The sequence below is a fragment of the Rhodoferax sp. genome, assembly GCF_044236835.1.
Classification (GTDB): Bacteria; Pseudomonadota; Gammaproteobacteria; order Burkholderiales; family Burkholderiaceae_C; genus Allorhodoferax.
In genome coordinates this window covers 111,989-167,324 of the sequence record NZ_JBIIGC010000002.1, presented here as the reverse complement: position 1 = coordinate 167,324, position 55,336 = coordinate 111,989, and the positions used below count along the sequence as shown (strand labels likewise).

Below are 55,336 nucleotides of genomic sequence, written 5' to 3'. Positions count from 1 at the left end.
CTGGTGGAGCACTGGCGTCGGTGCACAGCCGAGGACGTAGGCACGTCGCACGGCCTATACAACGCAGCGCAAGCTGGCACTGCGGTCAGCGCGGACGCCGCAGAAGCCAACCCCCATGCCACCGCACACGACCAGGGCATGCAGATGCTCGACTTGCGGCTGGCCCAGGTGCTGGGCGAGGCGTTTTTGGCCAACAGCATCCGGGTGGGCTGGCAGACCGCAGGGCGGCCTGGCGCGGTATTGCAAGCTGCACCGCAAGCCGATTCGCCTGCTGCGTGGCCCGAGGACGCACCCAAAGCGCCCACGCTGCGCGTGTGGGGCCGCGTGGGTGTGCCCGACGCAGCGCGTGCCCGCGCCGACCAGCAGTTTGCGTATGTGAACGGCCGCTTTGTGCGCGACAAGGTGCTCAGCCACGCAGCACGCAGCGCCTTCGAAGATGTGCTGCACGGTCAACGCCAGCCGGTGTATGCGCTCTACGTCGCCATCGAGCCGACGCGGGTGGACGTCAATGTGCATCCCACCAAAATCGAAGTCCGCTTTCGCGACAGCCGCGAAGTCCACCAGGGCGTGCGCCACGCGGTCGAGAACGCCCTGGCGGCGCCCCGCGCGGGCTCTGCGGGCGCAAGCAACGTGGTCAGCCAAGCCAGCGCCGAGGCTTCCATGCACGTGGCTAAGGAAAGCGCTGCGCAGTACGCACCGTCCTTGCCCGCCGCATCCGCCGCGCCGCGCTACGCCACGCAAACCGGCATGGGCTTTGGGGCGCCACCGGCCGTTGGTAACCCGGTGGCGGACTTGGGCGCGCTGTGGCAACGCAGTGCTGACACCGAACCACCGCCCAGCGACTGGCCCTTGGGAAGGGCGCTGGCGCAGCTGCACGGCGTCTACATCCTGGCCGAGAACCAGGCGGGGCTGGTCATCGTAGACATGCACGCGGCGCACGAGCGCATCGTCTACGAGCGGCTCAAGCAGCAATGGGCGCAGCACGACAGCGCCAACGACGCAAGCAATCCGATCGAAAGCGGTGTCGGAACCCACCGCAGCGCCACCACCCGCCTGGCCCACCAACCGCTGTTGATTCCCTTGAGCTTTGCCGCCACGCCCACCGAAATCGCCACCGCGCTCGCGCACAGCGACACGCTGGTGTCGCTCGGACTCGAGATCAGCCCCCTGTCGCCCAAAACACTGGCGCTGCGCACGGTGCCAGCCACCCTGGCACAAGGCGACATGACCGCCTTGGCGCGCAGCGTGCTGGCGGAGCTGGCGCAGCACGACGCCAGCACCGCCATCGCCCAGGCTGAGCACGCCCTGCTGGCCACCATGGCCTGTCACGGCGCGGTGCGGGCCAACCGGCGCCTCACCATCGAAGAAATGAACGGCCTGCTACGCCAAATGGAAGCCACCGAGCGCAGCGATCAGTGCAACCACGGCCGCCCTACCTGGCGGCAACTGGGCATGCGCGAGCTCGACGCGCTGTTTTTGCGCGGGCGCTAACGCAGCCCCGGCACGCCAGCGGCCTCAGTGCCCGGTCGACTTGGAAAACACATTGAGCACCACCACCCCGGCGGCAATCAGGCCGATGCCGACAAACGCTGCTGCGTCGAGCTTTTGGCCAAACAGCCACCAGCCCACCAGCGTGATCAACACCACCCCCAGCCCCGACCACACCGCGTAGGCCACGCCCACCGGAATGCTGCGCAAAGTCAGCGACAAAAAGTAAAACGCCGCCCCGTAGCCGACCACCACCAAGGCCGACGGACCCAAACGCGAAAACCCTTCGGACGCTTTGAGCGCCGAGGTGGCGACGACTTCGCAGACGATGGCGATGGTGAGGTAGAGCCAGTTCATGTTCGGCATTGCCTTTCGTATGTCGGTGTTGCGCCTGGGTTGGTGCGCTCAGCTTGGAGTGCATGGCTTGGTCCGCGCTCAAGGATGCGCCTCGCGGGGTCTTTGCATGCCCGCGCTCGGCCCACACTGCCAGCGTGAAGCAGGCCGCATTATCCGGTCGGCTCTTAGAATCCGGCGTCCCATGCGCTTGCCTTCTCCTGCACCCTCGTCCCGCCTTCGGCCCCTGTTGAACGAGGTGGGCGCGCTGTGGGTGCTGGCCTGGCCGATTCTGGTGGGGCAACTCGCCACCATCGGCATGTCGGTCATCGATGTCGCCATGGCCGGGCACGCATCGGCGGACGATCTGGCCGGTGCTGCGCTGGGGGTGTCGATCTGGAACATCCTCATCCTCACCCTCATGGGACTGGTCATGTCGGTCAACCCGCTGGTAGCCCACCACGCCGGAGCAAAAGAGTGGGATGCCGTGCCGCCTGTGGTGCGTCAAGGCCTGTGGAAGGCGCTCATCGTTGGCGGCGTGGCCTGGATGATTGCCCAGTGCTCCGCCTTGCTGTTCGACCACATGGCCATAGCCCCCACGGTGCGCGACATCGCCAAAGACTTTGTGCGCGTGGTCAGCTACGCCCTGCCCGCCTTTGCCTGCTACCGCGTGCTCTATGGCTACAGCACCAGCATCAACCAAACCAAGCCGATGATGGTCATCTCGCTGGCCGCACTCTTGCTGAACGCCGCCATCAACTGGCTGCTGGTGTTTGGCAACTGGGGCTTTCCGCGCTTGGGCGGCGTGGGCTGCGCGTGGTCCACGTTGATTTGTGTGTGGTTCAACCTGATCGCACTGGTGCTTTGGATGCGCCTGGCCCCGGCCTACCGGCGCACCTGGCCGTTGGGCCGGTACGAGCGGCCACACTGGCCGCGCCTGCGCAGCCTGTTTCGCCTGGGCATTCCCATTGGCATCACCCACTTTGCCGAGACCAGCGCGTTTGGCCTGATTGCGCTCCTGATCGCCAGCTTTGGCAGCGCCGAGGTGGGCGCCCACCAGATCGCGCTGAATTTCACATCGCTCACCTTCATGGTGCCCCTGAGCCTGGGGCTGGCCTTGCTGACCCGTGTCGGCCAAAGCCTGGGCGCGGGCGACCCCGCGGCGGCGCGCTTTCGGGCCTGGGTTGGGGTCGGTGTGACGGCGGTGTTTGCCTTGGTCTGCGCGGTGGGCATTGCGCTGTTTCGGGTGCCCATTGCCAGCGCCTACACCACCGATGCCGCGGTGGTGCAAATTGCTGCGCAACTGCTCTTGCTGGCCGCGCTGTTCCAGCTGCCCGACTGCTTGCAGGTGGTCACCATCAACGCGGTGCGGGGCTACAAGGTCACGCGCGCGCCCATGGTGTTGCACCTGACCGCGTTCTGGGGCTTTTGCCTGCCGCTGGGCTGCCTGCTCGGACTGGCACCGCAGTGGCCTGGGTCTGCGCCCTGGCTGCCGTGGGCGCCCATGGGTGCACAAGGTTTTTGGATCGCACTCACCGTGGGGCTGACGATTTCTGCGAGCGGCCTGCTCTGGATGCTGCGCCACACCGCCCGCCAAACACTCGCCCACTGGCAGCGCCCCGCCCATGCCCACTAAACCAAGCCAAGGTGCGAACCGAGCCAGTGGCACTAGGCGAACGCCCATGCCCACCGAGCCTTCCACAGGTGCGACCGGCGCCGACCCCACCAAAGCGCCCATGCCCGCCGGCCTGGTCGTGCTGGCCTTGTCTTTGTTGCTGGGCTTGCAGCCGGTCACCACCGACCTGTACCTGCCCGCCCTGCCCGGCCTCACCCAAGACCTGGGTGCTTCCATGGCGCAGGCCCAGCGCACCCTGACCGCGCTGCTGCTGGCCTTTGGTGTGTCGCAGCTGGTGTGGGGGCCGCTCTCTGACCGGCTGGGTCGCCGCCCGGTGTTGCTGCTGGGCCTGACCGGCTACGTATTGGCCTCGGTGGGCGGCGCGCTGGCCACCGACATGCCCACGCTGATCGTCTGGCGTGCCTTGCAGGGCGCAGCCATGGGCGCGGGCGTGGTTTGCGCGCGCGCCATCGTGCGGGACCTGTACACCCCGGCGCAAGGCGCCACCGTCATGTCCAAGGGCCTGAGCGGCCTGGGCGTGATTGCCTTTGCCAGCCCCCCGCTGGGCGGTTTGCTTGCTGCGTGGTTTGACTGGCACGCGGCGCTGTTGGCACTGGCGGTGTTTGGCGCGCTGGCGCTGGCCTTGGTGGCCCTGCGCTTTGAAGAAACCCTGGCCCACAAAAACCCGCATGCGCTGCACGGACGCACGCTGGTGCGCACCTGGTGGCTGATTCTGCGCAACCCCCGGTTTGTGGCGTTCTCGGCGCTCTCGGTCAGTTCCTACGCGGGCTTGTTCACCTACCTGGGCGCTTCCTCGTTTGTCTGGATGGGCGTGCTGGGCTACAGCAGCACGCAGTACGGTTTGGTGATGATGCTCAACGCCTTTGTCTACCTGCTGGGCACGGTGCTGTGTCGGCGCCTGATTGCGCGCTTCGGTCTGCGGCGCACGGTCGCGATGGCAGGCGTGTTCACGCTGGGCGGTGGCAGCGCCATGGTGCTGCTGAGCTGGCTGGGTGGCCCCAGCGGATGGGCGATTGCGGCGCCCATGTGCCTGTTCATGCTGGGCCATGGCATCCACCAGCCCTGCGGCCAAAGCGCGGCGGTGGCGCCGTTTCCGCAAGCAGCTGGGGCGGCCTCTGCGCTCAATGGCTTTTTCATGATGGTGGCCGCCTTTGCGGTGGGCCAGTGGCTGGGGCTGCGCATGGACGGCACCGTGTGGCCGCTGGTCTGGGGTATTGGTTTTTGGAGCGCGCTCATCGCCCTGAGCGCCTGGACCTTGGTGCAGCGCCATGCCAGCGACTAAGGCCCTACCCTCCTACATTGCGCTGGCCGGTCCCACGGCATCGGGCAAAACCGCTGCGGCCTTCGCCATTGCCGCGCGGCACCCGGTGGAAATCGTCAGTGTGGACTCGGCGCTGGTGTACCGCGGTATGGACATTGGCACCGCCAAACCCAGCGCCGCCGAGCGCGCGCTGGTGCCGCACCACCTGATCGACATCCGCGACCCGCACACCGCCTACAGCGCCGCCGAGTTTGTGCGCGACGCCAGCGCGCTCATCACTGCGATCACCGCGCGCGGCAAGCTGCCCTTGCTGGTGGGCGGCACCATGCTGTACTTCAAGGCACTGGCCGAAGGGCTGGACGATATGCCGGCCGCCAACGCCGAGGTGCGCGCCGCCATCGCCCAAGATGCGCAAACCCTGGGCTGGCCCGCACTGCACGCGCAGCTGGCGGCGGTGGACCCGGCAACAGCGGCACGGCTGGCACCCGCAGACAGCCAGCGCATCCAGCGCGCACTGGAGGTGTATCGCGTCTCGGGTCAGCCGCTGTCGGTGTTTCAGCAGGCGGCGGGGCGCGGGGACAAGCTTGGAGCGGATGGCGGAAACATCGCCACCCAGCAGGGCCAAGCCAGCGTGCTGATCTCGTTAGAACCCCAGGACCGCGCCTGGCTGCACCAGCGCATCGCTCAGCGCTTTGACGCCATGCTGGCCGACGGCCTGCTCGACGAAGTGCAACGCCTGCGCGCCCTGCCGCAGCTGCACGCCGATCTGCCCTCGATGCGCTGCGTGGGCTACCGCCAAGCATGGGAAGCGCTGGACGCCCACTGGCCCCCAGCCGAACTGCGCGAACGCGGCATCGCCGCCACCCGCCAACTCGCCAAACGCCAACTCACCTGGCTGCGCTCCATGCCCCAGCGCCAGGCCGTGGCCTGCGATGCGGGGGATGCGTTGGAGCGGGTGTTGAGGTTGGTGAAAACGGTGGTGGGAAGCAGGGTGTAGGCACCCGGCCTGCCGTCAATGTCTTCAGGACAGATTGCCATGCTTGCGTCTGTCATCGGATCACCAAAGCGCCGCCTTGCGCAACGCTCAAGAGGCTTGCTTTCTCATGGCCAGCGCAAACAAAGGATGCACCAACCACCCCGCCAGCCACTGCTGCAGGGCGGGTAAGGGCAAGGCGGCAAACCAGGCCGGATCGACCGCCGCGAACTGCCGCACAAAAGGAAAAATTCCCACATCTACCGCACAGGGCATGGCGCCACCGAGCTGGGCCTGGGCCTGGGTTTGCAGTTGCCGCTCCAAAGGTTCGAGCAGCACGGCAATGGCTTCTTGGCGGTGGTGTTCTCGGTCTTTGGTGTCGTCAAAGCGCTGCGGGTATTTGTAGCGGTCCAAGTGGTACTTGAAGAGGCCGTCGCAGGTCTGCTGCAAGGCCAGATTCGCTGGGCTTTGGGCCCTGGCCCACCACTGCTGATCGTCACCGCCTTGCGCAAAGGCCCAGCGCATGATGTCCAGGCTTTGCTCCAGCACGGTGCCGTCGGGCAGCACCAGCACCGGGACCGTGCCTTTGGGCGACAAGGCCAGCATGGCAGGCGGCTTGTCGCGCAAGGCGATTTCCTGGGCTTCAAAAGCGATGCCGGCTTGCAACAACGCCATGCGCGCACGCATGGCGTAGGGGCAGCGTCGGTAGGTGTAGAGCAGCGGAGTGGATCCCATGGCCGACGTGAGTCTACTGGGCTATGGCACCACACCGTGGCCAGCGAAACGGCGGATGCGTTGGAGCGGTTGTTGGGCTTGGTGGAGCGTGTGGTGGCGAGCGGGCGAAAAGGCACCCAGCCCATCGTAAAGTAAGGCACGCGCCGCGCGACTGCAGGCGCACATACTGGCAGGGAGGGTGGTGCATGTGGGCGTATCTCGGGCTCCTGAGTTTGGGGGCCTTGCTGTGGTGGCAAATTCATTTCCGCTGGGCTGGGCGCTGGAAGGGCAAGGACGTGCTGGCACCCGGCGCGGATGCGCGGGTGCGGGCGCTTTTTGTTAAGAACAAAGACACCTTGGTCGCACTGGAGTTTGGGTGCGAGGTTCCGACCCACTTGCGCTTCGAACTCAAACGTGAAACCGGCGTGGACCGCTTCTTCAAGTGGGTGGGGCTGGCGGTTGAGAGGCAGTTTGGCCAATCTAAATTTGACCAACTGGTCTATGTGGCCTCGAATGACGACTACTTCGTCAAGCAGTTTTCTGAGAACAAAATCATCGTCGAAGCGGCGACCCGGCTGTTCGACACGGAAGACCCCATCTGCGTGCTCAAAAAAGTGGTGTGTGCCAACGGGCACCTCTATGCACGCCTCACCACCCAAAACCTGTTCAAGCGCGAGGAAGACGAGAAGCACCTGGTGCAATCCGCGTTGGCCTTGAGTGGGCACCTGCTGGTCATTGCCAACGAGGTGCGTGACAGCAAGGCCCCGCCCCAAGGCGTAGGCGCGCGCGACCCCTACCTGCTGCGGGGCATCGTGCTGCTGTCCATCAGCGCAGCAATGGCTTTCCACGGCAGCGCGTTTCTGATGCGAAGCTACTTTTTTGAAGACCAGTTTTTAATCGACACTTGGCGCATCGTTACGCTGTCGCTGCTGACCGCAGTGGCCATCCTTGCCGTCTTGGTCGCAGCCAACCTGCTCTTGCTGGCGCGTAGCGCACGGGCGCACTTGGTGCTGTTGGAACTGCTGTTGGTGGGCTCGTTTGGTGCGTTTACCTCGTCAGCCGCCGAACTGCGTGACGCCAACATCGAATGGGACACCGCCCCGCCCACCGAACTCACGCCGGTGGTGCAACACAAGTCCATCAGCACGTCGCGGCGCAGCACCTCCTACTATGTGCACATACCCGACTGGGACCACCCCAACAGAAGCGAAAAAATCAGGGTCTCCTCCAGCTTTTACAAACAGGTTCAGATCGGCGACCGGTTGTTGGTGGATCAATATCCAGGCTACTTCGGGGCGCGCTGGGCGCGGGTGACGGGTGCGCGGGCGCCGGCGGAAATTCCGGCAAATTGAGCCCCCGGCCCAGCAGATCGCATTGAGTTAGCCACAATCCCCTGGACTCGCACGCTTCCCATGCCCCCCACCCTCCACCTAACCCAGCTCAGCAAACACTACGGCGCCATGCCCGTGTTTTCCGGGGTGAACCTGTCGGTCGCGCCGGGTGAGTTTGTGGCCATCGTGGGGGAATCGGGGGTGGGCAAGTCGACCTTGCTCAATTGCATGGCGGGCTTGGACCGGTGGGACGGTGGCAGCGTGGTGCTCGATGGCACCGACCTGGGGCCGCTGGACGATGACGCGCGGGCGCTGTTGCGCCGCGAAAAAGTGGGTTTTGTGTTCCAGGCGTTTCATGTGCTGGGGCATTTGGATGTGCGCCAAAACGTCTGCTTGGCCTTGCTGCTGTTGGGCCAGCCCGACGCGGCGCGGGTGGAGGCGATGCTGGAGTCGCTGGGCTTGGGCGACCTAGGTGCGCGGCTGCCGCAGCAGCTCAGCGGTGGGCAGTTGCAGCGGGTGGCGATTGCGCGTGCGCTGGTGCACCGGCCGCGCCTGATCCTGGCCGACGAGCCCACCGGCAACCTCGACCCGACCACCGCCGCGCGGGTGATGGACGCGCTGGTCGCGCAGTGCCGCGTGCAGGGCGCGTCGCTGGTGCTGGTAACGCATTCCGAAGCCGCCACCGCACGCGCCGACCGGGTGCTGCGCCTCACGGCCTACGGCCTGTAGGCGCTCAGTACGCCGCCCAGCCAACTTCAAGCAGGCAGCAACACGCCACCCGACAAACGCAGGCAGCGCGCGCCCATGGCCCGTGCCTCGTTTTCGTCGTGGGTGACCAGCACGGTGGCGATCTGTTGGTCGGCAATGCGCTGGCGAAACTCGTCGCGCAGGCTGGCCTTGAGTTCGGCATCCAGCGCAGAAAACGGCTCGTCCAACAACAGCACCCGCGGCTGTGTGATGAGGGCGCGGGCCAGTGCCACGCGCTGCTGTTCGCCGCCCGAGAGGTGCGCGGTGCGGCCTGTGGCGGCGGCGTCCAGACCAAAGCGCTGCAGCAGTTCGCGCGCCTGCGACCGAGCCTGCGCCCTGCCCACGCCCTGCTCCACCAGCCCAAAGGCCACGTTGTCTTGCACGCTCAGGTGGGGAAACAGCGCAAAGTCCTGAAACATCAGTGCAAAGCGGCGCCGCTCTGGCGGGCAATCGCGCAGGTCCTGGCCACCAAAACATACCCGGCCCGCATCCATGGGCTCCAGCCCCGCAACGATGCGCAGCAAGGTGCTTTTGCCACTGCCCGACGCACCCAAGATGGCCACGGTTTCCGAGGGCTGCACCACCAAGTCAACACCACGCAGCAGGCTGCGCGGCGCGCCCTTGGGTGGGTGCCAGGTTTTGTGCAATGCGTGCAGTTCAAGCATGGTTGTCCTCGTCTTCGTTACCGTCTTGCGCGCCCCATTCCACCAGCACAAAGACCAGCAGGGCCAGCACCATGAGCAGGCAACTCAGCACCATGGCCGCGTCCAGGTTGGCTGCGCCGGGGCGGCCCATGCGCTGGTAGATCAGCGTGGTCAGCGTGGTCCACTCCGGACGCGACAAAAACAGCGTGACCGCAAACTCGCCCACCGCAGTGGCGGCCGCAAAGGCCATGCCACGGCGCAGTGCGCCCGAAATCAGCGGTAGCGTCACGCGCCAAAACACCCGCAACGGCGACGCGCCCAAGCTGCGGGCGGGGTCGTGGTAGTGGGCAGGCAGGCTGTCCAGCCGCGCGGCCACCGATTTGGCCACCCAGGGGTAGGCCAGCAAGGCATAGGCACACACCAGCATCCACAGGCTAGCGCTCTGCTGCGGGTACACCAGCAGCAGTCCAAATCCCACCAGCACCGGCGAGACCACAAAGGGCAAAAACACCAGCGTGCGCAGCAGCACCAAACTCTGCGCCGCCAGCGCATGCAGCAAGCCCAGCAACGTGGCCAGCGCTACCGAGGCCACGGTAAAGCGCAGCGTGTTCCAAAGCGCCTGCAAGGTTTCTGCTTCCAGCAACACCGCCCAAGCTTCCGCACCAGCCTGCGCAGCGCGCCACCCAATCGCCAACAGCGGCGCCGCGCACACCAGCGCCAGCACCGCCAGCGCGGCCCCTACGCCAAGGTGCTGGCGCCAGCCGCGCGCGGGGCTGCGGGCGATGCGGTCGTGCCGGGTGGCGCTGGCCAGTCGGCGCTCCAAGACCGCATACAGCCAGGCCACCAGCGCGGCAATCCCCATGCTCCAGAGCGCCAGCACGCTGGCCTGCGCCAAGGCCAGCTCGTGGGCGACCAGGGTGTAGATCTCTACTTCGATGGTGGCGTAACGGTTGCCGCCCAGCACCAGCGCCAGACCAAAACCCGAAAAGCACACCAAAAACACCAGACACATGGCCGACATCAGCCACGGCGCAATGGCCGGCCACTCCACCCGCCAAAACGCGCGCCAGGGGCTTGCGCCCAAACTGCGCGCCGCCGCCACGCGCGAGGCGCTGACCTGCTCCAGCGCGTCGGTGGCCACGCGCACCACCACACACAGGTTGAAAAACACATTGCCGTACAGCAGCAGCCAAGGCGTCTCGCGCCCGCCCTGCCCCAGCAACGCCAACACACCGATGGCCGCCACCAGTGTGGGCAACACAAAGGGCAGCAGCAGCGCGCGCAGCACCCAGCTGCGCCCCGCAAACTCGCGCCGGGCCAGCACCCAGGCCATCGGCAAGCCCAAGGCCAGCGCCACCACGCAGGTGACAGCCGCTTGCAGCAGCGACCAGGCCAAGCGGCCCCGCAAATAGGCGTCTTGCAGCGGCTGGGCCAGTCCCGAAGCAAGCGCGTCCGTCCACCCCAAGGCCAGCAGGCGCAGCGCGGGCAGCACCTGCACCGCCAGCAAAAACGCCAGGGGCAGCGCCGCCAGCAGCCAAGGTGTTGCGGCGCGGCGCGTCAAGTGGACCATGGGGTGAAGGCTGAGCGCTGGGCGCGTGGTGTGTCGCAAAGAGCGGGGCTGCGGGTGGCTGCTGCTGAGGTGGTTGCTACCGTGGATGGCGAGCGACTGCAAGAGCGCAGGTGGCTACTTCAGCACCACCTGGGTCCAGCGCTGCACCCAGGCTGCGCCTTTGGTAGCAATTTCTTGCTCGGAGGGTGCGCTAAAGGCGCTGGGCTCGGGGGCGTGGACCATCACCTCGGCCTTGGCGACGCTGGCCTGCGCGGGGAACATCCACATCTCGGTTTGCAGTTGCTGCTGCACCGCGGTGGAACGCATGAACTCGATGAACTGCTCTGCCGCCGCACGTGCCTTGCCACCGCGCACCAAGGCCACGCCCTCTACTTGGCGGAACACGCCGCCGGGCAGGGCCAGACTGCCGGTGGGCGGCTCGGTGGGCCGGTCTTTGGCATAGAACAACTCGGCTGCCGGGCTGGTGGCGTAACTCACCACCAAGGGGTGCTTGCCGCCGTTGCGGCTGAACTCGGTGTAGTAGGCTTCGGACCAGCCTTTGCTCACCTTCAGGCCATTGGCGCGCATGCGGGCCCACCAGTCAAAAGCCTTCTCTTCGCCCATGGCGCCGATGGTGGCCAGCAAGAAGGCATAACCAGGGCTGCTGGTTGCGGGGTTTTGCACCACCAGCAGGCGGGCGTAGGCGCTTTGGGTCAGGTCTTCTAGCGACCTGGGCAGGGCCATGCCGGTTTTGGCAAACCAGGCCTTGTCCCAGTTGAGGGTCACGTAGCCATAGTCCACCGGCACCAGCGGCGCGGGCAGGCTGACGCGGCTGCTGGCACTGGCCGCCGGGCCGCTGTAGGTGTCGAGCACGCCCGCAGCCAGCGCCTTGGGCGCCAGGCTGTTGTCGATGCCGTAAACCACGTCGGCAATCGGGTTGGCGCGGGTGAGGATGAGCTTGTTGAGCATCTCGCCAGCGTCGCCGCCTTTGCTGATACGCAGCTTGACCTTGGCGTCTTTTTCAAACTGCGCCAACAGCGGCTTGGGGATGGAAAAGGAGCTGTGGGTGAGCACGCGCAGCTCGGTGGTTTGCGCCAGCGCCAGGCTGGTGCAAAGCGCAAAAGCGGCGGCAAGCAAAAGTTTGAAGGGCGAAAAAATGCCGTGTTGCATGGTGAGCGTCTCCGTCGTTCAAAAAAACCCAGCGGGATTGATGACCACGAAAACTGCCACGCACAACACGGCATTTCCCCATCACGCTTCCTACGCTGGCATAACCCAGATCAGGTTCATGGGGTATTTCTCAGTCCGCTTGCGCGGACACCCCCGGTGAAGCAGCGAGTATACGGGCGCACTTCGCGGGGCCGCACAATCCCGGGCATGCGCGCACTCCGCTCCCCGCTGTGGCCCTTGTTGGGCAGCTTCTCTTGGCAGGAGCTGCGGCACCACCCGTGGCGCAACGCGGCTGCGGTGGTGTCGGTGATGCTGGGCGTGGCGCTGGCGTTTTCGGTGCACCTGATCAACGCCTCCGCGCTCAACGAGTTCGCGCAGGCCGCACGCTCAGTGGGCGGCCAAGCCGATTTGGAGCTGCGCAGCAACGCCGCCAACGGCCTGTTCGACGAAGCCGTGCTGGCCCGGCTGCAATCGCACCCGCAGGTCGCCAGCGCCTCGCCGGTGCTGGAGTCCAGCAGCTATGCGCTGGACGGCGTGGCGCCCGCGCAAGACGCGGTACCAGCGCAGACGGCCGCATCATCCCCGGCCGACGGAGTCAGGCAGCGCACACCTTTGCGCCTGCTGGGCGTCGATGTGCTCCAGGTGGCGGCCATCGCGCCCGACTTGCTGCCCCTGCCCGACATTGGCCAAAGCCGCTTGGCGGTATTCGCGCCAGACGCGGTGTTTCTCAATGCCAGCGCCCGCGCCGCGCTGCCGGGTGCGACCGTGCGATTGCAGCGCGGCCTGCAACTGCAAGCCATGCAGGCGGCGGGCAGCGTGCGGGCGGCGGGTGCGCCGCTGGCGGTGATGGACATTGCCGCCTTGCAGGATTTTTTGGGCCAGGTGGGGCAGTTGTCGCGCGTCGACTTGCGCTTGCAGCCGGGGGTGGACCGGGCCACCTTTGCCCGCGAACTGCAGGCCAGCCCCGACTGGCCCAATGACGTGCGGCTGGTGCAGCCGGGCGACTCGCCGCAGCGCATCAGCGCCCTGTCGCGCGCCTACCGCGTCAACCTGACGGTGCTGGCGCTGGTGGCGCTGTTCACCGGCGCGTTCTTGGTGTATTCGGTGCTGGCGTTGAGCGTGGCGCGGCGCGCCCAGCAGTTTGCTTTGCTGGGCGTGCTGGGGCTGACCGGGCGGCAGCGGCTGGCCTTGGTGGTACTGGAGGCGGCCGTGCTGGGTACCGTGGGCAGCGGCCTGGGGCTGCTCTTGGGCACCGGCTTGGCGGGCTTGGCGCTGCACTTTTTAGGTGGTGATTTGGGTGGCGGTTACTTCCGCGGCGTGGGCGTGGCGCTGCGTTGGGATGCGGGGGCGGCCGCTGGATTTGGGGCATTGGGTGTGGCGGCGGCGTTGCTGGGCGCTTGGTGGCCGGCGCGCAGTGCGCAGCGCCTGCCACCTGCGCAAACCCTCAAGGGCCTGGACGGTGTGCAAGGCGCTGGCACGGGCGCGGCGCGCTGGGGATTCGGGCTGTTGGCGCTGGGCGGCTTGTTGGCCTTGTTGCCCCCGGTGGGCGGGGTGCCGCTGGCGGCCTACCTCAGTGTGGCCGCGCTGCTGCTGGGCGGCATTGCTGCGCTGCCGTGGTGGGTGGGCCTGCTGCTGGACCGGCTTGCGCCCCACGTGCAGCACCGGGCGCTGTGGCTGTTGCCCATTGAGCGGGCGCGGCGGGTGCGTTCCAGCGCGGCCATTGCCGTCAGCGGTGTGGTGGCGGCCCTCAGCCTGGCGGTGGCACTCACGGTGATGGTGGCGAGTTTTCGGGGATCGGTGATGCAGTGGCTCGACGCAATGCTGCCCGCCTCGCTGTATGTGCGCACCGCAGGCAGCGCGGGGGCGATGGAGACCGCGTTTTTTGATCCGGCGTTTGTCGCTGCGGCTGCGCGGCTACCCAGCGTGGAGCGCCTGAGCAGCCAGCGCGTGATGGCGCTGGCGCTCGATACGGCCAAGCCCGCAGTGACCTTGCTGGCCCGGCCCCTGCGCGAACCCGGCACTGGCGCTTTGGGCTTGCCCTTGGTGGCGCAAGCCCTGCCAGCACCGCCGGGCACGGTGGCGATTTACGTGAGCGAGGCCATGGTGGACCTGTACGGCGCGCAGGTGGGCACCGAGTTTGCGCCGCTCCAAACCGCGTTGGCCTCGGCCAGCGGGGTGCCGCGCTTTTTTGTGGCGGGCGTGTGGCGCGACTACGCGCGCCAGTTCGGCACCATCGCCATCGACCAAAGCGACTTTGCGAAGTGGAGCAAAGACGAGCGCGTCAACGACATCGCGCTGTGGCTCGCACCGCAGGCCGAGGCCAGCGCGGTCGAGGGCGCGCTGCGGGCGCTGGCCAACACGCTGGCCGACACACCGGGCGGTGGCGCCGACCAGTTGCTGGAGTTCGGCTCGGCACAGCAGATTCGCAGAATCAGCTTGCAAATTTTTGACCGCAGTTTTGCAGTCACCTACTGGCTGCAGGCGGTGGCGATTGGCATTGGGCTGTTTGGGGTGGCAGCGAGCTTTAGCGCGCAGGTGCTGGCGCGGCGCAAAGAGTTTGGACTGCTGGTGCACCTGGGCCTGACGCGCCGGCAAATTCTGGGCGTGGTCGCCGCCGAGGGCGCGGTGTGGAGTGCGCTGGGCGCGCTCGCGGGATTGGCTTTGGGCCTGGCGGTGGCGGTGGTGCTGGTGCATGTGGTCAACCCACAGAGCTTCCACTGGACCATGGACCTGGCCGTGCCCTGGGCCCGGCTGCTGGCCCTGGCGGGCGCGGTGCTGGTGGCAGGTACGGCAACCGCCTGGCTGGCCGGACGCGCCGCCGCCGGGCGCGATGCGGTGCTGGCGGTGAAAGAGGATTGGTAGAGCGGGGTCGCGCACCTCGTAGCGGGGTTGACTTGTTGCGATGCGATATGTCCCATGCACCGCCCGAGGCCGCGGGCGAATCGCCGACAATCGGGCGCGCCCGGCACCACCGCGGGTGGACGCGCGGGTCGCAAGCAACACCCAGGAGCGCAGCAATGCGAGCAACCCACCCATGAACCCGTGGCTGAGCCAGGCAATGGCGCGCATCGAGGCCGACTACCAGCGCAGCGCCGACACCCACCTGATCGCGCTGCCGCTGCCGCGCTTTGCCGAGCACGGCATCGACCTCTACCTCAAGGACGAGTCCACCCACCCCACCGGTAGCCTCAAGCACCGGCTGGCGCGCTCGCTGTTTTTGTACGCGCTGTGCAACGGCTGGATCCGCGAGGGCTCCACCATCGTTGAAGCGTCCAGCGGCTCCACCGCCGTCAGCGAGGCCTACTTTGCGCGGCTTTTGGGGCTGCCGTTTATCGCGGTGATGGCGCGCGACACCTCGCCCGAGAAAATTGCGCAAATCAGCTTCTATGGCGGCCAGTGCCATTTGGTGGATACGCCATCGCAGGTCTATGACCAAGCCCAGGCACTCGCTCAGGCCAGCGGCGGCCATTACATGGATCAGTTCACCTATGCCGAGCGCGCCACCGATTGGCGCGGCAACAACAACATCGCACAAAGCATGTTCAGCCAGATGGCACACGAGCGCCATCCCATCCCCCGCTGGGTGGTGATGGCCGCGGGCACCGGCGGCACCAGCGCCACGGTGGGCCGCTACATCCGCTACCAACGCTATGCCACCGAGGTGTGCGTGCCCGATCCGCAGGGCTCGGTGTTTGCTGCCTACCACCGCAGTGGCGACGCCAGCCTGGTGGGCCAGGGTTCGCGCATCGAGGGCATTGGCCGCCCACGGGTGGAGGCCAGCTTTATCCGCACGGTGGTGGACCGCATGCTGGAGGTGCCCGACATCGACTCGGTGGTGGCGATGCGCGCGCTGTCGGCCTTGCTGGGGCGCAAAGTGGGGCCGTCCACCGGCACGCACTTCGCCGCCATGCTCACCCTGGCGCAGGAGATGCGCGCACGCGGTGAGCAAGGCTCCATCCTCTCGGTGCTGTGCGACGCAGGCGAGCGCTACCTGCCCAGCTACCACCACCCCGATTGGGTGCAGCGCACCTTCGGCGACTGCACAGCCGCCCAGGCCCGGCTGGACGCGGCCCTGGCCTGAGGCAGCGACCAGCGTGCACCCTGGTTTGCCTGTGGACTCTGCGATGGCGGTGCAAGCTGTTGGGCCTGTGCATCCTGCTATGCCCATGCATTCCCCTTCGCCAGTACACGCCGTTATGTCCGCGCGCCACGCTGTGTTGCTGCGCCGACGCGAATGGCTGGGCGCTGCGGCGGCGGCGCTGTGCGGCGGTGTGCCGTGTGTGGCATGGAGCAAGGACGCTTCGTTGCCCCACCAAGCTGCGCAAGCAGCGCGCGCAGCAGCGCCCAGCCCGTTGACCGCGCAAAAGAGCGCCGCTGCAGCGCTGGCGCCACGCACGCTGGTGTTTCCGCGCGATGCGGGTGCCCACCCGGAGTTCGTCACCGAGTGGTGGTACCTCACCGGCGCTGCCACCACCGAACAGGGAGAGGCGTCGCACGGCTTTCAGGTCACGTTTTTTCGCAGCAGGGTGCCGGCAACCCAGGGCATGCGCTCGCAGTTGGCGGCCAAACAGCTGCTGTTTGCACACGCCGCCATCACCGATGTGCAAGGCCAGCGCCTGTGGCACGACCAGCGCATCGCCCGCTGGTCGGGGCAGGCGCCGGGCGCCGTTGCCACCGACACCGCCTGGGCCAGCCTGGAGGACACCGCCATCACGCTGGGTGATTGGTCGCTGCGGCGCGAGGGCGCGGAGCTGGTGGCGCGGGTGCGCGGCGCGGACATCGCCCTGGACGTGCGCTGCCTGCAAACCCAGCCGCTGCTGCTGCAAGGCGACCGCGGCCTCTCGCGCAAAGGCCCCGACCCGGCGCAGGCCAGCTACTACTACAGCCGCCCGCAGCTGCAAGCGCGCGGCCAGCTGCAGCTGCCCTCGCAGACCGTGGCGCTGCAAGCGGGCAGTCTGGCCTGGATGGACCACGAGTGGAGCAATGCGATCATGGATGCGCAAGCGGTCGGCTGGGACTGGATTGGCATCAACTTGCAAGACGGCGGCGCACTCACCGTGTTTCGGCTGCGCGACGCGCAGGGCAATGCGGTGTGGGCCGGTGGCTCGGTGCGCAGCAGCGGGGCAAACAACCCGCAGCCACAGGTGTTGGGCCCGGGCGATGTGGCGTTTCATCCGTTGCGGTTGTGGCGCAGCCCCAAGGGCACGCTCTATCCGGTGGAGTGGTCGGTGCACACGCCGCAGCGCACATACACCGTGCGTGCGGTGGTGGACAATCAGGAGCTTGACAGCACCACCTCCACCGGCGCGATCTACTGGGAGGGGCTGTCGGAGTTGCGCGACAGCGCCGGGCGATTGGTCGGGCGCGGCTACCTGGAGATGACCGGGTACGCGGCGCCGCTCAAGCTGTGAATCGCCAACCGGCCTTGTTCTAACCCCACACACCATGACACCTGAGCGCATCCAAGCCCAACACCCCAAAGCCCTCTCCGGTCTGCTGCCGTTTTTGCGGCCTTACCGGCTGCGCATTGCGCTGGCGCTGCTGCTTTTGGTGCTGGCGGCGGCTGCGACACTGGCTTTTCCACTGGCGCTGCGCAGCCTGATTGATGGCGGCTTGGTGCAGACGGACCGCGGCCAACAAATGCTGGCCTTGCGCACCCACTTTGCCGAGTTGTTTCTGGTGGCGGTGGCACTCGGCGTGTTTTCTGCGGGGCGCTTCTATGTGGTGAGCTGGCTGGGCGAACGGGTGACCTCCGACTTGCGCAACGCGGTATACCGCCACGTTCTGCACCAAAGCCCGGAGTTTTTTGAGACCACCCAAACCGGCGAAGTGCTCTCGCGTCTATCGGCAGACACCACGCTGGTGCAAACCGTGGTGGGCTCGTCGCTGAGTATGGGTTTGCGCAACGCGGTGATGGGCGCAGGTGCATTGGGCGTGCTGGTGTGGACCAACCCGGTGGTGATGCTGCAAGTCACGCTGGTGCTGGTGCTCATCGTGGTGCCCAGCGTGTGGTTTGGCCGACGGGTGCGCAAGCTGTCGCGGGCCAGCCAGGACCGCATTGCCGACTCCAGCGCCATCGCAGGCGAGGTGCTCAACGCCATTGCGGTGGTGCAAAGCTACACCGCCGAGTCGCGCGAGTCGCAGCGCTTTACCGACAGCACCGAGCGCGCGTTCGACACCGCCATCCGGCGCAGCCGGGCGCGCTCGGTGCTGGTGGCCTTCATCATCATTGCCACCTCGGCTGCGCTGCTGTGGGGCCTGTACCAAGGCACCCAGGCGGTGATGGCCGGGCGCATCAGTGCCGGGCACCTGGGGCAAACCGTGCTGTACGTGATCATTCTGGCCAGCGCCTTTGCGGTGCTGGGCGAGGTCTATGGCGACTTGCTGCGCGCAGCGGGCGCCACCGAGCGGCTGATGGAGTTGCTGGGTACGCGCTCGCCAATTGCCTCACCGGCGCAACCGGTGGCCGCCGCCATGCCGGTGCGCGGCAGCAGCGTGCGCTTTGAGTCGCTGGAATTCCACTACCCGTCGCGGCCCCAGCGGCCCGCGCTGCACAACTTTTCGCTGGATGTGCAACCGGGACAAACCGTGGCTATCGTGGGGCCCAGCGGGGCGGGCAAGAGCACGGTGTTTTCGCTCTTGCTGCGCTTTTACGACCCGCAAACCGGGCGCATCGTGCTCGATGGCGTGCCCACCACCGCGCTGTCGCTGGAGGCACTGCGCCAGCGGGTTGGCATCGTGCCGCAGGATGCGGTGATTTTCTCCAGCAGCGCGCTAGAGAACATCCGCTACGGCCGCCCCGACGCCAGCGACGACGCGGTGCGCGCCGCCGCCCATGCCGCCTTTGCGCACGAGTTCATCGAAGCGCTGCCCCAGGGCTACGACACCTTTTTGGGTGAGCGCGGGGTGCGGCTCTCGGGTGGACAGCGCCAGCGCATCGCCATTGCGCGCGCCATGCTCAAGAACCCGCCGCTGCTGCTGCTCGACGAAGCGACCAGCGCACTCGACGCCGAAAGTGAACGCATGGTGCAAGCCGCGCTGGAGTCGGCCATGCGCGACCGCACGACATTGGTGATCGCGCACCGCTTGGCCACGGTGCAAAAGGCCGACCGCATCGTGGTGCTGGACCAGGGCCGCCTGGTCGAGCAAGGCACCCACGCCGAGCTGGTGGCCCAAGGCGGCGTGTACGCCGGGCTGGCGGCGCTGCAGTTCAACGCCTAACGCGACGCTGGTGCCCCGGGGCCAGCGCGCCCTTTCGGGACGGCGGCATGCCCTTCTCATCTTGAAGGCCGCACCGTGCACTTGTAGAATTCGACCGTCTTGGCAACCCACCTACGGAGTTCACGATGGATGCATCCAAAGTCTCGAACAGCCAACCCTCCCTGGCCACGCTCAAGGCCCGACGCAACGAAGAAGCCCAGCTCGCGCAGCTGCGCAAAGACCGCGTTCAGGAACGCGAACAAATCCAAAAAAACGTAGAAGACAAGCCCAAGCCCACCACCAACGGCCAGGGCCAGACGATTGGCACCCGGCTCAACGTCACCGCGTAAGGCCACACCGGCCCGCACGCACAGGCCACATAGCCACTGCCCACAGGTTGAGCACCGTGGTCGCCATCACCTCCACCAACAGCGCCACTGACAGCCTGCAATCGGTGCTCAACCGCGCTCGGATTGAGCGTGCCCGCAGCCGGGCAGACCAAGCAGAAGCGCAGGCCAGCGAACTGCGCACGCAGGCCGATGCGGCCGAGCAAGAAGCCCAGCAGCGCAAGCGCGAAGTGCGTGCCCTGCAGACCCAGCCCACCAGCGCCAGCAGCGCCTATGCAGGCGACACGCGCGGTGCCCTCTTGGGGCGCATCCTCAACGTGCGGGTTTAGGGCGGCCCAGCGGGTCGCAGCCCGACGTCATTAGTTTTTTGCATAGTTCGAGGTTGTCTTGGCCTTGGACAGGCGCTGGGTGCAGGCCTACAGTGCGCGGGTTTTGGTCCCAACCTGGAGTCCCTTATGTCCCAAACGCATCCTGACGCCACACTCGCGCGCGCAGCCAACCCCTACCAACACCCCCTGCCCTCCTACCTGCAGGCCGACCGCCTGGGGCCTTGGGGCATTTACTTGCAGCAGGTGGACCGGGTCATTCCCTACCTGGGTCACCTGGCACGCTGGGCTGAAACCCTCAAGCGCCCCAAGCGCGCCTTGGTCGTCGACGTGCCGATCGCCTTGGACAACGGCACCGTGGCCCACTTCGAAGGCTACCGGGTGCAGCACAACACCTCGCGTGGACCCGGCAAGGGCGGTGTGCGCTTTCACCAGGATGTGACGCTGTCCGAAGTGATGGCGTTATCGGCATGGATGTCGATCAAGAACGCCGCAGTCAACGTGCCCTACGGTGGCGCCAAAGGTGGCATCCGGGTGGACCCCAAGCAACTTTCGCGCGGCGAGTTGGAGCGCATGACGCGGCGCTACACCAGCGAGATCGGCATCATCATCGGGCCCACCAAAGACATTCCGGCGCCCGACGTCAACACCAATGAGCAAATCATGGCCTGGATGATGGACACCTATTCGATGAACGAAGGTGCCACCGCCACCGGCGTGGTCACCGGCAAGCCGGTGGACTTGGGCGGCTCGCTGGGGCGGCGCGAAGCCACAGGACGCGGCGTGTTCACCGTGGGCGTGGAAGCGGCCCACCACATGGGCCTGGATGTCAGCAAAGCGCGGGTGGCGATTCAGGGATTCGGTAATGTGGGTGGCATCGCGGGCAAGCTGTTTGCGCAGGCCGGTGCCACAGTGGTGGCGGTGCAGGACCACGGCGGGACCATTTACCAAGCGGCGGGCTTGAACGTCCCCGCGCTGTTGGCGCATGTGGCTGCGCACGGATCGGTGGCGGGGTTTGTGGGTGCCGAGGTGCTGGCGGACGACAGCTTTTGGGATGTAGATTGCGACATCTTGATCCCTGCGGCGCTGGAGCAGCAGATCACTGCAGCCAATGCCGGGCGCATCCGGGCCAAGCTGGTGATTGAAGGGGCCAATGGCCCGACCACGCCCGAGGCGGACGACATCTTGCAAGAGCGCAACATCTTGGTGCTGCCCGATGTGATCGCCAACGCCGGCGGCGTGACAGTGAGCTACTTTGAGTGGGTGCAGGATTTCTCCAGCTTTTTCTGGAGCGAAGACGAGATCAACGCCCGCCTGGTGCGCATCATGAAGGAGGCGTTTGCCGGGGTGTGGGCTGTAGCCCAGGACCACAAGGTGAGCTTGCGCACCGCCACCTTCATCGTGGCCTGCAAGCGCATCCTGCATGCGCGCGAGTTGCGGGGCTTGTACCCCTAAAAATCAGGCGGTGCTGGCGGTTTACTGCAAGGGCTCTTTCAGGGCCTCGGGCAAGACCAGGGGCACGATGTCAATGCCTTCGTCCACCAAGGCACGCGCCTCCTGGGCGGTGGTCTTGCCGCGGATGGCGCGCTCCGGGGTTTCGCCGTAGTGCATCTTGCGGGCCACATCGGCAAATGCGTTGCCAACGTCGTCGGTCTGGGCGACGATTTGGCGGGCCAGTTGCATCCAGCGTGCCACCACCTCCGGGGCCACCGCAGGCCCCGCGTGGGACGCCACCTCCTGCGCCAGGTGCTCCGCAGTGGGTGCCTCGCGTGGCGCGACAGGCTCATCGGCCTGGGAACTTCCGCGCGCGGTGTGCAGGTTCAGGCGCGGCGCACTGGGTTTTTTGACGATGTGGGCGTTTGCGCACAGCGGACACTGCACCATGCCACGCTCGCGCTGGGCTACAAAGTCGTCCTCGGAGCCAAACCAGCCCTCAAAGGCGTGGCCCGCACCGCACTGCAGGTCCAGCACTTTCATGGCGTGCTGGCTCCCGCGCCGGCGGGCGCCAGGGGCCCCTGCCAGTCCAGCGACCAACTGCCCGAGAGCACGTTTTGCAACCACAGCGCACCGGTGAGGGTTTTGGCATCCGTCACTTTTCCCTGGCCACACCACAGCAGCAGCTCTTGTGGCGTGGCCGTAAAGACCTCGAGGAACTCGCCGGGGTCCAGCTGGCGTTCGCCCAAGTGCAGATCGCGTGCGAACCAGACTTCAATGAACTCGGTGGAGTAGGCAATGCAGGGATGCAGCACCCCAGCGCGCGCCCATTGCCCCGCCACATAACCGGTTTCTTCGCGCAGCTCGCGTTGGGCACAGGCCAGACCGCTCTCGCCGGGATCGAGTTTGCCTGCAGGAAACTCGATCATCACCTGGCCCACGGGATAACGAAACTGCCGCTCCAGCACCAGCCGGGTTGCACCATGTGCGTCTTGCAAGAGTGGTACCACCATCACCGCGCCGGGATGCACCACATATTCGCGCACCGCCTGACCGCCATCGGGTAGCTGGACCGTGTCACGCAAGGCGTGCAGGAAATGGCCTTTGAATAACTCTTGTCCGGAGGTCTTGGTCTCCACCAAGCGGGTGTCGGACGCGCCCACGTCAGCTGGTCTCAGGTGGCCAGCATCTGGCGGACCGACTGCACACACACTGCCATCAGGCCACCCGGAGCCATGCCCAGCAAGAGCACCAGCGCGCCATTGATGCACAGCACCACGCGCACATCGGTGGGAGCTTCCACAGGCAGGGTGTTGGTGGGCGGGTCGAAGTACATGACCTTGACCAAACGCAGGTAGTAGAAAGCTCCGACCAGGGACATCAGCACCGCAAACACCGCCAGCACCAAGGACAGGGTGCTACCGGTGGCGATCAGCGCCTCGAGTACCGAGAGCTTGGCAAAGAAGCCCACCATGGGCGGAATGCCAGCCAACGAAAACAGGGACAAGGCCATGACCGCAGCGTAGAGGGGGTTGCGCTGGTTCAACCCGGCAAAGTCAGAGATTTCCTCGCTCTCAAAACCCTCGCGCGACAGCAGCAAGATGACGCCAAAGCTTGCCAGTGTGGTCAGGACGTAGGTGACCACATAAAACATGGCCGCGCTGTAGGCATTGGCGGCAGACTCGTTGCCGCCGGGGACCACGCCAGACATGAGTCCCAGGAGCACAAAGCCCATCTGCGAGATGGTAGAAAAAGCCAGCATGCGCTTGACGTTGGTCTGCATGATGGCGGCAAAGTTGCCCACCAACAAGGAGCCAACCGCCAGCACCATCATCATTTGTTGCCAGTCCACGGCCAAGGGTGTCATGCCCTCGACCAGCAAGCGCATGGTGATGGCAAAGGCCGCCAACTTGGGCGCACCGCCGATCATCAGGGTGATCGCTGTGGGCGCGCCCTGATAGACGTCGGGAATCCACATGTGAAAGGGCACCACACCGAGCTTGAAGGCCAGACCGGCCACGATGAACACCAGCCCGAAGACCAGCACCTGCTCGCGCACATTGCCAGTAGCGATGGCCTGGGACACGGTGCTGATGTCGAGCGAGCCGGTAGCGCCATAGAGCATGGACATGCCGTAGAGCAGAAAGCCCGACGCCATGGCGCCCAGGACGAAATACTTCATCGCCGCTTCGGTGGCCACGGCGTCGTCACGGCGCAAGGCCACCAGCGCATAGCTGGAGAGCGTGAGCAGTTCCAGCCCCATGTAACTCACCAGCAAATTGTTGCTCGACACCATCACAAAAATGCCAAGCAGCGCAAACAGGCTCAGGGTAAACAGCTCGCCGCCGCGCAGCATCTCGCGCTGGCCAGCGTACACGCGCCCGTACACCAGGGTGACCATCACTGCAACGGTGGCAAAGCATTTGAGCCAGTTGCCCATGGGGTCGCTCACCACCATGTTGCCAAAGCCGTACACAGTGGCGCCACCGGCAGCCAAGTCGGCCTGCAGCAGTGCCACCACGGCCAGGGTAAGCAAGGTCATCACATAGGTTTGGGTGCGCAACGCGGACTTCACACCGAGGTCCACCAGCGCGATGGTGCAGGCCATCACCAGCAGAACAATCTCTGGGTAGGCCGTGATCCAACTGTTATCGTCAATCATCGTAGTTCTCTCAGTTCAGCTTGGACGCAGCAACCTGTTGGAGCAGATGGGCGACAGACGCATCCATCACGTCGGTAAAGGGCTTGGGGTGCACCCCCATCCACAGCACCGCAACCGCCAGCAGCGACAGCATCAAAAACTCGCGGGCGTTGATGTCGCTCAGGCCCCGGACGTCGTCGTTGGCGACCGGGCCCAGGTACACCCGCTTGAACATCCACAAGGTGTAGGCCGCACCAAAAATCAGGGCACTGGCTGCGGCCAGACCCACCCAGAAGTTGAACTGCACCGCGCCGAGGATGACCATCCACTCGCCCACAAAACCGGCGGTGCCAGGCAGGCCGCAATTGGCCATGGCGAAAAACAGGGCGAACGCGGCGAACTTGGGCATGGTGTTGACCACGCCACCATAGCTTGCGATTTCACGCGAGTGCACCCGGTCGTACAGCACCCCGATGCACAGGAACATGGCGCCAGACACAAAGCCATGGGCAATCATCTGCACCAAGCCGCCAGAGACGCCAAGCTGGTTGAACATAAAGAAGCCCAGGGTGACAAAACCCATGTGGGCCACCGAGGAGTAGGCCACCAGCTTTTTCATGTCTTGCTGCACCAGGGCGACCAGGCCCACGTACACCACGGCGACCAAAGACAGGGCGATCATGAGGGTGGACCATTCGCGCGCAGCATCAGGTGCGATAGGCAAGGAAAACCGCAGGAAGCCATACGCACCCAGCTTCAGCATGATGGCGGCCAACACCGCCGAGCCACCGGTGGGCGCTTCCACGTGCACATCAGGTAACCAAGTGTGTACCGGCCACATCGGCACCTTGACGGCAAAAGCCGCAAACAAGGCAAAAAAGATCAGCGTCTGCGCGGTGCTGCCCAGTGGCAGTGCGTGCCAGGTCGCCAGATCGAAGCTGCCACCTGACTTGGTGTACAGGTAAATCAAGGCCACCAGCATGAGCAAGGAGCCCAGCAAGGTGTAGAGAAAGAACTTGAAGGCCGCGTAGATCTTGTTGGGGCCGCCCCAGATACCGATGATCAGGTACATGGGAATCAAGGTCGCCTCAAAGAAGACGTAGAACAGCATGCCGTCCAGGGCGCAAAACACCCCAATCATCAGTCCACTGAGGATCAGGAAGGCGCCCATGTACTGGTTGACGCGGCTGGTGATGACTTCCCAGCCAGCGATCACCACCACCACGGTCATGAAGGCGGTCAGCAGCACAAACCAAAACGAGATTCCGTCCAAGCCGAGGTGGTAATTGACGTTGAAACGCGCAATCCAAGAGGCCTTTTCAACAAACTGCATGGACGACGAAGCGGCATCAAACTGCCCGTACAGCGGCAGCGTGAGCAAAAAGCTGACGAGCGCACCCACCAAGGCCACCCAACGCACGGCCCGGGCCTGCTCGTCACGGCCCAGGGCCAGCAGGACCACACCGAACGCAATGGGCGTCCAGATCGCAAGGCTCAACAATCCCATGTTTTTATCTCTCCTACTTGAGCCAAACGAAATACGTCAAGAGCACGAAGATGCCCAGGATCATGACCAACGCGTAGTGGTACAGAAAGCCGGTCTGCACTTTGCGCACACCGCCTGCGATCCGGGCGACCAGATGCCATGCGCCGTTGACCAGGCCACCATCGATCACCGCCTGGTCGCCGCCCTTCCACAGGCCGGTGCCCAACACGCGCGCGCCGCGCGACAAAACGTTTTCGTTGAACCAGTCGAGGTAGTACTTGTTTTCAAGCAAGGTAAACAGCGGCATCACACCCCGCTTGATGGCCGCAGGCAACGCGGGGTTGACCATGTACATGTAGTACGCGGACGCGACACCACCGAGTGCCAACCAGAAAGGCGCAGTGCTCAAGCCATGCAAGGCCATCGCCCACGGGCCATGGAAGATTTCGGCCAACCCGGTCATGGCATGGTGTTTGGCGTGGTCAACCCAAATGGCGTCTTTGAAAAACTCACCGAACAGCATGGGCTCGATGGTGAAGTAACCGATCAGCACCGAAGGAATGGCCAGCAACACCAACGGCAGCCACACCACGGCGGGCGACTCGTGTGGCACATGGGCGTGGCCATGGTCACCGTGGTGGCTGTGTCCATCATCGTGGTGGGCGTCACCGTGGTGGGCGTCGGGGTTTTGGTCGAACCGCTCTTTGCCGTGGAACACCAGGAAGTACAGGCGGAACGAATAAAACGCAGTCACAAAAACACCGGCGAGCACCGCAAAGTAGGCCAGACCCGCACCGGGCAGGTGGCTCTCGGCCACCGCCTCGATGATGCTGTCCTTGGAGTAAAAACCCGAGAACAGCGGCGTGCCAATCAGCGCCAGGGAACCCAACAAAAACGTGATCCAGGTCACCGGCATGTACTTGCGCAAGCCGCCCATCCAGCGGATGTCTTGGTTGTGGTGCACGCCCATGATCACTGAGCCTGCCGCCAAAAACAGCAGCGCTTTGAAGAACGCGTGGGTCATCAGGTGGAACACTGCCACGGAGTACGCGGATGCACCCAAAGCGACGGTCATGTAGCCGAGCTGAGACAAAGTGGAATAGGCCACCACCCGCTTGATATCGTTCTGGATGATGCCCAGAAAGCCCATGAACAAGGCGGTGATGGCGCCGATGACCAGCACAAAGCTCAGTGCCACATCGCTGAGCTCAAACAAGGGCGACATGCGCGCCACCATGAAGATGCCGGCAGTGACCATGGTGGCGGCGTGGATCAGGGCCGAGATGGGGGTCGGGCCTTCCATGGAATCAGGCAACCACACATGCAGTGGGAACTGCGCCGACTTGCCCATGGCGCCAATGAACAAGCAAATGCAAATGGGCGTGATGAGCATCCACTGCGTACCGGGAAACACCAAAGCGGAAAGTTCCTGCGACTTCGCAAACACTTCGGTGTAGTTGAGCGAGCCGGTGTACGCGACGATGAGACCGATGCCGAGAATGAAACCAAAGTCACCCACCCGGTTAACCAAAAAGGCCTTCATATTGGCAAAGACCGCAGACGGTTTGTTGTACCAAAAACCGATCAAAAGGTAGGACACCAGGCCCACCGCTTCCCAACCGAAAAAGAGCTGCAGCAGGTTGTTGCTCATGACCAGCATGAGCATCGAGAACGTGAACAGCGAGATGTAGGCAAAGAAGCGGTTGTAGCCCTCATCTTCTTCCATGTAACCGATGGTGTAGATGTGGACCATCAACGACACAAAGGTGACCACGCACATCATCATCGCGGTCAGGCCATCGACCAAGAAGCCGATTTCCATCTTCAGGCCGCCCACCACCATCCAGGTGTAGAGGGTTTCGTTGTAGCGCGCGCCGTCTTGCACGACGCTGATCAGAGTGTGTACAGACAGAATGAAAGCAACCAACACACCCAGGATGGTCAGGGTGTGACTGGCCTTGCGGCCCAGGTGGTTGCCGCCAAACTGGGTGCCCAGCACGCCGGCAAGCACCGCACCGACGAGCGGCGCCAGCGGAACAGCGGCCAGTTGGTAAACAGAGAGGGATTGCGACATCGTGTTAGCCCTTGAGCGTGTTGAGCTCGTCGACGCTGATGCTCGATTTGTTGCGGAACAGCAGAACCAAAATCGCCAAGCCGATGGCAGCCTCTGCTGCCGCCACGGTCAGGATGAAAAACACAAACATCTGGCCCTGCATGTCGTTGAGGAAATAAGAGATCGCCACAAAGTTGGTGTTCACCGCCAACAACATCAGCTCAATGGCCATCAGCAGCACGATGAGGTTACGGCGGTTGAGAAAAATGCCGACCACCGAGAGCGCAAACAGCATCGCCCCGAGCGACAAGAAATGTCCCAATGTCAAAGTCATGGTTTCCCCTCAGGCGCGCTGGGCGCAACAGCTTCTGGCTCGGCCTGGGTGGGCGCGAGCTTGACCACGGTCATGCGGTCCCGTGCCTGCGCCCGCACCTGGTCGCCTGGGCTGACGTACTTGCTGTCCTTGCGCGCGCGCAAGGTCAAGGCCACCGCTGCGATCATGGCCACCAGCAAAATCGCGGCGGCCACCTCCAGCGGATAGACGTAGCGGGTGAACAGCAAAATGCCCAGCGCCTTGGTGTTGGGGGTTTTCGCCGCGTCGGCGGCCGCTGCCACTGGCAGGTCCTGGAAGCCCACCAGCAGCACCGCCGCCATTTCAGCGGCAATCACGATGCCCACCACCGCGGCGAGCGGGAAGTGCTTCCAAAAACCCGTTCGAAGGTTTTCGACGTTGATGTCCATCATCATCACGACGAACAAGAACAGCACCATCACCGCGCCCACGTACACCAGCACCAAGGCAATCGACAGGAACTCGGCCTGCAGCAGCATCCAGATCATGGAGGCCTGGAAAAAGGTTAGAACCAGAAACAGTGCCGAATGCACGGGGTTCTTGGCAGTGATGACCCTGAATGCTGCAAACAGCAGCACCACCGAGAACACATAAAACAAAGCGGTTGTGACACTCATGGTTGGCTTACTTTCTGGCAGCGCATCAGCGGTACTTGGCGTCGGCCAGCTTGTTGGCAGCAATCTCTGCTTCATAGCGGTCGCCCACGGCCAGCAGCATCTCTTTGGTGAAGTACAAATCACCGCGCTTTTCGCCGTGGTACTCAAGGATGTGGGTCTCCACAATCGAGTCCACCGGGCAGCTTTCCTCGCAGAAACCGCAAAAAATGCACTTGGTCAGGTCGATGTCATAACGTGTAGTGCGGCGCGAGCCGTCTTGGCGCACATCGGACTCGATGGTGATGGCCATCGCCGGGCACACCGCTTCGCACAATTTGCAGGCAATGCAGCGCTCTTCACCGTTCTCGTAACGGCGCAATGCGTGCAAACCGCGAAAGCGTGGCGACAAGGGGGTTTTTTCTTCGGGAAATTGCACCGTCACCTTGCGGCGAAACAGGTAGCGGCCAGTCAGCGCCATCCCCTTGAACAACTCAATGAGCAAGAAGCTGTAGAAGAAATCTTTGTATGAAAACGCGGTCGGAACGCGCGCGGTGTTGTGTGAAGGCATGGTCATCTCCTTCAGTTCCAGATATTCAAGGGGGTCTGCATCCAGGCACCGATCACCACCAGCCACACCAGCGTGATCGGGATGAACACTTTCCAGCCCAAACGCATGATCTGGTCGTAACGGAAACGCGGGAATGTCGCCCGCACCCAGATGAACAGGCTGACCACGGCAAAGGTTTTGAGCCCCAGCCAGATCCAACCAGGAATCCAGTCCAGCGCCGCGACGGGTGGCAACCAGCCGCCCAAGAACATCACCGCTGCCAGTATCGAAATCAGCCACATGTTGGCGTACTCAGCGAGGTAGAACATGGCATAGGACATACCGGAGTACTCGACCATGTGGCCAGCCACAATCTCAGCCTCGCCCTCGACCACATCAAAGGGGTGGCGGTTGGTCTCGGCCAGCCCAGAAATCACATAGACCACGAACACCGGCAACAAGGGCAACCAGTTCCATGACAAAAAGCCCAGGCCCGCTTCCGCCATGTTGCCTTGGCCCTGGCTAAGCACGATCGCAGTCATATTCATGCTGCCGGTGACCATGAGCACGATCACCAAGCAAAAGCCCATCGAAATCTCGTAGCTCACCATCTGCGCCGAAGCCCGCAGCGCGCCCAAGAAGGCGTACTTGGAGTTGGAGGCCCAACCCGCGATCACTACACCATAAACCTCCATGGAGGTGATGGCCATGATGAACAACAGCCCGGCGTTGATATTGGCCAAGGCCACATCCGGACCAAATGGCACCACTGCCCACGCTGCCAAGGCCGGCATGATGGTAAGAATGGGGCCGATGAAAAACAGCCCTTTGTTGGCCGCAGCGGGAACCAATATCTCTTTGGTCAAGAGCTTGAGCGCGTCGGCAATCGGCTGCAACAGGCCCAAAGGCCCTACCCGGTTCGGGCCGACGCGCACCTGCATCCAGCCCATGAACTTGCGCTCCCACAAGGTCAGGTACGCCACCGCACCCATCAGCGGCAGCACCACGACCACGATCTTCATCAGTGTCCACACCACCGGCCAGACCATGCCGCTCCACCAAGTGGCAGCGACCAAGCCCAGACCCAAGTTGTACAGCGCGTCGATCATGCGGGCTCCTTGCTCGTCTGGCTGGGCGCCGTCGCAGAACGCGCATCTGCCGTCAGCTGCAGAGAAGTGGCTCTGCGCACCATGCCGTCCAACTGGTAGATGGAAGCAACCACCGGCTGGGCCTGTGGGGCGCTGAGGTCGATGGCCGCATCGGTGCGGTTGCCAAGGTACTTGGGATCGATGTGGGTGGGCACCGCACCATCGCGCTGGAAGACCTCGGCCAGCACGTCCTGCGACGACTCGAAATCAAAGCCGGACAGGCCCAGCAAATTGGCCAGCACGCGCAGCACCTTCCAGGCGGGTCGCGTCTCGGCCAAGGGCTTGACCACCGCGTGGAAACTCTGCACCCGGCCTTCTGCGTTCACAAAGGTGCCGGAGGTTTCGGTGAAAGGCGCAATGGGCAGGAGCACATCGCTGATGTCCATATTGGCTTTGAAGGGGCTCAAGGTCACCACCATCTCCGCACCGGCGAGTTGGGCGCGCGCTTTCGCGCCGGCGGCGGTGTCGAATTCAGGCTCGGCATGGAGCAATAGCAAGGCCTTGAGCTGACCGCCCAGCATGTCGGCCGCCGTCTTGCCCTGCGCGCCCGGCAATGCGCAAACCAACTGCGCGCCCACCGTGTTGGCCGCCTCTGTCAGGTAGCCCACGGTGGCCGAGGTGTGTTGGCCAATCCAATTGGCCAAGGCCAGCAGCGTCGATGCCCGGCCATGGTGAGCCGCCGAGTTGCCCAACAAAATGGCCTTGCGCTCACCGCCAAGCAGCGATTTAGCAATGGCGGTCGCTTTCGCTGTGGCGGTGCCAGCGGCAGGAGCTGTCACCGACAACTCGGCAGCGATGGCACACGCGATGTCGGCTAAAGCCTGGGCCCAGAGGCCAGAGGCCACGTCCACCGTGTTCGCCAGCGGCATGGCCCAGTCGTTGGAGCCCGCGTTGACCACGCTCACTGCGCAGCCCGCCTTGGTGGCTTGCCGAATCCGTTGGGCAAACAGCGGGTGGTCCTTGCGCAGGTTGGAGCCCACCACCAGCACGCGTTGCAATTGCGACAGCGACGCGATGGATGTGCCCAGATAACGCACTGCCGAGGCTGGCACAAACTCAGCGTGGCGCAGGCGGTAATCGATGCTTTCGCTGCCCAGGCCGCGCACCAAGGCGCTGGCCAGGTGCAACTCCTCCAAGGTGCTGTGCGGGCTCACCAAAGCACCGATGGCGTAGGCACCATGCTGGGACTTGATTTGCTGCAGGCCAGTGGCGACGTACTCTAAGGCCGTCTGCCAGTCGACCGACACCCATTGGCCACCCTGCTTGAGCATGGGCGAGAGCAGCCGCTCGTCACTGCCCAGTGCTTCGTAGGAGAAGCGGTCGCGGTCGGCGATCCAGCACTCGTTGACCGCTTCGTTTTCCAGCGGGACCACGCGCATGACCTTGTTGTTCTTGACCTGCACCACCAGATTGGCACCGGTCGAATCGTGCGGACTAACGGACTTGCGCCGCGACAACTCCCAAGTGCGCGCGCTGTAACGGAAGGGCTTGCTGGTGAGCGCCCCCACCGGGCAAATGTCGATCATGTTGCCGGACAGCTCGGAGTCCACCGAGCCACCGATAAAGGTCTCGATCTCCGCGTGCTCACCGCGGTGCGACATGCCCAGCTCCATCACGCCGGCAACTTCTTGTCCAAAACGCACACAGCGGGTGCAGTGGATGCAACGGCTCATCTCCTCCATGGAAATCAGCGGCCCCACATCCTTGTGGAATACCACGCGCTTTTCTTCCTCGTAGCGGGAAGACGATCCGCCGTAACCCACCGCCAAGTCTTGCAACTGGCATTCGCCGCCTTGGTCGCAGATGGGGCAATCCAGCGGGTGGTTGATCAGCAGAAATTCCATCACCGACTGCTGCGCCTTGACCGCCTTGTCGCTCTTGGTGCGTACCACCATGCCTTGCGTGACCGGCGTTGCACACGCCGGCATGGGCTTGGGCATCTTCTCGACATCGACCAGGCACATGCGGCAGTTGGCCGCAATGCTGAGCTTCTTGTGGTAGCAAAAGTGGGGGATGTAGGTACCGGCTTTGTCGGCCGCATGCATGATCATGCTGCCCTCGGTGATCTCCACCTTTTTGCCGTCGAGTTCTATTTCAATCATTGTTCAACCCGATTAAACATAGGCTGGAACCATGCAGGTTTTGTGCTCCACATGGTGGACAAACTCATGGCGGAAGTGTTTGATCATGGCGCGGACCGGCATCGCCGCCGCATCGCCCAAGGCGCAAATGGTGCGGCCTTGTATGTTCTCGGCCACGTTGTCGAGCAGGTCCATGTCGGTCGCTTTGCCGTGGCCGGTCTCGATCCGATCCACCATGCGTGAGAGCCAACCGGTGCCCTCGCGGCAGGGCGTGCACTGGCCGCAGGATTCGTGCATGTAAAAGTAGCTCAGGCGCTGCAGGGCTTTGACCATGCAGCGGGTGTCGTCCATCACGATCACCGCGCCCGAACCCAGCATGGAGCCGGCCTTGGCGATGGAGTCGTAGTCCATGGTGCACTCCATCATGGTGGCAGCAGGCAACACCGGAGAGGACGAGCCGCCGGGGATCACCGCCTTCAGCGCCCGACCGCCGCGCACGCCACCGGCCAGTTCCAGCAAGGTCGCAAACGGCGTGCCCATGGGAATCTCGTAGTTGCCTGGGCGCTCTACATCGCCGCTGACCGAGTAAATTTTGGTGCCGCCATTGTTGGGCTTGCCGCAGGCCAGGTAGGCTGGTCCGCCCTCGCGAATGATCCAGGGCACGGCAGCGAAAGTCTCGGTGTTGTTGATGGTGGTCGGCTTACCGTACAGGCCGAAACTGGCAGGAAACGGAGGCTTGAAACGGGGCTGGCCTTTTTTGCCCTCCAGCGATTCCAAAAGCGCGGTTTCTTCACCACAGATGTAGGCACCAAAACCGTGGGCCGCATGCAGTTGGAAATTGAACGCGCTACCCAGAATGCGCTCGCCCAGGAAACCGGCAGCGCGCGCCTCTTCGAGCGCTTCTTCAAAGCGGTCGTAGGCAGAAAAAATCTCGCCGTGGATGTAGTTGTAGCCCACGCTGATGCCCATGGCATAGGCAGCGATGGCCATGCCTTCGATCACGATGTGCGGATTGAACTGCAGAATGTCGCGGTCCTTGCAGGTTCCGGGCTCGCCCTCGTCGGAGTTGCACACCAGGTACTTTTGTCCTGGGAACTGCCGCGGCATGAAGCTCCACTTGAGGCCCGTGGGAAAGCCTGCGCCGCCGCGGCCGCGCAAGGCCGATTCCTTGACGGTGGCGATCACCTGGTCTGGTGTCATGCCGAGTGCCCCGGTGTCAGGCGCAGGCGCCGCACCGTCCTTGCCCAAAATCTTGCGCAAGGCCTGGTAGCCACCACGCGCCACGTAGTCTTTCAGACGCCAGTTGGTTCCGTCCAAACCAGCGAAGATTTGCGGGTTGATGTGGCGGCCATGGAAGCAGGTTTGCACTCCGGTCGCCTGGAACTGCGAAAGCATCGCGTGGGAATTCATGTTGGCTCCTGCGCGCCGCGCAAACCATCGACCAACTGGTCGAGCTTTTCATCGGTCATGAAGCTGCACATCGAGCGGTCATTGACCAAGAGCACTGGCGCATCGGCACAGGCACCCAAGCATTCACTTTGCTGCAAGGTGAACATGCCATCGGCGGTGGTCTGCCCCATGTGGATGCCCAGCTTGCTCTCCAAGTGGTGCAGCGCCTTTTGCCCATTGCGCAACTGGCATGGCAGGTTGGTACACACGTTGAGCTTGTACTTGCCCACGGGTCGCTGGTTGTACATGTTGTAGAAGGTCGTCACCTCGTGCACCGCGATCGGTGCCATGCCCAGGTACTCGGCGACGTCCTGCTCACTTTCAGCGCTGACATAGCCCTGCTCTTGCTGCACGATGGCAAGGCAGGCCATGACGGCGCTTTGCTTTTGGTCGGTGGGGTATTTGGCGACTTCTTTGGCGAAGCGCAGCTTGGTTGCATCAGAGATCATCGATCAATCTCTCCAAAAACAATGTCCATGGTGCCGATGATGGCGACCGCGTCGGCAATCATGTGGCCCTTGGCCATTTCGTGGAGTCCGGCCAAATGCGCAAAGCCCGGAGGACGGATTTTCAAACGGTAAGGCTTGTTGGCACCGTCGCTCACGATGTAGATGCCGAACTCACCCTTGGGGTGCTCCACCGCAGCGTAAGCCTGGCCCTCGGGCACATGGAAGCCCTCGGTGAACAGCTTGAAGTGGTGGATGAGCTCTTCCATGTTGGACTTCATGGATTCGCGCGAAGGTGCTGCCACCTTGTGGTTGTCGGTAATCACCGGACCGGGGTTGGCCCGCAGCCAATCAACGCACTGCTTGATGATGCGGTTGGACTGCTTCATCTCCTCCATGCGCACCAGGTACCGGTCGTAGACGTCACCGGTCTTGCCCACTGGGATATCAAAGTCAAGCTGGGCATAGGTGTCGTAAGGTTGCTTCTTGCGCAAGTCCCATGCGATACCCGAGCCGCGCAGCATGGGGCCGGTAAAGCCCATATTGAGCGCGCGCTGCGGCGAAACAATGCCAATGTCGACCGTGCGCTGCTTCCAAATGCGGTTGTCGGTAAGCAGTGTGTGGTACTCATCCAGGCAAGTCCAAAAGCGGCTGGAAAAATCGTCGATGAAATCCAGCAAGGAGCCCTGGCGGTTCTTGTTGAGCTCTGCAACACCCTTGGCGTTGCGGATGCGGCTGGCCTTGAACTGCGGCATGGTGTCGGGCAGGTCGCGGTACACGCCGCCCGGGCGGAAGTAAGCGGCGTGCATGCGTGCACCGCTGACTGCCTCATACATATCAAACAGATCCTCGCGCTCGCGGAAGGTGTAGATCAGGATGGTGGTGCTGCCGCAGTCGTTGCCGTGCGAGCCCAGCCACATCAGGTGGTTGAGCAAGCGGGTGATCTCGGCAAACATGACCCGGATGTACTGGGCCCGCACCGGCACCTCAATGCCCAGCAGCTTCTCGATGGCCAGGCAATAGGCATGCTCGTTGCACATCATGGACACGTAGTCCAGGCGGTCCATGTAGGGCAGCGCCTGGATGTAGGTCTTGCTCTCCGCCAGCTTTTCAGTCGCGCGGTGCAACAGGCCAATGTGTGGATCGGCCCGTTGGATCACCTCACCATCGAGCTCCAGAACCAAGCGCAAAACACCGTGCGCTGCCGGGTGCTGCGGACCAAAGTTCAGGGTGTAGTTTTTAATCTCAGCCATGCAGTCATCTGCCTAGTGCAGGCCTCCGTACTTGTCTTCACGAATGATGCGTGGGGTGATCTCGCGGGCCTCGATGGTGACGGGCTGGTACACCACACGCGCCTGCTCCGCATCAAAACGCATTTCGACATGGCCTGACGTGGGGAAGTCCTTGCGAAACGGGTGCCCGATGAAACCATAGTCGGTCAAGATCCGACGCAGGTCGTTGTGGCCATCGAAGACGATGCCAAACAGGTCGAAAGCCTCGCGCTCGAACCAGTTGGCGGAATTCCAAATGTCGTTGACCGAAGCCACCATCGGCATGTCGTCATCGGCGGCAAACACCTTCAGCCGCACACGCTGGTTCAAGCTCACCGACAGCAAGTGCACGACTACGGCGAAACGTGCGCCGCTGTAGTCGCCCTGCTTGTAGTCTGAAAAGTCGACACCGCACAAGTCCACCAGTTGTTCGAACGCGCAACCAGCAGCGTCGCGCAGGGCTAGCGCTGACGCGTGGTAGTGCGCGGCATCCACCAGCACAGTCACCTCGCCCAAGGCGATGTCGATGCGCTTGACCTTGTCACCCAAGGCGGCGATGACCGCGTCGCGGGTGGCCTCAGGGCGAACGGAATAGGTGCTCATGCTTTAGGCCCGTGCAATCGTTTCGGTGCGGCGAATCTTTTGCTGCAACTGCAAGATGCCGTAGAGCAAAGCCTCCGCCGTCGGAGGGCAACCCGGGACGTACACATCAACCGGGACTATGCGGTCGCAACCGCGAACCACCGAGTAGCTGTAGTGGTAGTAGCCGCCACCGTTGGCGCAGGACCCCATGCTGATGACCCAACGCGGCTCCGACATTTGGTCGTACACCTTGCGCAAAGCAGGCGCCATCTTGTTGCATAGCGTGCCCGCAACAATCATCAAGTCGGATTGCCTTGGACTGGCGCGAAACACCTCGGAGCCAAACCGGCTGATGTCATAGCGCGCAGCTGCGGCGTGCATCATCTCGACGGCACAACAAGCCAAGCCAAAGGTCATGGGCCAGATGGAGCCGGTCTTGGCCCAGTTCACCACCGAGTCGTAGCTGGTAGTGACGAAACCTTCTTTGAGTACACCTTCAATCATTGCATCACTCCCAATCGAGGGCGCCTTTCTTCCACATGTACACAAACCCAATCGTCAGAACGACGACGAACTCCATACCAATGAGAAAACCAAGCAAACCGATGTCGCGCAGAGCCACGGCCCACGGAAACAGGAACGCAGTTTCCAAGTCAAACAAAATGAAAAGAATGGCAACCAAGTAGTAGCGCACATCGAACTTCATGCGCGCATCTTCGAAGGCCTCAAAGCCGCATTCGTAAGGGGAGTTTTTTGCCGCGTCCGGCCGGTTCGGACCGAGGATGTAGCCCAGCACCTGGGGCACCACACCAACGGCAATGCCCACCAAGATGAACAGAAGAACGGGGAGGTACTCTTGAAGGTTCATCTTGTGGTCTGTTCACCGTTAAATGCCCCATCCCGGCAGGACGAACGGAGCAAGAAATTTTGGTGCCGTCGGCGAGACTCGAACTCGCACAGCTTTCGCCACTACCCCCTCAAGATAGCGTGTCTACCAATTTCACCACGACGGCGGCTTTTGATGTCGAATTTGCGTGAGGAAGCTGACGCTGTTTGCTTATCCGACTGCCCTAGAGTTTACCCTGAATTCCCCTGGCGATTGAGGGGGACAAGGCAATTACTTGGCTGGAATTTGCGCGGCTCCAGAGGCGGGCAATGTGGGTGCCACAGGCACCTCCGACGCGGTACCTGCAGGCACCACAGAGCTACCTTGCAACACACTGCCGGTACTTGCGGGGCGCAGGTTGCCAAAGTACGCCAAGGCCAAGGTACACACAAAAAACACGGTCGCAAGAACGGCCGTGGTACGGGACAAAAAGTTGGCGCTGCCACTGGCGCCGAACAAGCTGCCGGAGCTACCACCGCCAAAGGCAGCACCCATGTCAGCGCCCTTGCCGTGTTGCACCAGAATCAAAACAATCATGGCCAGCGCTGACAGCATCTGGACCGCCAGAATAATCGTGATCACTACATTGCTCATACTTCACTCCTGAATCAAAACCCAATCTGTTCTCAGCCCGCTGCCGAGACCAACGATAAAAAATCTGCTCCTTTGAGCGACGCTCCGCCCACGAGCCCACCGTCTATGTCCTCCTGCGCCAGCAGCTGCGCCGCGTTACCCGGATTCATGCTGCCGCCATACAGAATGCGCATGCGATCGGAGCGCTCCGTCGCTGCCCGCAGCTGTGCTCGCAAGAGCGCATGCACCTGCTGCGCGACTTCGGGGGTGGCGGTCTGGCCAGTTCCAATCGCCCACACCGGCTCGTAGGCCACCACAATCTCACTGATGCAGTGGCCATTGGCGTGAATCACTGCAGCGAGTTGGCGCTTTACCGTTTGCTCAGCCAAGCCTGCTTCACGTTCGGCCCATGTTTCGCCCACACACACAATCGGGGTGATGCCAACAGCCAAAGCGCGCTTGGTCTTTTGCGCTACCAACTCGTCGCTCTCGGCGTGGTGCTTGCGGCGCTCCGAGTGGCCCACGATCACGTAGCGCACGCCGAAGTCACGCAACATGGCGGCCGACACCTCGCCGGTGTAGGCGCCGCTCTCGAAGGCAGACACATCTTGCGCGCCCAGCACGAAACCCATCTCCGGCAGCAAGGCTTGGACTTGGCCAAGGTAGGCTGCCGGCGGGCAAATCACCACCTCGCACGAACGGTTCGGATTTGCTAAGCGCAAGCCGGCCAACAAGGCCGCATTGCTGGCGGTGTCACCGTTCATCTTCCAGTTGGCGGCAATCAGGTTGTTTCTCATTGGGTGTCCCACGCCAAAACGATTTTTCCAATGTGCTGGTTGGACTCCATCAGCCGGTGTGCCTGCGCCGCATCGCTGGCTGCAAACACGCTGTGGATGACAGGCTTGATGCGCCTGGATGCGAGCAAAGGCCAAACGTGCTGCAGGCAGGACTGCGCAATCGCCTGCTTGAAGGCCACTGACCGCTGCCGCAGCGTGGAGCCGGTGATCGTGAGACGTTTTCGCATCACGGTGGCTGCGTGGAACTCGGCCTGCACGCCACCTTGCACCGCGATGATGACCAGTCGGCCGTCCTCGGCCAAGCAATTGACCTCTTTGGCGATGTAGGGGCCCGCGACCATGTCCAAAATGACGTCCACCCCGCGTCCCTCGGTGAGGCGTTTGACTTCGGCCTCAAAGTCGTGGGTCCGGTAGTTGATGGCGTGGTCCGCGCCCAAAGCCAAAACGGCTTCGCACTTGGCGTCACTGCCAGCGGTCGCAATCACCCGCGCGCCCAAGACCTTGGACAGTTGCACCGCAGTCACACCAATGCCACTGGAGCCGCCCTGCACCAGCAAGGTTTCTCCCGCCGCCAAGCGGCCACGGTCAAACACATTACTCCATACGGTAAACACCGTCTCTGGCAGGCTGGCCGCCTCGGTATCGCTCCAACCTGCGGGCACAGGCAAGCACTGCGCAACCGGTGCCACGCACCACTGGGCATAACCACCGCCTGCCACCAACGCACACACCCGATGGCCCACCTTCAAACCTGCCAAAGCCATGGCCTGTGCATCACCAGATTCGACCGAGCCTGCAACCTCCAGCCCCGGGATGTCCGATGCACCCGCAGGCGCCGGGTACAGTCCCGAGCGCTGCAGCACATCAGGCCGATTCACGCCACTGGCGGCCACACGGATACGCAGCTCGCCCGCACCCGGCACAGGCACGGGGCGCTGCGCCAGGCGCAATACCTCGGCGGGACCGAAGGACGAAATTTCAATGGCTTGCATGGTGGCTCATTGCCTCGCGCGCGGCTGACAGGCAGGGTCGGCCAACGCGCTCAAAGGCGTGCAATCGGTGCCTATTCGCCCGATTGAGAAGGCCGATCCAATAAGGCCTTCATGGACAGCTTGATGCGGCCCTTTTCGTCGGTCTCCAAGACCTTGACCTTGACGATCTGTCCTTCGGACAAATAGTCCGTGACCTTCTCGACACGCTCGTGGGCGATCTGGCTGATATGCAGCAAGCCGTCTTTGCCAGGCAGCAAATTGACCAAGGCGCCGAAGTCCAAAATCTTGGTGATCGGGCCTTCGTAGACCTTGCCAATTTCCACTTCAGCGGTGATTTGCTCAATGCGGCGCTTGGCTTCTTCAGCCTTGGCAGGGTCGCTCGAAGCAATGGTGATGGTGCCGTCTTCCTCGATGTTGATTTGTGTGCCGGTCTCCTCCGTCAGCGCACGGATCACTGCACCGCCCTTGCCAATCACGTCACGGATCTTCTCGGGGTTGATCTTCATGGTGAACAGGCGTGGCGCGAAGTTAGACACCTCAGTCTTGGCTTCGCTCATAGCCTCTTGCATCTTGCCCAGAATGTGCATGCGGGCTTCTTTGGCCTGGGCCAAAGCGACTTGCATGATCTCTTTGGTGATCCCCTGAATCTTGATGTCCATCTGCAAGGCGGTGATGCCATTGGTGGTACCGGCGACCTTGAAGTCCATGTCGCCCAGGTGGTCCTCGTCACCCAAGATGTCGGTCAACACCGCAAACCGGTTGTCTTCTTTAATGAGACCCATGGCAATGCCTGCCACGTGCGCCTTCATGGGTACACCCGCGTCCATCAGCGCCAAGCAACCACCGCACACCGAGGCCATGGACGACGAGCCGTTGGACTCGGTGATCTCGGACACCACACGCATGGTGTAGGGAAACTCTTCCTTCGAGGGCAGGCACGCCACCAAAGCACGCTTGGCCAGTCGGCCGTGGCCGATTTCGCGGCGCTTGGGCGTGCCCACGCGACCGGTTTCTCCAGTGGCAAACGGAGGCATGTTGTAGTGCAGCATGAAGCGGTCTTCGTAATCGCCGCTGAGGGCGTCGATACGTTGGGCATCGCGCTCGGTCCCCAGCGTGGTGACCACCAGCGCCTGGGTTTCGCCACGGGTAAACAAGGCCGAGCCGTGGGTGCGCGGCAGCACGCTGTTGCGGATCTCGATGGCGCGCACGGTGCGCGTGTCGCGGCCGTCGATGCGGGGCTCACCCGCAAGGATTTGACTGCGCACGATCTTGGCCTCGATCTCGAAGAGCAGGCCTTCCACTGCCACGCTGTCAAATGCAGCGCCTTCTGCCTTCAACGCAGCCATGACTTCGGAGTACGCACTGCGGCATGCTTGCGTGCGGGCTTGCTTGTTGCGGATTTGGTAGGCGGCAACCAGCTTGTCTTTGGCCAGTGCGTCGATTTTTCCGATCAGGGCCTCGTCCTTGGCCGGGGCTTTCCAGTCCCACAGCGGCTTGCCAGCTTCACGGACCAGTTCGTGGATGGCGTTCACTGCGATATTGCCTTGGGTGTGTCCAAACACCACAGCACCCAACATGATTTCTTCCGAAAGCTGCTGCGCCTCCGACTCCACCATCAACACAGCGGCTTCGGTGCCTGCAACCACCAGGTCCATGGCCGAATCCTTGCGCTGGGTTTGGCCGGGATTGAGCACGTACTCACCATTGATGTAGCCCACACGGGCCGCGCCAATTGGGCCATTGAAAGGCACACCACTGATGGACAACGCGGCACTCACCGCAATCAGCGCTGCAATGTCGGCATCCACCTCGGGGTTGAGCGACAGCGTATGCACCACCACGTGCACCTCGTTGAAAAAGCCTTCTGGGAACAGCGGCCGAATGGGGCGGTCGATCAGACGGCTGGTGAGCGTTTCGTACTCGCTGGGGCGGCCTTCTCGCTTGAAGAAGCTGCCAGGAATCTTGCCTGCGGCGTAGCTCTTCTCCAGGTAGTCGACAGTCAGCGGAAAAAAGTCCTGTCCAGCCTTGCCTTCGGTCTTGGCCACCACGGTGGCTAACACCACGGTGCCATCCATGTCCAGCATGACGGCGCCAGTGGACTGGCGTGCGATTTCACCGGTTTCCATGGTCACCGTGTGCTGGCCCCATTGGAAAGTCTTGCTAACCTTTTTAAACATTGTCATGGTCTATCTCCATTGATTTCGGAAGTGAATGGGGGGTGCAGGCCACCCCGCCCAAGCCCGGATTCAACGCCACAGTCCACGATGCCATTCCAGAGAGACTTACTGCAAATTGCTCTGGAATGACACAGCTTCGCACTGCGATTGCTGTCTCCGATGTGAAAAACGCCTGAGCTAGTGTCCTAACTCAGGCGTCTTCTTCATTTCTGTGCGCTTACTTGCGCAGGCTCAACTTGGCAATCAGTGCCGTGTAACGGTCGGCGTCTTTGTCCTTGAGATAGTCCAACAACTTGCGGCGGCGGCTCACCATACGCAACAGACCACGGCGGCCATGGTGATCTTTTGCATGGGTTTTGAAGTGGGGAGTGAGCTCGTTGATGCGGGCCGTCAACAGCGCCACTTGTACTTCTGGGCTACCGGTGTCGCCGGCTTGACGTGCGTTGTCTTTAACGACAGCGGCTTTGATGCTGGATGCAATCATTTTTATTTCCTGTGGTGAGGGCTGCAACTGGTGCGCGACCTCGGTGGTAGAACTTGCGTTGGGCACTGGAACTGCACCCAACGTGCGCTTGGAAGGGCCAAGCCGCGGGATTATAGCCCGGCACGCAGGCACGGGCTGACAATCAAGACTAGGGCCGCGCCAACCTGCAGGTGGTGGGTAACTCGGCCGCTGCCGGACTGAGCGACTTCACCACCCGAAAGCCGTAACCCGACCCCTCCACATCGAACTTGACGCCAGGAGTGCCGACCCGGTCCATCAAGCCCACAACCAGCGGTTGTTGCAATTGGTGGTCTGCGGGGCGCATTGTTGCGGTCTGCCCATAAAAACTGACATTGGCGCGCTCGAGCTGCCGCGCCACTGCCACCATGTCCATGGTGGCCACAGGCTTGTCGGCCGCCGCCAGCGCTTGCGCCAAAGCCTCGATCATGATGTGCATGCGCATGTGCACGTAGTCGTCTTCAGGTTGGGGGAAGCGGGCACGAAATGCGCGGTAGAACGACTCACTGCCAGCGGTAGGCACATTGGGCAACCAGTCTGCTACCGCCACCACCTTGCCGATGCCCGCGTCGCCGATGGCGGCCGGGGCACCCAAGGCATTGCCGTAAAAAGTGTAGAACTTTCCAGCAAATCCAACATCTTTGGCCGCCTTGATAAGCAGCGTCAGGTCGTTGCTGAAATTGCCGGTGATAACGGCCTGCGCACCACTGGCCTTGATTTTGTTGGCGTAAGGCAGGAAATCTTTGACGCGGCCCAAGGGGTGCAGCTCTTCGCCCACGATTTGCACGTCCGGGCGCTGCACGGACAACTGGCGCTTGGCCTCGCGCAGCACCGCCTGCCCAAAACTGTAGTCTTGGCCAATGAGGTACACGCTTTTGAGCGCCTTGTCCTCGCGCATCACCTCCATCAGCGCCGCCATGCGCATGTCGGCATGCGCATCGAAACGGAAGTGCCAGAAGCTGCAGCGCTCGTTGGTAAGCGACGGGTCGACGGCGGCGTAGTTCAGAAAAATGACCCGCTTGGTCGGCTCGCGCTCGTTGTGCTTGTTGACCGCATCGATGAGGGCCGCCGCCACCGCCGAAGAATTGCCTTGCAGCACAAAGCGCGCACCATCGTCAATTGCCGCTCGCAATGCAGACAGGGCTTCTTCGGTCTGGCCTTTGCTGTCATAGCGGGTCAGCAGCAGCGGCGTGTCCACACCAGCAAGCCGCACGCCGCCACGCGCATTGACGCGCTCCACGGCCCACACCAGGTTGCGATACACGGCCTCGCCGCCGTTACCGTTGGCACCGCTCAAGCCCTCGATCATGGCGAGTTTGACCGGCACAGGTGCAGTCTGCGCATGGGCCATCGGCGGCGTACAAAGCAGCAGGAGAACGAGGGGCAGACATAGCGCCGCCGACACGGATTTCAAGGCCCGCACTACAACAATAAACATGGTGAGATTCTCTTGAATTTCGGGGGAGCGAGACCAACTCCGACCCATGCGGTGCTCACGGTGAGCGCCGCGAAGTGTACAAGGACCCTACCATGCTGTTTGCTGCTGCCCATCCCCACCTCCACCGCAATGTGTACGCCTCCGCCGGGCGCACCCTTGAGCGCTTTCTAGACGACGCACGTATGGGCACGCGCGCCGCACAAACGCACTACACCCAAGACGAAAACAGCTTCACTTTGAAGCTGGACCTGCCCGGTGTTTCCAAAGAGCAGTTGGGCATTTCCATCGAAGGTGCTGTGGTTCGTATCTACAGCAAAGAGGGCGCGCCGCGCCACTACCGCGCGGCCTACGAGTTGCCACAAGACATCGACGCCGCCACCAGCGAAGCGCGCCTCGACAACGGCGTGCTGACCCTCAAGCTCGCCAAAGTAGTGCCGATGAGCAAGGCGACCGAAATCAACGTTTTGTAAGGCCACCAGCGGATGGAGTGCGGCGGCGCACCCAAATCCGCAGGCCCCCGGTGGGCGCTACAAAGCATCCAGCGGCCAGCGCGGCTTGACGTCAAAGGCGTACGCTGTGCTGGCTTCTTGCTGAGCGCTTTGCAAACGCATGGCGGCAGCCATGGCAATCATGGCGCCGTTGTCGGTGCACAAGTGCAACTCTGGGTAATGCACCCGCACGCCGCGCTGATCACATGCAGCGTTGAGTGCCTGGCGCAGGCTGGCATTAGCGCCTACACCACCTGCCACCACCAAACGGCGCAGGCCGGTGGTCTGCAGTGCGGCCAGGGATTTTTTGAGCAACACCTCGACGATAGCTGCTTGGGTCGAGGCGGCCAGGTCGCGTTGCGACTGCAAGGGCAGATCGGTGAACTGCACAGCCCGGGCAGCGGCCAGCATTTTTTGGGACCGCACCAACACTGCAGTCTTCAAGCCAGCAAACGAAAAGTCCAGATTGCCACTATGCAAAAGCGGGCGCGGCAGCGCGAACGCCTTGGGGTCGCCCGCCTCGGCCAAGCGGGCCAACAATGGCCCACCGGGATAGTCCAAGCCCATGAGTTTGGCCGACTTATCGAATGCCTCGCCTGCCGCATCGTCAATAGACTCGCCCAGCATCTGGTAACGCCCTACTGAATCCACCCGCATGAGCTGGGTGTGCCCGCCGGAGACCAACAACGCTACGAAGGGAAACTGCGGCGGATCCGCGCTCAGAAACGGGGACAGCAAGTGGCCTTCGAGGTGGTGCACGCCCAACACCGGCTTACCCAAAGCGGCGCCCATCGCACAGGCCACACCAGCACCCACCAGCAGCGCACCCGCCAGCCCCGGTCCACGGGTGTAGGCCACCACATCGACCGCCTGCAGCGCGCACTGCGCCTGCTGCAGCACCGTCTGGGTCAGTGGCAACACCCGGCGAATGTGGTCGCGACTTGCCAACTCAGGCACCACCCCACCAAAGGCCTGGTGCATTGCAATCTGGCTGTGCAAGGCGTGGGCCAGAAGGCGTGGCAGGCGTTCGGAACCGTCATCGGCTTGCACCAAGGCCACACCGGTTTCGTCGCATGAAGACTCCACTCCCAGCACCACCATGTTTTCTCGTCCTGCATTGCCCAAAGAGCTCGGAGTTTAGAGTAGGGGCATGGACATCGACGTCGAATCACTGGAGCGCGCCACGTTGGACGCCGTCGCCCCCCAACACACCGTAGCGCTACCAGGTTGGCTGGTGCCCATCGACCCCAGCACCATCGGCCGAGCCACCAGCGCGGTGCCGCTTGCCCACACGGGTACATATACGCTGCACGCACAAGCAATGCAGGTCGCCGACATCGAAGCCTGCTATGCCGAACGCCAGCTCCCACCACGCTTTCGGGTGGCCGATGTCGCGGGGCTGGCCGGCCTGCACTTGGCGCTGGACCGGGCTGGTTACGCGGCACAGCAACCCACGCTGACCCTGGTCGGCCAAACGACGGCGGTGTTAGACCACGCCCTCGCCAACCGCCCGGCGAATATGCCGCAGGTGGTGGTCAGCGCGTCGCCAAACGACGCCTGGCAGGCCGTTTACCTCGCCGCCGGTTTCGACCCCACGGACGGCGCGCACCGCATCGCAGCACTATCACGCAGCACCACGGTGGTGTACGCCAGCATCAGCGGCCCCAACGGTCCGCTGGCCGCAGGCACCGCCTCGTTCAGCCGGGGCTGGGCCAGTGTGCACGGCATGCGCACCGTGCCCCAGGCGCGCGGCCAAGGCCTGGCCCGCCACATCATCAGCAGCTTGGCACGACTGGCCTGCAGCCGAGGGCTTGAGCGCGTGTTCTTGCAAGTCGAGGAGTCCAATGCTGGCGCGTTGTCGCTCTACCAGCACTTGGGCTTCAAGGTCGCATGGCGCTACCACTATTGGCGCAAGCCAGGGGCTTAGCCCGACCCACGGGGTCTCATTGGCGAGCGCTGCACGACAATTAGGCCATGGCAATCGGCAAATACATCAAGGAAATCGGACGGGGCAAAGAGGGTGCGCGGCCACTCACCCGGGCACAGGCCGCCGATTTGCTGGGCCAGGTGCTGGACGGTGCAGTCACGGACCTGGAGGTGGGCGCCTTTTGCCTGGCCATGCGGATCAAGGGCGAGACGCCCGAGGAAATGTGCGGCTTTCTGGACGCCATCCATGCCCGCCTGCAGCCGCTTCCCGCGCACGCAAGCGGCATGCCCACGGTGGTGATCCCCAGCTACAACGGTGCGCGCAAATTGCCGGTGCTCACCCCTTTGCTGGCGCTGCTGTTGGCTCGCGAAGGCCTGCCGGTGTTGGTGCACGGCGTGGCCACTGAATCCAGCCGGGTGTTTACCGCCGATGTATTCACGGCACTGGGCGTGTCGGCCTGTTCCTCGGTTGCGCCCATCGCCCCCGGCACCGCTGCCTTCGTACCCACCGCCTTGTTGTGTCCGGGCTTGCAGAAGCTGTTGGATGTGCGCCGCGTGGTGCAGCTGCGCAACCCGGCCCACAGCCTGGTTAAGTTGATGACCCCCTGCACGGGCACTTCGCTGCTGGTCACCAGCTACACCCACCCCGAGTACGCGGTGTCCATGGCGGCCACCCTCGGGCTGATGCAGACCCACGCGCTGCTGCTGCGCGGCACCGAGGGTGAGGCGGTAGCCGACCCGCGCCGCACACCGCGCATGCAAACCTTCGTGGCCGGCTTGCCCCAGCCGCCGACTGAGCCGCAAGCCGGCAGCTTGCCCACCCTGCCCGACCTGCCGCAAACCACCGACGCTGATGCCACCGCGCGCTACATCCGGTCGGTGCTAGCGGGCGGCAGCCCCGTGCCCCAGCCCATCGCGCAGCAGGTGGCCTGTATCGTGCAAATGTCCAAGTCATTATGAAAACGCACTTGCACACCACCCCAACGCAGACACCTTCGCGAGGCCAAGTCACCTTGGTTGGCGCCGGGCCGGGCGACCCCGAATTGCTCACCCTCAAGGCGCTCAAGGCGATCCAAAGCGCCACCGTGTTGCTGGTCGACGATTTGGTCAACCCCGAGATCGTCGCCTTCGCGCCCGCCACGGCGCGGGTCGTACAAGTGGGCAAACGGGGCGGCTGCAAATCTACGCCGCAGTCCTTTATTGAGAAGCTGATGGTCACCGCGGCACTCGAGGGCGAAAGCGTGGTGCGGCTCAAGGGCGGCGACCCCTTGATTTTTGGCCGCGGTGGCGAAGAGGTCGAAGCCCTGCAGGCTGCGGGCATTTCGGTCCTTGTGGTCAACGGCATCACCGCCGCGCTGGGGGCGGTTAGCTCACTCAATGTGGCGCTTACCCACCGTGCGCACGCGCAAGGCGTGGTGTTTGTCACTGGCCACGCCAAGCCAGGCACCGATGGCATCGACTGGTGTGCCTTGGCAAACACAGCGCAACAGGCCCACCTCACGCTGGTGATTTACATGGGCATCGGCGGCGCATCCCACATCCAAGAGGGTTTGCTCTGCGGGCTTCCCGCACACACACCGGTGGCCATCATCCAAAACGCCACCCTGTCCAACCAGCGCCACATCTGCTGCACCCTGGACGCCTTGCACCACAGCATCCAAAGCGAACACATGTCCAGCCCCAGCGTGATCGTGGTGGGCGAGGTCATCCGCGGTCTGTTGGCATTGGCGTCCGGCGCGCAACCCGCGGACGAAGCCATGCGCCGGGTGGGTGGCTAAACTGCGATCACTTTGCATTGAGGAGTACGACATGATTGGTTACGTCACACTGGGCACCAACGACCTGGCACGGGCCGCCACGTTCTACGACGCCTTGCTGTCTGACATTGGCGCCAAGCGCATGTGGGAAACACCGCGCGGCATCGCTTGGGGCGCTGTGCCCGGCCAGCCGGTTCTGGCGCTCATGCAGCCATTTGACGGCCAAGCCGCCAGCGTGGGCAATGGCGTCATGGTTGGGCTCGACGTGGGCACGCCACAGGCGGTGGACCGCATGCACAGCAAAGCGCTGTCCCTGGGTTGCAAAGACGAGGGGGCCGTCGGCCCGCGCGGCGGCGGCTGGTACTGCGGCTACTTTCGCGATCCGGAAGGCAACAAGCTGCTCGCGTATTGCATGGAGGCACCCAACTCAGCGAGCGCCGCCTGAGGCCGCACTGCGCTGGGCATGGAAACCTTCGATGTCGCCGTCATCGGCGCGGGCGCAGCCGGCCTGTTCTGTGCCGGTGTGGCAGGCCAATTGGGCCTCAAGGTGCTGCTGGTAGACCACAGCGACAAGGTCGCCGAAAAAATCCGCATCTCCGGTGGCGGACGCAGCAACTTCACCAACGTGAACGTCAGCGCCGCCAACTTCCTGAGCGAAAACCCCCGCTTCGCCAAGTCGGCGCTCTCACGCTACACGCCGCAGGACTTTGTCGCCCTGGTACGTCGCCACGGCATCGGTTTTCATGAGAAGCACAAAGGCCAGCTGTTCTGCGACCGTTCCGCCGAAGACCTGATCAACCTGCTGCTGGCCGAATGCGCAGCCGGTGGCGTGACCCGCTGGCAACCCTGCAACTTGCTCGCCCTGCGCCACACCAACGTCGATGGGCAATCCGGCTACGCCCTGGATACCAACCGGGGCACCACCACCTGCCGCGCAGTGGTGGTTGCCACCGGAGGCTTGTCCATCCCCAAGATCGGCGCCACGGATTTGGGCTATCGCATCGCGCAGCAGTTTGGTCTGGGTCTGGTAGCTGCCCGCCCGGCCTTGGTGCCATTGACGTTTGATGCAGACGTTTGGGCACCGTTTGCCTCGCTCTCCGGCTTGTCATTGCCCGTAGAAATCTCCACCGGCACCAAAAAGGACTTCCCCCAGTTCTTGGAAGACTTGCTCTTCACCCACCGCGGCCTGAGTGGCCCGGCGGTGTTACAGATCTCAAGCTACTGGCAAAGCGGTACACCCATTCGGCTTGACCTTGCGCCCGGGAGCGATGTGGCCACACAACTGGCGCAGGCCAAGGTCCATTCCCGCAAGCTCATTGCCAATGTTCTGGGCAGCTTGGTGCCCGCGCGCTTGGCAGACGCTTGGGTCGCGCAAGGGGCCGCAGGGGGCCAACCGTGGCAACGTCCGATCAACGAGGCTGCAGACAAGTCGCTGGCCGCGCTGGCAGAACGGATCGCCCGCTGGGACATCACTCCCAACGGCACCGAGGGCTACCGCAAGGCCGAGGTCACCGCCGGTGGTGTGGACACGCGTTGCCTGTCGAGCCAGACCCTGGAGTCGCAGCAAAGCGGCCTGTACTTCATCGGCGAGGTGGTCGACGTCACCGGCTGGCTGGGCGGCTACAACTTTCAGTGGGCCTGGGCGAGTGCCTTTGCCTGTGCACAAGGCCTGCACGCCAAATTGCGCGCTTAACGGCCGTTACTACCACCGGGGCGCTATAATCCCGCGCTTTGCTGGCAATCTCCCGTCGGCCAATACTAGTTAAAGACGGGGCACTTTGCTGAACGCGTTGCGTGGGGCCCGATCTTCCCCACACGAAGGGCGACAGCGCATCAATTGGATATCCATTCGCTATGACCACGATCCGTGTTAAAGAAAACGAGCCGTTTGACGTTGCCCTGCGTCGCTTCAAGCGCACCATCGAAAAACTGGGTTTGCTGACCGACCTGCGCGCCCGCGAGTTTTACGAAAAGCCCACCGCCGAGCGCAAGCGCAAGAAGGCTGCTGCGGTGAAGCGCAACTACAAGCGCATTCGCAGCATGCAGTTGCCCAAAAAGATGTACTGACACCGGCCCGCTTCCACGGACCACGAAGCCCGCCCGAGGACGCTCAGGCGGGTTTTTTTCATTGAGCAATTCCTTAGCAGGACCACGCAATGTCACTCAAAGACCAAATCACCGAAGACATGAAAGCTGCCATGCGCGCCAAAGACGCAGAGCGCCTGGGCACCATCCGCTTGCTGCTGGCAGCCTGCAAGCAAAAAGAGGTCGACGAGCGTGTCGTCCTCGACGATGCAGCCGTGGTTGCCATCGTGGACAAGCTCATCAAGCAGCGCAAAGACTCCATTGCAGCTTATCTATCGGCAGCGCGCCAAGACCTGGCTGACAAAGAAGAGGCCGAACTGAAGGTGCTGCAAACCTATTTGCCGCAGCGCTTGTCTGCTGACGACGTGTTGGCCGAAGTCCAAACCATCGTTGTCGAAATTGGCAAGGAACTGGACCGCACTGTGGGCCCGGCGGACATGGGCAAGGTCATGGGTGTGGCAAAAGCCCGGCTGGCGGGCAAGGCAGAAATGTCGGCAGTGTCGGCCGCCGTCAAAGCCGCGCTGGCGGGCTAAAGACTGGCAGGCTGGGCTGGTCGATCGATTGCGGGAAACTAGCTTCCCGCAACCTTCATCCGATTGATAAGCACCGAGCCCACCGTTTTGGCACCGTAGTTATAGGTATCTGCGCCCACGGCTTCAATGCCTTTGAGCATCGATTTCATATTTCCGGCGATCGTAATTTCGTGCACCGGGTAGGCAATTCGACCCTTCTCCACCCAAAAGCCGCTGGCCCCGCGCGAGTAGTCGCCGGTCACATAGTTCACGCCTTGGCCCATCAGTTCGGTCACAAATAGGCCAGTGCCAAGTTTCTGGAGCATGGCATCCAAATCGTCGCCTGCACCAGTCAGCCGCGAGGTGAACGTGAGGTTGTGCGACCCACCAGAGTTGCCCGTGGTTTGCATCCCCAGCTTGCGCGCCGAATAGCTGCTCAAAAAGTAGCCCTGCACCCGTCCGCCCTCAACGACTTGGCGCGCCTTGACGCGCACGCCTTCATCATCGAATGGTGAGCTGCCTTTGCCGCGCAGCACAAAAGGGTCTTCCGCAATGTCGATGTGCTTGGGGAACACCTGCTTGCCCAGAGAACCCAGCAGAAAACTGCTTTTGCGGTACAGCGCACCTCCGCTGACGGCTTGAACAAACGCACCCAAGAGACCCGCCGCCAGCGGCGACTCGAACAACACCGGGCACTCTACCGTGGCGATCTTGCGTGCTTTCAGACGGGAAAGCGCCCGCTCTGCCGCGTAACGACCCACCGCTTGGGGCGAGGCCAACTCGTCGCTGTTGCGCATGGAGCTGTACCAAGCGTCGCGCTGCATGTCGTCGCCCTTGCCTGCAATCGGCGACACCGAAAGCGAGTGGCGCGAAGTAGCGTATCCGCCGCGAAACCCGTGGGTGTGCGCACTAAAGAACTGCGACTGCTGGGCCGACACCGCGGCACCTTCGCTGTTGGTGATGCGCTTGTCGACCGACAAGGCTGCGGCCTCGCACTCCAGGGCCAGCTGGGCAGCCTGCTCGCTGGTGAGGGCCCATGGAAAAAACAGCTCAAGGTTGCGGCTGCGGTCAGCCAACGGCGCGATGTCTTTCTCTGCGGGTAGGCTGGCGAAGGAGTCTTCGGCGGTAAAGCGCGCGATGTCATAGGCAGCGCGGACCGTCTGCGCAATCGCAATGTGCGAAAAATCGGAGGTGCTGGCATTGCCGCGGCGCTGGCCTACGTACACCGTTACGCCCATGGACTTATCGCGGTTGCGCTCGACGTTCTCTAACTCACCGTTGCGCACCGACACGCTCAATCCGCAACCCTCAGACACCTCTACGCCCGCATCGGTGGCACCGATCTTCTTGGCTTCGGCCAATGCGGTATCCACCAGTGACTCGAAGAAAGGCAGTGTGTAGGCGAAACCGCTGCTGGCAGAGCCCGCTTGGGATGCGGTTTTCGATGCAGTTTTGGAGAGCGTGTCGGAGGAGGATAGAGGTGTCTTCATAGCGACGGCTATGATACTTGGCTATGTCACGCAAACTCAAAAGAGGCTATTTCGTCAAGGGCCAGTTCGTTGCCGAGGGCAGTGCGCTTGACCTGGAATTCAAGCGCGAACTCAAGGGCACAGATGAGCCCACCCGCACCGACCTCAAGCGTGAAAGTACCGAGGTTCAAAAGCTTGGTGAAGACTTGCTGAGCTTGCGCGCCGACCTCATGCACAAACTGGCGCTGCCAGACAAGCTGATCGACGCGGTGGCAGAGGCTAAACGTATTAGCAATTTTGAGGGGTTGCGCCGACAGATGCAGTTCATCGGCAAGCAGATGCGGCTGCTGACGCCGGAGCAACTGCAGGCCGTACGGGAAGCACTTCACGAGCAACACCTACCCTCGGCCCAGGAAACCTTGTTGCTGCACCAAGCCGAGACTTGGCGCGAGCGCCTGCTGGCCGATGACGACGCCTTGGGCCAGTGGCTCACGCTCAGCCCCAGCACCGACAGCCAGAACCTGCGCGCCTTGGTACGCCAGGCCCGCAAGGATGCCAAGCCCGAGAAGCCTGGTTTGGCCCCACGCCATGGACGCGCCTACCGCGACATATTCCAGTTGGTGCGTGAGCAGCTCGTCGCGGCTAACTCCTCGCCGGAACCCCTGGCTGCGGCGGATAACGACAGCAGTTACCGTGGCCAAGACGCCTGAGTTGACCCCATGAGCGAAACGCCCCTCGCCCCAGCAGGCCCAGACGCCGTGAAAATCGGCATTGTCTCTATCAGCGACCGTGCCTCCACTGGTGTGTATGAAGACAAGGGCCTACCCGCCTTGCAAAGCTGGCTGCACAGTGCCTTGCTTAATCCACTGTCGCTTGACGCGCGGCTGATTCCTGACGACCAAGAGACCATCAGCGCAACACTGATCGCACTGGTCGACGCAGGCTGCGCCCTGGTACTCACCACTGGCGGCACCGGCCCTGCGGTGCGCGACGTCACACCTGAGGCCACACTGGCTGTCGCCGACAAAGAATTGCCGGGCTTTGGCGAACAGATGCGCCGCATCAGCATGGAGTTTGTGCCCACCGCGATTCTGTCGCGCCAGGTGGCCGTCATCCGCGGCAGCACGCTCATCATCAACCTGCCCGGGCAGCCCAAGTCGATTGCGGAAACACTCGAGGGCCTCAAAGACGCCCAAGGCGTAAGCAAGGTGCCGGGCATTTTTGCTGCAGTGCCTTATTGCATCGACCTCATCGGCGGGCCGTACCTGGAAACCGTGGACGCAGTTTGCAAGGCGTTTCGGCCTAAATCGGCGGTGCGGCCGCCACGCTCCAACTGAGCGCCGCGCTCAGACGGGTCGCAATGTTCAAGGGCGCACCCGCCCATGAATTCACTTGCCCACTAACTGGTTCAGCTTTTCTGCCTCGAAGCACTCTTTGCGCGCTGCATCAATTGGCATGCAATCGGCGTCCAGGCGACTGGCGGACAGTGTCTCGATGGCTTTCCACAGCAGTGCGATTTGGTGGTCTTGGCCTGCGGCGCTGTCGATCAAGCCGCGCAGCGCCTGGCTCACTGGGTCGTCTTCCTGGGTGATGCCGTAAGCGCTGAACTTGCGCTCAGGCGCGGTCACATCGGCGCTCTCGCCCGGTTTGCTTTGGATGATGCGCGCCGGAATGCCCACCGCCGTGGCACCCGCAGGCACGGGTTTGATGACCACCGCATTGCTGCCGATCTTGGCGCCATCGCCCACCTCAAAACCGCCCAACACCTTCGCGCCCGCACTCACCACCACGTCTTTGCCCAACGTGGGGTGGCGCTTGGCGCCTTTGTAGAGCGAGGTGCCGCCCAGGGTGACGCCTTGGTAGATGGTGCAGCCGTCGCCGATTTCAGCCGTTTCCCCTACCACCGCGCCCATGGCATGGTCAAAAAACACCCGCTCCCCGAGCTTGGCGCCAGGGTGGATTTCGATGCCAGTGAGGAAGCGCGCGATGTGTGAGATAAACCGACCCAACCACTTGAAACCGTGGATCCAGCACCAGTGGGCTGGCCGGTGCAGCACGACCGCATGCAAGCCCGGATAGCAGGTGATGACCTCCCAGGTGGTGCGCGCTGCGGGGTCGCGGTCGAGGATGCATTGGATGTCGGAGCGAATACGGGAAAACATGGTGCCAGTCTAAACGCTGGACTGCGGACCTGCAGCACGCCCCACCGAACGCTGCAACACCGCCTTGGCAATACCCCGCAGAATATGAATTTCCTCTTGCGTGACATTGGCACGGTTGAACAGTGCATTGAGGCGCGGCATCAACTTCTTTGGCGCCGCCGGGTCCAAGAACTCGAGCGCCACCAGCGCTTGCTCCAGGTGCGTGAGCATGCCACTGACCTGCGCCGCATCGGCCAAAGCACTCGGTGAAATTGCCGCCTGCACCGCAAAACCACCCAGCGCCAACCGCCACTCGTAGGCTACCACCTGCAAGGCAGCGCTGATGTTGAGCGAGCCGAACTGGGGGTTGCTGGGAATGCTCAAGGCCACGTGGCAGCGGTACACGTCTTCGTTGCGCATGCCAAAGCGCTCCGAGCCAAACAAAAATGCCACCCCGCCCTGCTCGGTGCCAGCCAGGGTGTGCAGGTGCTGGCGCGGTGTGCTGGTGGGTGGGCCAAAGTCGCGCGCCGTCATTGCGGTGGCGCACAGGTGGGTCATGCCGTCCAATGCGTCATCCAGGGTGTCAACGATGCGGCATTTGTTTAGCACGTCGAGGGCACCGCTGGCGCGTTGGATGGTTTCCTCCCGGCGCAGCACATTGGCCCAGCGGGGTGCTACCAGCACCAAATCGTCAAAGCCCATGGTTTTCATGGCCCGTGCCGCGGCACCCACGTTGCCTGCGTGGCTGGGTTGGATGAGGACAAATCGGGTCTGCATACGCTGTCGGTAAAATGCGCCGATTGTCGTCGCCCGCATCGCCTGGCGCCACCTTCCGTTCCTCCGCTGTGCACCGGTACGAGTCTGCGCAGCCTCTTAGAAAATCTATGTCGCTCAATCTGCACCCCATGGTCAACGTGGCCACCAAGGCCGCCCGCGCCGCTGGCAACATCATCAACCGCGCTGCGCTGGACATCGAGTCGGTGCGGGTCTCGCAGAAAAAGGCCAACGACTTTGTGACCGAAGTGGACCAGGCAGCCGAGGCGACCATCATCGAGACTTTGCTCACCGCCTACCCAGGCCACGGCATTTGGGCTGAAGAGTCAGGTCGCCAGCACGGCGCACGGGACTCCGAGTACGTCTGGATCATCGACCCGCTGGACGGCACCACCAACTTCATCCACGGACTGCCGATTTACTGCGTCAGCATCGCGCTGGCGGTACGCGGCAAAGTGGAGCAAGCGGTGGTGTACGACCCCACCCGCAACGACCTGTTTACCGCCACCAAAGGGCGTGGCGCCTTTTTGAACGACCGCCGCCTGCGTGTCTCCAAACGCAACACGCTCAAGGAGTCGCTGGTGTCCACCGGCTTTCCCTACCGCCAGGGCGACGACTTCGGCGAGTACCTGACCCTGATGGGCGATGTGATGCAACGCACTGCTGGCCTACGCCGCCCGGGCGCTGCGGCGCTGGACCTGGCCTATGTGGCGGCCGGCTTCACCGATGGATTTTTTGAGAAGGGCCTGCAACCTTGGGATGTGGCGGCGGGTTCGCTGCTGGTGACTGAAGCCGGCGGTCTGGTAGGCAACTTTAGTGGTGAGGCCGACTTCTTGGACCAGCAGGAATGTCTGGCTGCCAACCCCAAGGTGTACGCGCAGTTGGTGGGCATTGTGGGCAAGTACAGCAAATTCGCCGCCGCAACCGAAAAGGCTGCGGTGCGCCAGGCCACTCTGTCGCGCACCGCACGCACGCCAGCCGCCTGAACAGGCTGGCCGCCACCGCACCTTGGCG

55 protein-coding genes, 1 tRNA gene and 1 riboswitch (1 of these 57 only partly in view) are annotated in these 55,336 nt (G+C 63.3%); of the genes, 24 read left to right on the top strand and 32 right to left on the bottom strand.

The genetic code is table 11. The features are described 5' to 3' along the window. A protein-coding gene (gene mutL / locus ACILRC_RS02400; protein WP_395667742.1) for a DNA mismatch repair endonuclease MutL crosses the window boundary here: on the top strand, positions 1-1,491 show its 3' portion. The gene continues 609 nt to the left of window position 1, outside the view; 1,491 of the gene's 2,100 nt are visible here — the last part of the coding sequence; the start codon falls outside the window, past its left edge; its stop codon occupies positions 1,489-1,491. A 24-nt stretch (positions 1,492-1,515) separates the two neighbouring features. Here mutL and ACILRC_RS02395 read toward each other — a convergent pair whose 3' ends face one another. After that, positions 1,516-1,845, bottom strand: a complete 330-nt coding sequence (locus tag ACILRC_RS02395) for a DMT family transporter (protein ID WP_395667741.1) — start codon at positions 1,843-1,845, stop codon at positions 1,516-1,518. A gap of 181 nt (positions 1,846-2,026) precedes the next feature. On the opposite strand from ACILRC_RS02395, the gene ACILRC_RS02390 reads away from it, so the two are divergent. Genes ACILRC_RS02390 through miaA form a run of 3 tightly spaced genes read left to right on the top strand, consistent with a single transcriptional unit; the run spans position 2,027 to position 5,715 of the window. Further along, positions 2,027-3,457, top strand: coding sequence for an MATE family efflux transporter (locus ACILRC_RS02390; RefSeq protein ID WP_395667740.1), 1,431 nt, complete (start codon positions 2,027-2,029; stop codon positions 3,455-3,457). A gap of 46 nt (positions 3,458-3,503) precedes the next feature. Further along, complete coding sequence (locus ACILRC_RS02385) at positions 3,504-4,739, top strand: multidrug effflux MFS transporter (protein ID WP_395667739.1); 1,236 nt, start codon at positions 3,504-3,506, stop codon at positions 4,737-4,739. Next, positions 4,726-5,715: a tRNA (adenosine(37)-N6)-dimethylallyltransferase MiaA gene (gene miaA, locus ACILRC_RS02380; protein ID WP_395667738.1), complete on the top strand. Its 990-nt coding sequence runs from the start codon at positions 4,726-4,728 to the stop codon at positions 5,713-5,715. Before ACILRC_RS02385 ends, miaA begins: the two co-directional genes overlap by 14 nt. A gap of 87 nt (positions 5,716-5,802) precedes the next feature. Here the strand turns inward: miaA and ACILRC_RS02375 are convergent, their stop codons facing one another. Then, the gene (locus ACILRC_RS02375) at positions 5,803-6,426 is read right to left on the bottom strand and encodes a glutathione S-transferase N-terminal domain-containing protein (RefSeq protein WP_395667737.1); all 624 of its coding nucleotides are present in this window, start codon (positions 6,424-6,426) and stop codon (positions 5,803-5,805) included. Between the two features lie 185 nt (positions 6,427-6,611). On the opposite strand from ACILRC_RS02375, the gene ACILRC_RS02370 reads away from it, so the two are divergent. Then, on the top strand, positions 6,612-7,757 hold the full coding sequence (locus tag ACILRC_RS02370) for a hypothetical protein (protein WP_395667736.1): 1,146 nt from the start codon (positions 6,612-6,614) through the stop codon (positions 7,755-7,757). Positions 7,758-7,817: 60 nt separating this feature from the next. Next, complete coding sequence (locus ACILRC_RS02365; protein ID WP_395667735.1) at positions 7,818-8,465, top strand: ABC transporter ATP-binding protein; 648 nt, start codon at positions 7,818-7,820, stop codon at positions 8,463-8,465. Between the two features lie 26 nt (positions 8,466-8,491). Here the strand turns inward: ACILRC_RS02365 and ACILRC_RS02360 are convergent, their stop codons facing one another. From ACILRC_RS02360 to ACILRC_RS02350, 3 genes are all read right to left on the bottom strand, one after another. Continuing rightward, complete coding sequence (locus ACILRC_RS02360) at positions 8,492-9,148, bottom strand: ABC transporter ATP-binding protein (protein ID WP_395667734.1); 657 nt, start codon at positions 9,146-9,148, stop codon at positions 8,492-8,494. Beyond that, positions 9,141-10,697: an ABC transporter permease gene (locus tag ACILRC_RS02355; RefSeq protein WP_395667733.1), complete on the bottom strand. Its 1,557-nt coding sequence runs from the start codon at positions 10,695-10,697 to the stop codon at positions 9,141-9,143. Before ACILRC_RS02355 ends, ACILRC_RS02360 begins: the two co-directional genes overlap by 8 nt. Before the next feature lie 114 nt (positions 10,698-10,811). Beyond that, positions 10,812-11,846 carry a thiamine ABC transporter substrate binding subunit gene (locus ACILRC_RS02350; RefSeq protein WP_395667732.1) on the bottom strand — a complete coding sequence of 345 codons (1,035 nt, stop codon included), beginning with the start codon at positions 11,844-11,846 and terminating at the stop codon, positions 10,812-10,814. 69 nt (positions 11,847-11,915) lie between these two features. Next, a riboswitch (TPP riboswitch) is annotated at positions 11,916-12,011 on the bottom strand. Between the two features lie 42 nt (positions 12,012-12,053). Between ACILRC_RS02350 and ACILRC_RS02345 the strand changes: the two genes are divergently transcribed. The 7 genes from ACILRC_RS02345 to ACILRC_RS02315 all read left to right on the top strand — a co-directional run bounded on the left by ACILRC_RS02345 (position 12,054) and on the right by ACILRC_RS02315 (position 21,174). Beyond that, a complete protein-coding gene (locus ACILRC_RS02345; protein WP_395667731.1) occupies positions 12,054-14,708 on the top strand; it encodes an FtsX-like permease family protein in 2,655 nt (884 codons plus the stop codon). Positions 14,709-14,880: 172 nt separating this feature from the next. Further along, the gene (locus ACILRC_RS02340; protein ID WP_395667730.1) at positions 14,881-15,927 is read left to right on the top strand and encodes a PLP-dependent cysteine synthase family protein; all 1,047 of its coding nucleotides are present in this window, start codon (positions 14,881-14,883) and stop codon (positions 15,925-15,927) included. Between the two features lie 115 nt (positions 15,928-16,042). Then, positions 16,043-17,257: a lipocalin-like domain-containing protein gene (locus ACILRC_RS02335; RefSeq protein ID WP_395667729.1), complete on the top strand. Its 1,215-nt coding sequence runs from the start codon at positions 16,043-16,045 to the stop codon at positions 17,255-17,257. A 34-nt stretch (positions 17,258-17,291) separates the two neighbouring features. Further along, a complete protein-coding gene (locus ACILRC_RS02330) occupies positions 17,292-19,067 on the top strand; it encodes an ABC transporter transmembrane domain-containing protein (RefSeq protein WP_395667728.1) in 1,776 nt (591 codons plus the stop codon). 125 nt (positions 19,068-19,192) lie between these two features. After that, the gene (locus tag ACILRC_RS02325) at positions 19,193-19,396 is read left to right on the top strand and encodes a hypothetical protein (RefSeq protein WP_395667727.1); all 204 of its coding nucleotides are present in this window, start codon (positions 19,193-19,195) and stop codon (positions 19,394-19,396) included. A 56-nt stretch (positions 19,397-19,452) separates the two neighbouring features. Further along, positions 19,453-19,722: a hypothetical protein gene (locus tag ACILRC_RS02320; RefSeq protein WP_395667726.1), complete on the top strand. Its 270-nt coding sequence runs from the start codon at positions 19,453-19,455 to the stop codon at positions 19,720-19,722. A gap of 126 nt (positions 19,723-19,848) precedes the next feature. Further along, the gene (locus tag ACILRC_RS02315; protein ID WP_395667725.1) at positions 19,849-21,174 is read left to right on the top strand and encodes a Glu/Leu/Phe/Val dehydrogenase; all 1,326 of its coding nucleotides are present in this window, start codon (positions 19,849-19,851) and stop codon (positions 21,172-21,174) included. Between the two features lie 21 nt (positions 21,175-21,195). Here ACILRC_RS02315 and ACILRC_RS02310 read toward each other — a convergent pair whose 3' ends face one another. From ACILRC_RS02310 to ACILRC_RS02200, 23 genes are all read right to left on the bottom strand, one after another. After that, positions 21,196-21,696, bottom strand: a complete 501-nt coding sequence (locus ACILRC_RS02310; protein ID WP_395667724.1) for a DUF1178 family protein — start codon at positions 21,694-21,696, stop codon at positions 21,196-21,198. Further along, a complete protein-coding gene (locus ACILRC_RS02305) occupies positions 21,693-22,316 on the bottom strand; it encodes an NUDIX domain-containing protein (RefSeq protein WP_395667723.1) in 624 nt (207 codons plus the stop codon). The genes ACILRC_RS02310 and ACILRC_RS02305 overlap by 4 nt, the downstream gene beginning before the upstream one ends. A gap of 11 nt (positions 22,317-22,327) precedes the next feature. Then, the gene (nuoN, locus tag ACILRC_RS02300) at positions 22,328-23,815 is read right to left on the bottom strand and encodes an NADH-quinone oxidoreductase subunit NuoN (protein WP_395667722.1); all 1,488 of its coding nucleotides are present in this window, start codon (positions 23,813-23,815) and stop codon (positions 22,328-22,330) included. A gap of 10 nt (positions 23,816-23,825) precedes the next feature. Next, on the bottom strand, positions 23,826-25,301 hold the full coding sequence (locus tag ACILRC_RS02295) for an NADH-quinone oxidoreductase subunit M (protein ID WP_395667721.1): 1,476 nt from the start codon (positions 25,299-25,301) through the stop codon (positions 23,826-23,828). Positions 25,302-25,314: 13 nt separating this feature from the next. Then, positions 25,315-27,354, bottom strand: coding sequence for an NADH-quinone oxidoreductase subunit L (nuoL, locus tag ACILRC_RS02290; protein WP_395667720.1), 2,040 nt, complete (start codon positions 27,352-27,354; stop codon positions 25,315-25,317). A 4-nt stretch (positions 27,355-27,358) separates the two neighbouring features. Continuing rightward, positions 27,359-27,667: an NADH-quinone oxidoreductase subunit NuoK gene (gene nuoK / locus ACILRC_RS02285; RefSeq protein WP_395667719.1), complete on the bottom strand. Its 309-nt coding sequence runs from the start codon at positions 27,665-27,667 to the stop codon at positions 27,359-27,361. After that, positions 27,664-28,302 (bottom strand): NADH-quinone oxidoreductase subunit J, encoded by a 639-nt coding sequence (locus ACILRC_RS02280; protein ID WP_395667718.1) that lies wholly within the window; start codon positions 28,300-28,302, stop codon positions 27,664-27,666. Before ACILRC_RS02280 ends, nuoK begins: the two co-directional genes overlap by 4 nt. Positions 28,303-28,327: 25 nt before the next feature. Next, positions 28,328-28,849 carry an NADH-quinone oxidoreductase subunit NuoI gene (gene nuoI / locus ACILRC_RS02275; RefSeq protein WP_395667717.1) on the bottom strand — a complete coding sequence of 174 codons (522 nt, stop codon included), beginning with the start codon at positions 28,847-28,849 and terminating at the stop codon, positions 28,328-28,330. Positions 28,850-28,860: 11 nt separating this feature from the next. After that, positions 28,861-29,937 (bottom strand): NADH-quinone oxidoreductase subunit NuoH, encoded by a 1,077-nt coding sequence (gene nuoH / locus ACILRC_RS02270; protein ID WP_395667716.1) that lies wholly within the window; start codon positions 29,935-29,937, stop codon positions 28,861-28,863. Further along, positions 29,934-32,078 carry an NADH-quinone oxidoreductase subunit NuoG gene (gene nuoG / locus ACILRC_RS02265; RefSeq protein WP_395667715.1) on the bottom strand — a complete coding sequence of 715 codons (2,145 nt, stop codon included), beginning with the start codon at positions 32,076-32,078 and terminating at the stop codon, positions 29,934-29,936. The genes nuoH and nuoG overlap by 4 nt, the downstream gene beginning before the upstream one ends. 12 nt (positions 32,079-32,090) lie before the next feature. Then, complete coding sequence (gene nuoF / locus ACILRC_RS02260) at positions 32,091-33,467, bottom strand: NADH-quinone oxidoreductase subunit NuoF (RefSeq protein WP_395667714.1); 1,377 nt, start codon at positions 33,465-33,467, stop codon at positions 32,091-32,093. Beyond that, the gene (nuoE, locus tag ACILRC_RS02255) at positions 33,464-33,955 is read right to left on the bottom strand and encodes an NADH-quinone oxidoreductase subunit NuoE (RefSeq protein WP_395667713.1); all 492 of its coding nucleotides are present in this window, start codon (positions 33,953-33,955) and stop codon (positions 33,464-33,466) included. Before nuoE ends, nuoF begins: the two co-directional genes overlap by 4 nt. Next, positions 33,952-35,205, bottom strand: a complete 1,254-nt coding sequence (locus ACILRC_RS02250; RefSeq protein WP_395667712.1) for an NADH-quinone oxidoreductase subunit D — start codon at positions 35,203-35,205, stop codon at positions 33,952-33,954. Before ACILRC_RS02250 ends, nuoE begins: the two co-directional genes overlap by 4 nt. A gap of 12 nt (positions 35,206-35,217) precedes the next feature. Further along, positions 35,218-35,826, bottom strand: a complete 609-nt coding sequence (locus tag ACILRC_RS02245) for an NADH-quinone oxidoreductase subunit C (protein ID WP_395667711.1) — start codon at positions 35,824-35,826, stop codon at positions 35,218-35,220. A 3-nt stretch (positions 35,827-35,829) separates the two neighbouring features. Beyond that, complete coding sequence (locus ACILRC_RS02240) at positions 35,830-36,309, bottom strand: NuoB/complex I 20 kDa subunit family protein (protein ID WP_395667710.1); 480 nt, start codon at positions 36,307-36,309, stop codon at positions 35,830-35,832. Between the two features lie 4 nt (positions 36,310-36,313). Then, positions 36,314-36,673 carry an NADH-quinone oxidoreductase subunit A gene (locus ACILRC_RS02235; RefSeq protein WP_395667709.1) on the bottom strand — a complete coding sequence of 120 codons (360 nt, stop codon included), beginning with the start codon at positions 36,671-36,673 and terminating at the stop codon, positions 36,314-36,316. A 60-nt stretch (positions 36,674-36,733) separates the two neighbouring features. After that, positions 36,734-36,818, bottom strand: a tRNA-Leu gene (locus ACILRC_RS02230). Between the two features lie 104 nt (positions 36,819-36,922). Beyond that, entirely contained in the window at positions 36,923-37,285 is a 363-nt protein-coding gene (gene secG / locus ACILRC_RS02225; RefSeq protein ID WP_395667708.1) for a preprotein translocase subunit SecG, read from the bottom strand. A gap of 32 nt (positions 37,286-37,317) precedes the next feature. Then, positions 37,318-38,061 carry a triose-phosphate isomerase gene (gene tpiA / locus ACILRC_RS02220; RefSeq protein WP_395667707.1) on the bottom strand — a complete coding sequence of 248 codons (744 nt, stop codon included), beginning with the start codon at positions 38,059-38,061 and terminating at the stop codon, positions 37,318-37,320. Continuing rightward, positions 38,058-39,053, bottom strand: coding sequence for an NAD(P)H-quinone oxidoreductase (locus ACILRC_RS02215; RefSeq protein WP_395667706.1), 996 nt, complete (start codon positions 39,051-39,053; stop codon positions 38,058-38,060). The genes tpiA and ACILRC_RS02215 overlap by 4 nt, the downstream gene beginning before the upstream one ends. A gap of 71 nt (positions 39,054-39,124) precedes the next feature. Then, positions 39,125-41,236 carry a polyribonucleotide nucleotidyltransferase gene (pnp, locus tag ACILRC_RS02210; RefSeq protein ID WP_395667705.1) on the bottom strand — a complete coding sequence of 704 codons (2,112 nt, stop codon included), beginning with the start codon at positions 41,234-41,236 and terminating at the stop codon, positions 39,125-39,127. A 211-nt stretch (positions 41,237-41,447) separates the two neighbouring features. Further along, positions 41,448-41,714 carry a 30S ribosomal protein S15 gene (gene rpsO / locus ACILRC_RS02205; protein WP_395667704.1) on the bottom strand — a complete coding sequence of 89 codons (267 nt, stop codon included), beginning with the start codon at positions 41,712-41,714 and terminating at the stop codon, positions 41,448-41,450. Between the two features lie 148 nt (positions 41,715-41,862). Next, positions 41,863-43,170, bottom strand: a complete 1,308-nt coding sequence (locus ACILRC_RS02200) for a branched-chain amino acid ABC transporter substrate-binding protein (RefSeq protein WP_395667703.1) — start codon at positions 43,168-43,170, stop codon at positions 41,863-41,865. Between the two features lie 92 nt (positions 43,171-43,262). Between ACILRC_RS02200 and ACILRC_RS02195 the strand changes: the two genes are divergently transcribed. Next, positions 43,263-43,640 carry an Hsp20/alpha crystallin family protein gene (locus tag ACILRC_RS02195; RefSeq protein ID WP_395667702.1) on the top strand — a complete coding sequence of 126 codons (378 nt, stop codon included), beginning with the start codon at positions 43,263-43,265 and terminating at the stop codon, positions 43,638-43,640. 57 nt (positions 43,641-43,697) lie between these two features. On the opposite strand, the gene tsaD is transcribed toward ACILRC_RS02195, so the two are convergent. After that, positions 43,698-44,759 carry a tRNA (adenosine(37)-N6)-threonylcarbamoyltransferase complex transferase subunit TsaD gene (gene tsaD, locus ACILRC_RS02190; RefSeq protein ID WP_395667701.1) on the bottom strand — a complete coding sequence of 354 codons (1,062 nt, stop codon included), beginning with the start codon at positions 44,757-44,759 and terminating at the stop codon, positions 43,698-43,700. A 49-nt stretch (positions 44,760-44,808) separates the two neighbouring features. Here tsaD and ACILRC_RS02185 point away from each other — a divergent pair, with 49 nt between their 5' ends. The 7 genes from ACILRC_RS02185 (at position 44,809) to ACILRC_RS02155 (ending at position 49,959) form a co-directional block, all read left to right on the top strand. Next, entirely contained in the window at positions 44,809-45,585 is a 777-nt protein-coding gene (locus ACILRC_RS02185; protein WP_395667700.1) for a GNAT family N-acetyltransferase, read from the top strand. A 47-nt stretch (positions 45,586-45,632) separates the two neighbouring features. Further along, the gene (ybiB, locus tag ACILRC_RS02180) at positions 45,633-46,544 is read left to right on the top strand and encodes a DNA-binding protein YbiB (RefSeq protein WP_395667699.1); all 912 of its coding nucleotides are present in this window, start codon (positions 45,633-45,635) and stop codon (positions 46,542-46,544) included. Further along, positions 46,541-47,362 carry a uroporphyrinogen-III C-methyltransferase gene (cobA, locus tag ACILRC_RS02175; protein WP_395667698.1) on the top strand — a complete coding sequence of 274 codons (822 nt, stop codon included), beginning with the start codon at positions 46,541-46,543 and terminating at the stop codon, positions 47,360-47,362. The genes ybiB and cobA overlap by 4 nt, the downstream gene beginning before the upstream one ends. 31 nt (positions 47,363-47,393) lie before the next feature. Then, positions 47,394-47,786, top strand: a complete 393-nt coding sequence (locus tag ACILRC_RS02170; RefSeq protein ID WP_395667697.1) for a VOC family protein — start codon at positions 47,394-47,396, stop codon at positions 47,784-47,786. 18 nt (positions 47,787-47,804) lie between these two features. Continuing rightward, positions 47,805-49,034, top strand: coding sequence for an NAD(P)/FAD-dependent oxidoreductase (locus ACILRC_RS02165; protein ID WP_395667696.1), 1,230 nt, complete (start codon positions 47,805-47,807; stop codon positions 49,032-49,034). A 161-nt stretch (positions 49,035-49,195) separates the two neighbouring features. Beyond that, positions 49,196-49,408, top strand: a complete 213-nt coding sequence (gene rpsU / locus ACILRC_RS02160; RefSeq protein WP_094477962.1) for a 30S ribosomal protein S21 — start codon at positions 49,196-49,198, stop codon at positions 49,406-49,408. Positions 49,409-49,497: 89 nt separating this feature from the next. Further along, positions 49,498-49,959 (top strand): GatB/YqeY domain-containing protein, encoded by a 462-nt coding sequence (locus tag ACILRC_RS02155; RefSeq protein WP_395667695.1) that lies wholly within the window; start codon positions 49,498-49,500, stop codon positions 49,957-49,959. A 38-nt stretch (positions 49,960-49,997) separates the two neighbouring features. On the opposite strand, the gene pmbA is transcribed toward ACILRC_RS02155, so the two are convergent. Further along, positions 49,998-51,428, bottom strand: coding sequence for a metalloprotease PmbA (gene pmbA, locus ACILRC_RS02150; RefSeq protein WP_395667694.1), 1,431 nt, complete (start codon positions 51,426-51,428; stop codon positions 49,998-50,000). Positions 51,429-51,451: 23 nt separating this feature from the next. Between pmbA and yjgA the strand changes: the two genes are divergently transcribed. Next, positions 51,452-52,117 (top strand): ribosome biogenesis factor YjgA, encoded by a 666-nt coding sequence (yjgA, locus tag ACILRC_RS02145; protein WP_395667693.1) that lies wholly within the window; start codon positions 51,452-51,454, stop codon positions 52,115-52,117. Between the two features lie 9 nt (positions 52,118-52,126). Beyond that, complete coding sequence (gene mog, locus ACILRC_RS02140; protein WP_395667692.1) at positions 52,127-52,744, top strand: molybdopterin adenylyltransferase; 618 nt, start codon at positions 52,127-52,129, stop codon at positions 52,742-52,744. Between the two features lie 51 nt (positions 52,745-52,795). Here mog and cysE read toward each other — a convergent pair whose 3' ends face one another. Both cysE and ACILRC_RS02130 read right to left on the bottom strand, forming a co-directional pair. Next, entirely contained in the window at positions 52,796-53,569 is a 774-nt protein-coding gene (cysE, locus tag ACILRC_RS02135; RefSeq protein ID WP_395667691.1) for a serine O-acetyltransferase, read from the bottom strand. A 9-nt stretch (positions 53,570-53,578) separates the two neighbouring features. Further along, entirely contained in the window at positions 53,579-54,325 is a 747-nt protein-coding gene (locus ACILRC_RS02130) for an RNA methyltransferase (RefSeq protein ID WP_395667690.1), read from the bottom strand. A gap of 107 nt (positions 54,326-54,432) precedes the next feature. Here ACILRC_RS02130 and ACILRC_RS02125 point away from each other — a divergent pair, with 107 nt between their 5' ends. Then, positions 54,433-55,308, top strand: coding sequence for an inositol monophosphatase family protein (locus tag ACILRC_RS02125; RefSeq protein ID WP_395667689.1), 876 nt, complete (start codon positions 54,433-54,435; stop codon positions 55,306-55,308). Positions 55,309-55,336: the final 28 nt, after the last annotated feature.

Excerpts from the sequence above, each read along its gene's own strand:
- nuoF (WP_395667714.1), bottom strand. The coding sequence starts at position 33,467 with ATGAATTCCCACGCGATGCTTTCGCAGTTCCAGGCGACCGGAGTGCAA.
- nuoK (WP_395667719.1), bottom strand. The coding sequence starts at position 27,667 with ATGACTTTGACATTGGGACATTTCTTGTCGCTCGGGGCGATGCTGTTT.
- ACILRC_RS02345 (WP_395667731.1), top strand. The coding sequence starts at position 12,054 with ATGCGCGCACTCCGCTCCCCGCTGTGGCCCTTGTTGGGCAGCTTCTCT.
- ACILRC_RS02315 (WP_395667725.1), top strand. The coding sequence starts at position 19,849 with ATGTCCCAAACGCATCCTGACGCCACACTCGCGCGCGCAGCCAACCCC.
- ACILRC_RS02130 (WP_395667690.1), bottom strand. The coding sequence starts at position 54,325 with ATGCAGACCCGATTTGTCCTCATCCAACCCAGCCACGCAGGCAACGTG.
- ACILRC_RS02185 (WP_395667700.1), top strand. The coding sequence starts at position 44,809 with ATGGACATCGACGTCGAATCACTGGAGCGCGCCACGTTGGACGCCGTC.
- ACILRC_RS02310 (WP_395667724.1), bottom strand. The coding sequence starts at position 21,696 with ATGAAAGTGCTGGACCTGCAGTGCGGTGCGGGCCACGCCTTTGAGGGC.
- cysE (WP_395667691.1), bottom strand. The coding sequence starts at position 53,569 with ATGTTTTCCCGTATTCGCTCCGACATCCAATGCATCCTCGACCGCGAC.
- ACILRC_RS02350 (WP_395667732.1), bottom strand. The coding sequence starts at position 11,846 with ATGCAACACGGCATTTTTTCGCCCTTCAAACTTTTGCTTGCCGCCGCT.
- ACILRC_RS02280 (WP_395667718.1), bottom strand. The coding sequence starts at position 28,302 with ATGAGTGTCACAACCGCTTTGTTTTATGTGTTCTCGGTGGTGCTGCTG.
- rpsO (WP_395667704.1), bottom strand. The coding sequence starts at position 41,714 with ATGATTGCATCCAGCATCAAAGCCGCTGTCGTTAAAGACAACGCACGT.
- nuoG (WP_395667715.1), bottom strand. The coding sequence starts at position 32,078 with ATGATTGAAATAGAACTCGACGGCAAAAAGGTGGAGATCACCGAGGGC.
- ACILRC_RS02365 (WP_395667735.1), top strand. The coding sequence starts at position 7,818 with ATGCCCCCCACCCTCCACCTAACCCAGCTCAGCAAACACTACGGCGCC.
- ACILRC_RS02195 (WP_395667702.1), top strand. The coding sequence starts at position 43,263 with ATGCTGTTTGCTGCTGCCCATCCCCACCTCCACCGCAATGTGTACGCC.
- ACILRC_RS02165 (WP_395667696.1), top strand. The coding sequence starts at position 47,805 with ATGGAAACCTTCGATGTCGCCGTCATCGGCGCGGGCGCAGCCGGCCTG.
- ACILRC_RS02235 (WP_395667709.1), bottom strand. The coding sequence starts at position 36,673 with ATGAACCTTCAAGAGTACCTCCCCGTTCTTCTGTTCATCTTGGTGGGC.
- ACILRC_RS02340 (WP_395667730.1), top strand. The coding sequence starts at position 14,881 with ATGAACCCGTGGCTGAGCCAGGCAATGGCGCGCATCGAGGCCGACTAC.
- ACILRC_RS02395 (WP_395667741.1), bottom strand. The coding sequence starts at position 1,845 with ATGAACTGGCTCTACCTCACCATCGCCATCGTCTGCGAAGTCGTCGCC.
- ybiB (WP_395667699.1), top strand. The coding sequence starts at position 45,633 with ATGGCAATCGGCAAATACATCAAGGAAATCGGACGGGGCAAAGAGGGT.
- tsaD (WP_395667701.1), bottom strand. The coding sequence starts at position 44,759 with ATGGTGGTGCTGGGAGTGGAGTCTTCATGCGACGAAACCGGTGTGGCC.
- nuoI (WP_395667717.1), bottom strand. The coding sequence starts at position 28,849 with ATGCCTTCACACAACACCGCGCGCGTTCCGACCGCGTTTTCATACAAA.
- ACILRC_RS02355 (WP_395667733.1), bottom strand. The coding sequence starts at position 10,697 with ATGGTCCACTTGACGCGCCGCGCCGCAACACCTTGGCTGCTGGCGGCG.
- ACILRC_RS02335 (WP_395667729.1), top strand. The coding sequence starts at position 16,043 with ATGTCCGCGCGCCACGCTGTGTTGCTGCGCCGACGCGAATGGCTGGGC.
- tpiA (WP_395667707.1), bottom strand. The coding sequence starts at position 38,061 with ATGAGAAACAACCTGATTGCCGCCAACTGGAAGATGAACGGTGACACC.
- rpsU (WP_094477962.1), top strand. The coding sequence starts at position 49,196 with ATGACCACGATCCGTGTTAAAGAAAACGAGCCGTTTGACGTTGCCCTG.
- cobA (WP_395667698.1), top strand. The coding sequence starts at position 46,541 with ATGAAAACGCACTTGCACACCACCCCAACGCAGACACCTTCGCGAGGC.
- ACILRC_RS02370 (WP_395667736.1), top strand. The coding sequence starts at position 6,612 with ATGTGGGCGTATCTCGGGCTCCTGAGTTTGGGGGCCTTGCTGTGGTGG.
- ACILRC_RS02295 (WP_395667721.1), bottom strand. The coding sequence starts at position 25,301 with ATGGGATTGTTGAGCCTTGCGATCTGGACGCCCATTGCGTTCGGTGTG.
- ACILRC_RS02330 (WP_395667728.1), top strand. The coding sequence starts at position 17,292 with ATGACACCTGAGCGCATCCAAGCCCAACACCCCAAAGCCCTCTCCGGT.
- ACILRC_RS02390 (WP_395667740.1), top strand. The coding sequence starts at position 2,027 with ATGCGCTTGCCTTCTCCTGCACCCTCGTCCCGCCTTCGGCCCCTGTTG.
- nuoL (WP_395667720.1), bottom strand. The coding sequence starts at position 27,354 with ATGTCGCAATCCCTCTCTGTTTACCAACTGGCCGCTGTTCCGCTGGCG.
- ACILRC_RS02385 (WP_395667739.1), top strand. The coding sequence starts at position 3,504 with ATGCCCACCGAGCCTTCCACAGGTGCGACCGGCGCCGACCCCACCAAA.
- ACILRC_RS02155 (WP_395667695.1), top strand. The coding sequence starts at position 49,498 with ATGTCACTCAAAGACCAAATCACCGAAGACATGAAAGCTGCCATGCGC.
- ACILRC_RS02325 (WP_395667727.1), top strand. The coding sequence starts at position 19,193 with ATGGATGCATCCAAAGTCTCGAACAGCCAACCCTCCCTGGCCACGCTC.
- secG (WP_395667708.1), bottom strand. The coding sequence starts at position 37,285 with ATGAGCAATGTAGTGATCACGATTATTCTGGCGGTCCAGATGCTGTCA.
- ACILRC_RS02375 (WP_395667737.1), bottom strand. The coding sequence starts at position 6,426 with ATGGGATCCACTCCGCTGCTCTACACCTACCGACGCTGCCCCTACGCC.
- ACILRC_RS02245 (WP_395667711.1), bottom strand. The coding sequence starts at position 35,826 with ATGAGCACCTATTCCGTTCGCCCTGAGGCCACCCGCGACGCGGTCATC.
- ACILRC_RS02125 (WP_395667689.1), top strand. The coding sequence starts at position 54,433 with ATGTCGCTCAATCTGCACCCCATGGTCAACGTGGCCACCAAGGCCGCC.
- miaA (WP_395667738.1), top strand. The coding sequence starts at position 4,726 with ATGCCAGCGACTAAGGCCCTACCCTCCTACATTGCGCTGGCCGGTCCC.
- ACILRC_RS02215 (WP_395667706.1), bottom strand. The coding sequence starts at position 39,053 with ATGCAAGCCATTGAAATTTCGTCCTTCGGTCCCGCCGAGGTATTGCGC.
- ACILRC_RS02250 (WP_395667712.1), bottom strand. The coding sequence starts at position 35,205 with ATGGCTGAGATTAAAAACTACACCCTGAACTTTGGTCCGCAGCACCCG.
- pmbA (WP_395667694.1), bottom strand. The coding sequence starts at position 51,428 with ATGAAGACACCTCTATCCTCCTCCGACACGCTCTCCAAAACTGCATCG.
- ACILRC_RS02240 (WP_395667710.1), bottom strand. The coding sequence starts at position 36,309 with ATGATTGAAGGTGTACTCAAAGAAGGTTTCGTCACTACCAGCTACGAC.
- mog (WP_395667692.1), top strand. The coding sequence starts at position 52,127 with ATGAGCGAAACGCCCCTCGCCCCAGCAGGCCCAGACGCCGTGAAAATC.
- nuoE (WP_395667713.1), bottom strand. The coding sequence starts at position 33,955 with ATGATCTCTGATGCAACCAAGCTGCGCTTCGCCAAAGAAGTCGCCAAA.
- nuoH (WP_395667716.1), bottom strand. The coding sequence starts at position 29,937 with ATGATCGACGCGCTGTACAACTTGGGTCTGGGCTTGGTCGCTGCCACT.
- nuoN (WP_395667722.1), bottom strand. The coding sequence starts at position 23,815 with ATGATTGACGATAACAGTTGGATCACGGCCTACCCAGAGATTGTTCTG.
- ACILRC_RS02170 (WP_395667697.1), top strand. The coding sequence starts at position 47,394 with ATGATTGGTTACGTCACACTGGGCACCAACGACCTGGCACGGGCCGCC.
- ACILRC_RS02360 (WP_395667734.1), bottom strand. The coding sequence starts at position 9,148 with ATGCTTGAACTGCACGCATTGCACAAAACCTGGCACCCACCCAAGGGC.
- yjgA (WP_395667693.1), top strand. The coding sequence starts at position 51,452 with ATGTCACGCAAACTCAAAAGAGGCTATTTCGTCAAGGGCCAGTTCGTT.
- pnp (WP_395667705.1), bottom strand. The coding sequence starts at position 41,236 with ATGACAATGTTTAAAAAGGTTAGCAAGACTTTCCAATGGGGCCAGCAC.
- ACILRC_RS02200 (WP_395667703.1), bottom strand. The coding sequence starts at position 43,170 with ATGTTTATTGTTGTAGTGCGGGCCTTGAAATCCGTGTCGGCGGCGCTA.